56 protein-coding genes and 1 pseudogene (1 of these 57 running past the window's edge) are annotated in these 57671 nt (G+C 34.7%); 10 read left to right on the forward strand and 47 right to left on the reverse strand.

What is annotated here, in order from left to right; genetic code table 11:
• The 4 genes from BMW29_RS03105 to BMW29_RS03120 form a co-directional block, all read left to right on the forward strand.
• On the forward strand, window positions 1-512 hold the final stretch of the coding sequence (locus BMW29_RS03105) for a cryptochrome/photolyase family protein (RefSeq protein WP_092650198.1). It extends 910 nt beyond the left edge of the window; only the last 512 of its 1422 coding nucleotides appear in the window; its start codon lies off the left edge, out of view; the stop codon is at window positions 510-512.
• A gap of 151 nt (window positions 513-663) precedes the next feature.
• On the forward strand, window positions 664-969 hold the full coding sequence (locus BMW29_RS03110) for a GNAT family N-acetyltransferase (protein WP_177165659.1): 306 nt from the start codon (window positions 664-666) through the stop codon (window positions 967-969).
• A gap of 73 nt (window positions 970-1042) precedes the next feature.
• A complete protein-coding gene (locus BMW29_RS03115; protein WP_092650202.1) occupies window positions 1043-1243 on the forward strand; it encodes a hypothetical protein in 201 nt (66 codons plus the stop codon).
• A gap of 12 nt (window positions 1244-1255) precedes the next feature.
• The gene (locus BMW29_RS03120) at window positions 1256-1567 is read left to right on the forward strand and encodes a hypothetical protein (protein ID WP_092650204.1); all 312 of its coding nucleotides are present in this window, start codon (window positions 1256-1258) and stop codon (window positions 1565-1567) included.
• Between the two features lie 125 nt (window positions 1568-1692).
• Here BMW29_RS03120 and BMW29_RS03125 read toward each other — a convergent pair whose 3' ends face one another.
• The 7 genes from BMW29_RS03125 to BMW29_RS03155 all read right to left on the reverse strand — a co-directional run bounded on the left by BMW29_RS03125 (window position 1693) and on the right by BMW29_RS03155 (window position 10786).
• Window positions 1693-4785 carry a hypothetical protein gene (locus BMW29_RS03125; RefSeq protein ID WP_092650206.1) on the reverse strand — a complete coding sequence of 1031 codons (3093 nt, stop codon included), beginning with the start codon at window positions 4783-4785 and terminating at the stop codon, window positions 1693-1695.
• A 445-nt stretch (window positions 4786-5230) separates the two neighbouring features.
• A complete protein-coding gene (locus tag BMW29_RS03130) occupies window positions 5231-6061 on the reverse strand; it encodes a beta-keto acid cleavage family enzyme (RefSeq protein ID WP_218139631.1) in 831 nt (276 codons plus the stop codon).
• A gap of 15 nt (window positions 6062-6076) precedes the next feature.
• Window positions 6077-6847 (reverse strand): cyclase family protein, encoded by a 771-nt coding sequence (locus tag BMW29_RS03135; RefSeq protein ID WP_092650211.1) that lies wholly within the window; start codon window positions 6845-6847, stop codon window positions 6077-6079.
• A gap of 88 nt (window positions 6848-6935) precedes the next feature.
• Entirely contained in the window at window positions 6936-8252 is a 1317-nt protein-coding gene (locus BMW29_RS03140) for a GntP family permease (RefSeq protein WP_092650213.1), read from the reverse strand.
• Window positions 8252-9442: an acetyl-CoA C-acetyltransferase gene (locus tag BMW29_RS03145; protein WP_092650358.1), complete on the reverse strand. Its 1191-nt coding sequence runs from the start codon at window positions 9440-9442 to the stop codon at window positions 8252-8254. The genes BMW29_RS03140 and BMW29_RS03145 overlap by 1 nt, the downstream gene beginning before the upstream one ends.
• A 4-nt stretch (window positions 9443-9446) precedes the next feature.
• Window positions 9447-10115 carry a 3-oxoacid CoA-transferase subunit B gene (locus BMW29_RS03150; protein ID WP_092650215.1) on the reverse strand — a complete coding sequence of 223 codons (669 nt, stop codon included), beginning with the start codon at window positions 10113-10115 and terminating at the stop codon, window positions 9447-9449.
• A 2-nt stretch (window positions 10116-10117) separates the two neighbouring features.
• Complete coding sequence (locus tag BMW29_RS03155; protein ID WP_092650217.1) at window positions 10118-10786, reverse strand: 3-oxoacid CoA-transferase subunit A; 669 nt, start codon at window positions 10784-10786, stop codon at window positions 10118-10120.
• 147 nt (window positions 10787-10933) lie between these two features.
• Between BMW29_RS03155 and BMW29_RS03160 the strand changes: the two genes are divergently transcribed.
• Entirely contained in the window at window positions 10934-11833 is a 900-nt protein-coding gene (locus BMW29_RS03160; protein WP_092650219.1) for a LysR family transcriptional regulator, read from the forward strand.
• A gap of 36 nt (window positions 11834-11869) precedes the next feature.
• On the opposite strand, the gene BMW29_RS03165 is transcribed toward BMW29_RS03160, so the two are convergent.
• From BMW29_RS03165 to BMW29_RS03175, 3 genes are all read right to left on the reverse strand, one after another.
• Window positions 11870-12922 carry a BtrH N-terminal domain-containing protein gene (locus BMW29_RS03165; RefSeq protein WP_177165660.1) on the reverse strand — a complete coding sequence of 351 codons (1053 nt, stop codon included), beginning with the start codon at window positions 12920-12922 and terminating at the stop codon, window positions 11870-11872.
• Window positions 12923-13074: 152 nt separating this feature from the next.
• Window positions 13075-13713, reverse strand: coding sequence for a type 1 glutamine amidotransferase family protein (locus BMW29_RS03170; protein ID WP_092650223.1), 639 nt, complete (start codon window positions 13711-13713; stop codon window positions 13075-13077).
• 24 nt (window positions 13714-13737) lie between these two features.
• Window positions 13738-14247 (reverse strand): cysteine hydrolase family protein, encoded by a 510-nt coding sequence (locus tag BMW29_RS03175; protein WP_092650225.1) that lies wholly within the window; start codon window positions 14245-14247, stop codon window positions 13738-13740.
• Between the two features lie 99 nt (window positions 14248-14346).
• On the opposite strand from BMW29_RS03175, the gene BMW29_RS03180 reads away from it, so the two are divergent.
• Entirely contained in the window at window positions 14347-15279 is a 933-nt protein-coding gene (locus tag BMW29_RS03180) for a helix-turn-helix transcriptional regulator (protein WP_092650227.1), read from the forward strand.
• Window positions 15280-15379: 100 nt separating this feature from the next.
• On the opposite strand, the gene BMW29_RS03185 is transcribed toward BMW29_RS03180, so the two are convergent.
• The 28 genes and pseudogenes from BMW29_RS03185 to BMW29_RS03315 form a co-directional block, all read right to left on the reverse strand.
• The gene (locus BMW29_RS03185; RefSeq protein ID WP_092650229.1) at window positions 15380-16648 is read right to left on the reverse strand and encodes a class II D-tagatose-bisphosphate aldolase non-catalytic subunit; all 1269 of its coding nucleotides are present in this window, start codon (window positions 16646-16648) and stop codon (window positions 15380-15382) included.
• Window positions 16649-16669: 21 nt separating this feature from the next.
• On the reverse strand, window positions 16670-17749 hold the full coding sequence (locus tag BMW29_RS03190) for a PTS fructose transporter subunit IIC (RefSeq protein ID WP_092650231.1): 1080 nt from the start codon (window positions 17747-17749) through the stop codon (window positions 16670-16672).
• A gap of 18 nt (window positions 17750-17767) precedes the next feature.
• Window positions 17768-18082, reverse strand: coding sequence for a PTS fructose transporter subunit IIB (locus BMW29_RS03195; protein ID WP_092650233.1), 315 nt, complete (start codon window positions 18080-18082; stop codon window positions 17768-17770).
• Window positions 18083-18131: 49 nt separating this feature from the next.
• Window positions 18132-18596: a PTS sugar transporter subunit IIA gene (locus BMW29_RS03200; RefSeq protein ID WP_245706213.1), complete on the reverse strand. Its 465-nt coding sequence runs from the start codon at window positions 18594-18596 to the stop codon at window positions 18132-18134.
• Window positions 18589-20538 (reverse strand): BglG family transcription antiterminator, encoded by a 1950-nt coding sequence (locus tag BMW29_RS03205; RefSeq protein WP_245706214.1) that lies wholly within the window; start codon window positions 20536-20538, stop codon window positions 18589-18591. Before BMW29_RS03205 ends, BMW29_RS03200 begins: the two co-directional genes overlap by 8 nt.
• A gap of 353 nt (window positions 20539-20891) precedes the next feature.
• A complete protein-coding gene (locus BMW29_RS03210) occupies window positions 20892-21884 on the reverse strand; it encodes a serine hydrolase domain-containing protein (protein WP_092650235.1) in 993 nt (330 codons plus the stop codon).
• Complete coding sequence (locus BMW29_RS03215; protein ID WP_092650237.1) at window positions 21881-24226, reverse strand: excinuclease ABC subunit UvrA; 2346 nt, start codon at window positions 24224-24226, stop codon at window positions 21881-21883. The genes BMW29_RS03210 and BMW29_RS03215 overlap by 4 nt, the downstream gene beginning before the upstream one ends.
• 54 nt (window positions 24227-24280) lie before the next feature.
• Window positions 24281-25204 carry an AraC family transcriptional regulator gene (locus tag BMW29_RS03220; RefSeq protein WP_092650239.1) on the reverse strand — a complete coding sequence of 308 codons (924 nt, stop codon included), beginning with the start codon at window positions 25202-25204 and terminating at the stop codon, window positions 24281-24283.
• A gap of 106 nt (window positions 25205-25310) precedes the next feature.
• Window positions 25311-25703, reverse strand: coding sequence for a hypothetical protein (locus BMW29_RS03225; protein WP_092650241.1), 393 nt, complete (start codon window positions 25701-25703; stop codon window positions 25311-25313).
• A 207-nt stretch (window positions 25704-25910) separates the two neighbouring features.
• Window positions 25911-26579, reverse strand: coding sequence for a uracil-DNA glycosylase (locus tag BMW29_RS03230; protein ID WP_092650243.1), 669 nt, complete (start codon window positions 26577-26579; stop codon window positions 25911-25913).
• Window positions 26580-26650: 71 nt separating this feature from the next.
• The gene (locus BMW29_RS03235; protein WP_092650245.1) at window positions 26651-27115 is read right to left on the reverse strand and encodes a hypothetical protein; all 465 of its coding nucleotides are present in this window, start codon (window positions 27113-27115) and stop codon (window positions 26651-26653) included.
• A 20-nt stretch (window positions 27116-27135) separates the two neighbouring features.
• Window positions 27136-27603 (reverse strand): hypothetical protein, encoded by a 468-nt coding sequence (locus BMW29_RS03240; protein WP_092650247.1) that lies wholly within the window; start codon window positions 27601-27603, stop codon window positions 27136-27138.
• Between the two features lie 516 nt (window positions 27604-28119).
• Window positions 28120-28977, reverse strand: a complete 858-nt coding sequence (locus BMW29_RS03245; RefSeq protein ID WP_092650249.1) for a helix-turn-helix domain-containing protein — start codon at window positions 28975-28977, stop codon at window positions 28120-28122.
• 131 nt (window positions 28978-29108) lie between these two features.
• On the reverse strand, window positions 29109-30698 hold the full coding sequence (locus BMW29_RS03250) for an ABC transporter ATP-binding protein (protein WP_092650251.1): 1590 nt from the start codon (window positions 30696-30698) through the stop codon (window positions 29109-29111).
• Between the two features lie 161 nt (window positions 30699-30859).
• On the reverse strand, window positions 30860-31819 hold the full coding sequence (nrdF, locus tag BMW29_RS03255; protein ID WP_092650253.1) for a class 1b ribonucleoside-diphosphate reductase subunit beta: 960 nt from the start codon (window positions 31817-31819) through the stop codon (window positions 30860-30862).
• Between the two features lie 221 nt (window positions 31820-32040).
• Window positions 32041-34215, reverse strand: coding sequence for a class 1b ribonucleoside-diphosphate reductase subunit alpha (gene nrdE, locus BMW29_RS03260; RefSeq protein ID WP_092650255.1), 2175 nt, complete (start codon window positions 34213-34215; stop codon window positions 32041-32043).
• Complete coding sequence (gene nrdI / locus BMW29_RS03265) at window positions 34193-34573, reverse strand: class Ib ribonucleoside-diphosphate reductase assembly flavoprotein NrdI (protein ID WP_092650257.1); 381 nt, start codon at window positions 34571-34573, stop codon at window positions 34193-34195. The genes nrdE and nrdI overlap by 23 nt, the downstream gene beginning before the upstream one ends.
• A 2-nt stretch (window positions 34574-34575) precedes the next feature.
• Window positions 34576-34815, reverse strand: coding sequence for a glutaredoxin domain-containing protein (locus BMW29_RS03270; protein ID WP_092650259.1), 240 nt, complete (start codon window positions 34813-34815; stop codon window positions 34576-34578).
• Between the two features lie 612 nt (window positions 34816-35427).
• On the reverse strand, window positions 35428-36447 hold the full coding sequence (locus BMW29_RS03275) for a hypothetical protein (protein ID WP_092650261.1): 1020 nt from the start codon (window positions 36445-36447) through the stop codon (window positions 35428-35430).
• Window positions 36448-36486: 39 nt separating this feature from the next.
• A complete protein-coding gene (locus BMW29_RS03280) occupies window positions 36487-37812 on the reverse strand; it encodes a deoxyguanosinetriphosphate triphosphohydrolase (protein ID WP_245706215.1) in 1326 nt (441 codons plus the stop codon).
• A gap of 146 nt (window positions 37813-37958) precedes the next feature.
• A pseudogene (locus BMW29_RS14105) lies at window positions 37959-38120 on the reverse strand (DNA-3-methyladenine glycosylase I); the annotation flags it as partial.
• 149 nt (window positions 38121-38269) lie between these two features.
• On the reverse strand, window positions 38270-38890 hold the full coding sequence (locus BMW29_RS03285; RefSeq protein ID WP_092650265.1) for a hypothetical protein: 621 nt from the start codon (window positions 38888-38890) through the stop codon (window positions 38270-38272).
• Window positions 38891-38957: 67 nt separating this feature from the next.
• Entirely contained in the window at window positions 38958-39581 is a 624-nt protein-coding gene (locus BMW29_RS03290; protein WP_092650267.1) for a hypothetical protein, read from the reverse strand.
• 52 nt (window positions 39582-39633) lie between these two features.
• Window positions 39634-40239 carry a hypothetical protein gene (locus BMW29_RS03295; protein WP_092650269.1) on the reverse strand — a complete coding sequence of 202 codons (606 nt, stop codon included), beginning with the start codon at window positions 40237-40239 and terminating at the stop codon, window positions 39634-39636.
• A 67-nt stretch (window positions 40240-40306) separates the two neighbouring features.
• A complete protein-coding gene (locus tag BMW29_RS13950) occupies window positions 40307-40690 on the reverse strand; it encodes a hypothetical protein (RefSeq protein WP_177165661.1) in 384 nt (127 codons plus the stop codon).
• A 23-nt stretch (window positions 40691-40713) separates the two neighbouring features.
• Window positions 40714-40908 (reverse strand): hypothetical protein, encoded by a 195-nt coding sequence (locus BMW29_RS03305; RefSeq protein ID WP_092650271.1) that lies wholly within the window; start codon window positions 40906-40908, stop codon window positions 40714-40716.
• A gap of 56 nt (window positions 40909-40964) precedes the next feature.
• Window positions 40965-41603 (reverse strand): hypothetical protein, encoded by a 639-nt coding sequence (locus tag BMW29_RS03310; RefSeq protein ID WP_092650273.1) that lies wholly within the window; start codon window positions 41601-41603, stop codon window positions 40965-40967.
• 19 nt (window positions 41604-41622) lie between these two features.
• On the reverse strand, window positions 41623-44730 hold the full coding sequence (locus BMW29_RS03315) for an RNase A-like domain-containing protein (RefSeq protein WP_092650275.1): 3108 nt from the start codon (window positions 44728-44730) through the stop codon (window positions 41623-41625).
• 853 nt (window positions 44731-45583) lie between these two features.
• Between BMW29_RS03315 and BMW29_RS03320 the strand changes: the two genes are divergently transcribed.
• Together BMW29_RS03320 and BMW29_RS03325 are read left to right on the forward strand one after the other, a co-directional pair.
• Entirely contained in the window at window positions 45584-46174 is a 591-nt protein-coding gene (locus tag BMW29_RS03320; RefSeq protein WP_092650277.1) for a hypothetical protein, read from the forward strand.
• Between the two features lie 173 nt (window positions 46175-46347).
• Window positions 46348-47007, forward strand: coding sequence for a hypothetical protein (locus BMW29_RS03325; RefSeq protein WP_092650279.1), 660 nt, complete (start codon window positions 46348-46350; stop codon window positions 47005-47007).
• Here the strand turns inward: BMW29_RS03325 and BMW29_RS03330 are convergent.
• The 9 genes from BMW29_RS03330 to relB all read right to left on the reverse strand — a co-directional run bounded on the left by BMW29_RS03330 (window position 46977) and on the right by relB (window position 56082).
• On the reverse strand, window positions 46977-47252 hold the full coding sequence (locus tag BMW29_RS03330) for a hypothetical protein (RefSeq protein WP_143047329.1): 276 nt from the start codon (window positions 47250-47252) through the stop codon (window positions 46977-46979). The two genes, BMW29_RS03325 and BMW29_RS03330, sit on opposite strands and share 31 nt — an antisense overlap.
• A gap of 18 nt (window positions 47253-47270) precedes the next feature.
• Window positions 47271-47798 carry a GNAT family N-acetyltransferase gene (locus BMW29_RS03335; RefSeq protein WP_092650283.1) on the reverse strand — a complete coding sequence of 176 codons (528 nt, stop codon included), beginning with the start codon at window positions 47796-47798 and terminating at the stop codon, window positions 47271-47273.
• A gap of 197 nt (window positions 47799-47995) precedes the next feature.
• Window positions 47996-49837 (reverse strand): beta-glucoside-specific PTS transporter subunit IIABC, encoded by a 1842-nt coding sequence (locus tag BMW29_RS03340; RefSeq protein ID WP_092650285.1) that lies wholly within the window; start codon window positions 49835-49837, stop codon window positions 47996-47998.
• Window positions 49834-51237 carry a glycoside hydrolase family 1 protein gene (locus tag BMW29_RS03345; protein ID WP_092650287.1) on the reverse strand — a complete coding sequence of 468 codons (1404 nt, stop codon included), beginning with the start codon at window positions 51235-51237 and terminating at the stop codon, window positions 49834-49836. The genes BMW29_RS03340 and BMW29_RS03345 overlap by 4 nt, the downstream gene beginning before the upstream one ends.
• 110 nt (window positions 51238-51347) lie before the next feature.
• Entirely contained in the window at window positions 51348-53126 is a 1779-nt protein-coding gene (locus BMW29_RS03350; RefSeq protein WP_092650289.1) for a BglG family transcription antiterminator, read from the reverse strand.
• A gap of 267 nt (window positions 53127-53393) precedes the next feature.
• A complete protein-coding gene (locus tag BMW29_RS03355) occupies window positions 53394-53717 on the reverse strand; it encodes a GNAT family N-acetyltransferase (protein ID WP_092650291.1) in 324 nt (107 codons plus the stop codon).
• Window positions 53718-53761: 44 nt separating this feature from the next.
• Window positions 53762-55273 carry an Lsa family ABC-F type ribosomal protection protein gene (locus tag BMW29_RS03360; protein ID WP_092650293.1) on the reverse strand — a complete coding sequence of 504 codons (1512 nt, stop codon included), beginning with the start codon at window positions 55271-55273 and terminating at the stop codon, window positions 53762-53764.
• 318 nt (window positions 55274-55591) lie between these two features.
• Window positions 55592-55855 (reverse strand): type II toxin-antitoxin system RelE family toxin, encoded by a 264-nt coding sequence (locus BMW29_RS03365; RefSeq protein ID WP_092650295.1) that lies wholly within the window; start codon window positions 55853-55855, stop codon window positions 55592-55594.
• Window positions 55856-55857: 2 nt separating this feature from the next.
• Window positions 55858-56082 carry a type II toxin-antitoxin system RelB family antitoxin gene (gene relB / locus BMW29_RS03370; protein WP_092650297.1) on the reverse strand — a complete coding sequence of 75 codons (225 nt, stop codon included), beginning with the start codon at window positions 56080-56082 and terminating at the stop codon, window positions 55858-55860.
• Window positions 56083-56313: 231 nt separating this feature from the next.
• Between relB and BMW29_RS03375 the strand changes: the two genes are divergently transcribed.
• On the forward strand, window positions 56314-56697 hold the full coding sequence (locus tag BMW29_RS03375) for a VOC family protein (RefSeq protein WP_092650299.1): 384 nt from the start codon (window positions 56314-56316) through the stop codon (window positions 56695-56697).
• 239 nt (window positions 56698-56936) lie between these two features.
• Window positions 56937-57335: a VOC family protein gene (locus tag BMW29_RS03380; RefSeq protein WP_092650301.1), complete on the forward strand. Its 399-nt coding sequence runs from the start codon at window positions 56937-56939 to the stop codon at window positions 57333-57335.
• The last annotated feature ends 336 nt before the right edge of the window (window positions 57336-57671 follow it).

Below are 57671 nucleotides of genomic sequence, written 5' to 3' on the forward strand. Positions count from 1 at the left end.
ACAGTTGGAAAGCTGGAAAAACGGGTTATCCCATTGTAGATGCAGCCATGAGGCAGTTGAATGAAACAGGTTGGATGCATAACCGCTTGAGAATGATTGTTGCTTCATTTTTGACAAAGGACTTATTAATTGATTGGCGCTGGGGAGAAAAATACTTTCAGCAAATGTTGATTGATTATGAACCTGCTAGTAATATTGGTGGCTGGCAATGGGCTGCTTCAACGGGAACAGATGCCGTGCCGTATTTTAGAATCTTTAATCCATCCCTTCAATCAAAAAAATTTGACGCTAAGGGAGAGTTTATTCGTAAATTTGTCCCTGAATTAGAAAAGCTACCACCTGCCTTTATTCATGAGCCTCAAAAAATGACTGGTAATGAGCAACAAAAATATGGTATTTTTTTAGGAGAAACCTATCCTAACCCTATCGTCAATCATCAAGAAGCCAGAAAAAAAGCCATTGCGCGTTATGAGTTAAGTAAAGAATTATTTCAAGAACAACAAAAGTTTTAGTAAATAAAGTAATTTTCAAATAAAAGCTAGTGAGAAAATATTTCATTATCAAAAATATAAAAGTACAGATATACAGGATTATCAAAATGCTTTAGTTTTAAGAAATGATTTGCTCAGAATTCCTATTGATAAATCCATTTATGATGAAGATTTGGATATAGAAAAGGAGAACGATTTTTATGGCGTGTTTCAAGCTGACAAATTAATTGGAACGCTTAGTTTTTTTGAAGAAGAACCAAGGGTTGCTCACTTAACAGCATTTGTTATTCATCAGTCATTTCAAAGAATGGGTTTAGGAAAAGAATTGGTGAAATTTCTAGTAGCAGATTTGCATCAACAAGGGTATTTAAAACTTCATGTTGATACTCGCGCAGAGGCTAAAATATTTTATCAAAAATGTGGTTTTCCAGTGGTTGAAGGGCCTATTTTGAATAAAAAGTTGAAGATTATAAAATGAGTTTGCTATTGTAAAAAATGGATAGTCATTACCAATAAGCCTCCTCACATAATATATTTATACAGGAGGAAAAATGAAAACATTTAAGCATATAGATGAATTAATCATTTATTTAGAAAAAAAATCACCTAATTTATGGTTATTTATCAACTCGATAGCTTTTGAAAATAAGCCAACAGAAACACCCATTTATCTCATTTCAAATGATGCATTTCTTGATTTCAAAAACTCATTTAAAACTATCTATTTGTCAGTGATTAAAAAATTATTTTAGAGGAGAGCATTTATGTCTGAAGATATTGAAGCTAAAATTAGATTTCTTACCACAACTGAAGGTGGTCGTAAAACGCCTGTACGAAGTGGCTATCGGCCTGACCATTTGGTTAAAGAAAATTATTTAACTTGTGGTCGACATACTTATCCTAAAGAATGGGTTGAATTAGGGACAACTATTTTGGGAACCATTAAATTTATCGACCCTGAATCTTATCCCAATTCTTTAAGTATTGGGCAAAAATTATCTTTTCAAGAAGGAAATAAAATCGTTGGATATGCAGAAATTACCAGGATTTATAACAAATTATTGAAAAAAGTGTGAACTTTAACTCATTCCATCCTACATTATAAAAAAACTTATCAAGGCTTATGAGTCGACTCCCAAAAGTTAGACAAAAAATCTTACTTTTGAGGGTCATTACATTATGAAGCACTTGATAAGTTTTTTTATTTTAATTCACCATAGTTATTATTTTGATAATCCCAACTGTACGGTCTCGGTAAATCAGGTTGAGTGGGCTCAATATAGAGGGTGAGCCAGATTTCATATGGGTCATCTCTTAGACTGTATTGATATTTTTGTTCTACTAATGCTGAAGCTTGATGTGGCACATCTTTATCACTCACAACATAGCCTTTATAACGATAATACTCTGGCACAATTAAGTTAAAGTCGATGTTATATCCTGTGTTGCTTTGGTCAAAATCAATCTTACTTGTTGTATACGCTGGTTCAGTTGTATCTATCTTGGATGTAATGGTTAAGTTCGCTTCATGTGGCGCACCATAAATTAGCTTTAAATAGCCTTTACTTGGAATGGGTAGTTCAGCTGATTGACTTAATATCACTTGTCTAGTATGCAATAGGATTTCTGCATATAGTGTCACATCAGGTTTAGTACTAGTTGTGCCCCTATCCCATGTAAAAGAAATCTTAGGCTGGACAACACTTGGTTTTTGCGCCCCTGTGATGACTTCTAAATTGTTGATGGTTAATCCTGCCGTCTTGTTTTTGTCTGCAATTGCAGGAAGGACTGTGTCTGTTTCATGCGTATTGTCATAGTAACTGTAAACTTCCACGTTACTATGATTGTAAACATTATCCATGCTTTCATGTTTAGCCGATTGTAAAGGTAAAGGGTAATCATCTGCATAAATCACAATGCCTGTATCTTTATCTACAACAGTATTTTTAGTCATAACGAAAACCCAAACGCGGTTCGTTACTTTGATTGGTTCACTACCACTGCCTACCCAACTGCCGCCACCAGTTCCAGAACCGCCTGGATCTAAAGGATCATCGTCCCCAGGTTCAACCTGTCCGGGGCCTCCAATTGAACCGGAATTCGGCACAACTTCAATCGTCACATCCACTGGATAAGGTTTAGCTTCTGTTGCATTTTGTAAATCTGCTAGTTGCTGTTGATTGACTGTAACTTTATCTGAAAGTTGCTGTTTTTTTCCATCCTCATAGATTTCGTGAGTCACTTCATTCCAGCTCATCGTTTCTGCCAATTCTTTGAAAGTAGCTTCATCTGGAATAGCTGTTTGAACATCTTTGAGTAGGACACTAAAGTTTTGAGCATCGAAATAGACTTCTTCTTGTTTGATAGTTTGATTGGTAATATTATGAATACTAACACTTTTAGATGTAACATTTTCAGTTGAATCAGCAATAAAATAAGTCACATTGTTTGGCCCTGGTTTATTTTCTGTATAACCTAATTTTTTCCAATCTATTGCTGCATATTTTCCATCTTTTAATGTCTTCGGATTCCGATTCACTCTTTTTTTCAAAAAATCCCTATCTAAATTTGCACCATTTGGATCTAAATCATAGCTATCAAAAACAGTTACTCCTTCAAACAACTTTTCTTCTACATTTTCATTACTTAAGTTAATCACTTTTTGAGGCAAAACAGTTAATAAAGGAGAAAAATCATTTGATCTCAAATATGAACCAAAATAGGCATTTCCAGTATTACCTGGTAATTTATCTTGCCAACCATAGCTAGGTTCGTTAGAAAATGTCTTTGAATTAGTAACCCCTGAAACAATGTACTTATCTTCTGTAGCAATTAAATTGTTTACAGAAATTCCCATTCCATCTTCTATTTTAGCGTATTGCTTAGACAAAATATTAAAATTATCATCTAAAAGTCCATAAAAAATACCCGAGTTATATCCTTTAAATTCATCTACAGCTTTACTCGTATAAGCAAAGTAATTATAAAACTTATTTCCATCAGTTTCATGAGAATAAACGAAGTTCATGTATAGGCCTGGTGACCATTTCTTTTCTGCTTTAAATACTGGTTTTTCTCCTGAGACATCAATACTAAATAGGGTAGTCGGTTGTTCTCCTGATAAATCAGAGCCAATGTAATAAGCTTTGGATTTTGTGGTTAAATTGGGAAGCAATTGATATTGCGCATTTTTATATCGTATATCAAACATGATAGCTTCATCTACATAAGAACCATCTTCATTGAATAAATAAGCTGAAATATGAGACTTTTGTAAATTTTCACCTGCGTATAAAGAAGTTAAGTAATATGACTGACCATTTTTGCCAAATAACTTAACTACATTAGAAAATGGACTGAATTCTCTATAACCTTTTTTATTAAATTTCAAAACTACTTCCTTTGTATCTAAACTCCATTTAAAATGCCCAGTTTCTGGATCAATTGCAAAGGTATTGATCACATAATTTCTATTCTGTGGGCCATTATAATCCCCCTCTGAAGGTATAGAAGTTGCTTGAGATAAACTAACAAACTCATCTGTATTGTATAACTTACTTGAAGCAAAAATATTATTGATATTGTAAAATATATCATTTGGAGTACGCCTTTTTATATTTTCATCTGAATAGTTATCCATTACTATTTTTCCATCATTATCAATTGTAAAATTAACTTCTTTTAATCGCTCCACAGATTGACCGGCTGGAATTTCATTTTGTGATGTATAAACTAATGTAACATCATTTTCTGAAACCTCAAAAATTCCAGAGTATGTTGTATTTCCTGTATCAAAATTTAACGAGACATCATTTGGGTTGGTACTTTTCCCAAGCATTTGATCCTTTCTATAAATCATAGGTGCAATTGTATCTGTTAATTCACCTTCATCGTTAAAGACGTTAATCCAAAATCCTGAATAACTTCCTATATTATTATCAAGTCTCGAGACAACAAATACATTGTGACCATTCGTTGTTCGTTTCATGCCAAAAACCCTTTCTTGCTTTTGTGTGCTAATAGAAGCTAAATTCAACTTTTTCAGACCATTTAGAGAGGCTTCATTTTGCCAGTAATTTTGATACTCAGGTGCTAGGAGCGAACCTTCTACATCATTGCCTTTTTTCATAGCATCTTTTGGTACTGTAAATTCTGTATCTTCACCTTCGTTTAACACAATTGCTTGATTTTGTTTAGCCAATATAGGTGCTTTTTTTATATCAGATGTAATATAAAATATTGTGATAACCATAAAAAAAAGAATAGCACTTATTTTTAATCTTTTTTTATTCATTTTATTTTTGCCTCCTTTATAAATGTGAAAAAAACATCTGTTTTTTTCATTTTTTTGATAGATGGCAAAAAAAACTTCAAAACATTGCTGTTGCAACATTCTAAAGTTTAGATATACATATTAAAAGAATAGGAATTACTAGATGCAAGTAACAGATGTTACTTGCAAACTATATTATATAGACTTAAATGCTGCTGTCAATCGTTTATTTTTACCAAATAAATAGCATTTCTTTCTTTATTTATTAGATAAAACAAAAAAATATATCATTCAGCCTCAAAAAGAAATAAATAAGATATTTTAATAATATTTTTTGATTTTCTAAAAATATTGAGACTGGATGAAATATTAAAAATTTAGTGCAGCTTAAGGTTTTTCAAATTTCCCTTTAGCAACATATCAAAAGAGTGAATCATCAAGTAGGAAATGATTCACTCTTTTAAACCTATACTTTTTTCGTTAATCCTAAAATCGCTCTTGCTTCATTAGGGGTCGCAACTTCTTTGCCAAGCTCTGCAATCAATGTTTTGGCACGCTCTACAAAATCAACATTAGAATCTGCTAGTTTCCCTCTAAATAAGTAGCTATTATCTTCCATTCCAACACGAACATGGCCACCTAGAGCTAAGGTTGTCATTAAAATGGGGGTACTTTCTTTTCCAATTCCAAAGGCACTCCATGTTGCATTTTCTGGTAATAAGCTTTTTAGATAAACAAGATTTTCAACAGTTGCTGCAATCCCGCCTGGTGCGCCTAAGACAAATTGGAAGTGTAATGGCTCTTTTAAGACACCCGTTTTGACATAATGTAAGGCTGTATATAACATACCTGGATCAAAAACTTCAATTTCTGGCTTCACATTGACTTCTTGCATTTTATGTCCTAGTTTTTCCAAAAAGGCTGGATTATTTTCAAAAATAGTTTGATGCTGCCAGTTCATAGTACCGCAGTCATAGCTAGCAATTTCTGGTAGCAATTCAGCAAAGGGTTTCATACGTTCATCATCATTAAATCCTGTACCACCTGATGTGGTAATATTCATCACAATATCACATTTTGCTCTAATTAAATCGACAGTTTCTTTGAATTTAGCAAAATCCATGGTTGGATTGCCATCTTCATCGCGCACATGAATATGCGCAATTGCTGCGCCTGCTTGATAGCATTTATAGACCTCATCTGCAATTTCTACTGGTGTTAATGGCACATTTGGATTATGCGCTTTGCTTGTATAGCCACCAGTTGTCGCAACAGTAATGATTACTTTATTTTTCAATTGAGTCAGTCCTTTCTAGTCTTCAATCATTGCAACAGCACGAATCCAGCCTGCGCTTGCTGCTTTTACTTTCACTGGGAAACAGCTGAATTTGAATCCTGTTGCAGGTACTTGATCTAAGTTTGCTAATTTTTCAATATGGCAATAAGCTTTTTCTATTCCTGCAAAGTGACCTTCCCAAATAATACTTTTATCACCCGTTTCATCAAATTCTTGTCCTACCAATTTTAATGGTCTATCCCAGCTCCATGCATCTGTTCCCATGACATGGATTCCTTGGTTAATCAACCATAATGTTACTTCTCTCCCCATACCACAACCAGCAGATAGGTATTCAATGGTTCCCCATTTTTTAGAAGCACCTGTATTTACTAATACAATATCACCAGGTTTTAACGTATAGTTTAATCGTTTAAATTCTTTTTCAAAATCTTCAATTGTTGCGGCTGAGCCATCTGGCTTATCAGTAAAATCAACAACGACACCATCTCCATAACACCATTCTAAAGGAACTTCATCAATTGTCCAAGCACGTTCGCCATTATTCATTGTTGGATGATAATGATAAGGTGCATCCAAATGGGTTCCTGCATGTGTTGTTAACTGAACATTTTCGAGTGCCCAAGCGACACCACCTGGAAGATCATCTGTTGTAGCATTCCCAAAAAAGCTAAGCATATAATCAATTTGGTCTGAATGACTTTGATAATCAATCTCCGGAATCATCCCTACTGGATCTGATGGTAAGTTACTTTCAATAGCTGTACTTAAATCGACAAATTTCATGTTTTTTTCCTCCTAATAATGAGGTCTTATCTGAAAACTACCATACTATCAGAACTTTTCAGACGCGACCAAAATGATTTATATTGTATTAAAATAAAACCGCTACTAAGTAGGCCGCAATAAAGGCTAAAAAGCTACCTACAACTACTGAAACAAAAAGATTTTTATACGTTTCTTTATGCGTCAATCCTGTTAATGCATACATTGAAAGCAATGCACCACATTGTGGGAGACAAGTTAAGACACCTGAAGCAATTGCTGATAAGCGATGGATGACATCTGGCTCAAGTCCCATTTCAACATAAGGTTGCACAAAGTTATTCATAATAATCCCTAATGCTCCTGATGATGAACCGGTTACCCCTGCCATTGCACCTGTTAACACAGATAGGCTGATTAATGGATTTCCAGGGATACTTTGGATGGCTTCCAAAATCGTTTGGAAACCTGGTGCTGCAGCAACAACTGAACCAAATCCAACAGCAGCAGCTGAAAAGACAGTTGGTGAAATCGCACCTGTTGCACCAAGATTTAAGATTTGTTTTTGATTATCTATAAATGGATGGAATAAAATTCCTGATAAAATAATGGCAATCATTAATGCTGGAATAATTATATTGCTGACTTTTAAGAAACTTCCGACAAAAATGATCACAATTAGTGAAACTAAAGGTAATAAGCTAATAAATAAGTTTGGTTGCTTACGTTCTTCTTTTTGGTCTTCTTTTTTGGCATATTTTTTATCAAAGGTTTCATTATTTGCTAAAGCGACATTTAATTCCTTCTTCATACGCCATAAGCCCCAAATAGTTACTACAATTGATGCGACGATTCCGATTAAAGGTGCAGCTGTTAAAGTTGTACCTAAAGTCATTGTTGGAATGACATTTTGAATCGCTGGTGTTCCTGGCATCATGGTCATTGTGACAGTTGCTACACCTAAGAAATAAGGCGTAATAATCAAGCGCCAAGGAATGTTTAATTTTTCAAATAAGGTTCTAGCTAATGGAACAACTGCGAATAATACCACGAAGAGGCTCACACCGCCATAAGTGAGTAGTAAACTCATTAAGAAGATTGCAACTAATACAGAATAAGGTTTTTCTGTTCCAGTTAGTTTTAAAATACCATTGGCAATGGCATTGGCTGCACCACTTTCTTCAATATATTTTGCTAAGACAGAGCCTAGTAAAAAGATAATAAAGAATGACGCAACGAAGCCAGATAAGCCACCCATAAATGAAGCTGGGCCTTTTAATAAGCTATCAAGAATTGGCATTTGATTGGTAATCATCACTAGTAACGCACAAATTGGTGCGATGACTAGGATATTAAACCCTTTTAAGGAAAGGTAGATAATCAAGGCCGTAGCCAGTATCACTCCTACAACAGCTAAGATTTCCATTAGTTATTCACCTGTCTTTCTACAATGACAGAGACACCCATACCGCCACCAACACATAAGGTTGCTAAACCTGTTTGAGCATTCTGTTCTTCCATTCCATGAATTAAGGTTGTTAAAATACGTGCACCGGAAGCACCAATTGGATGTCCTAAGGCAATCGCACCACCATGAATATTGGTTTTTGCTAAATCCAGTCCCAGTTCTTTGGCAACTGTTAGAGATTGTACAGCAAAGGCTTCATTTGATTCCACCAAATCAATGTCTGAAATCGTCATATCCAGTTTTTCTAAAGCTTTTTTTGTTGATACAACTGGTCCATAGCCCATGATTTCTGGGTCAACCCCTTCAAAGGCATAGCCTTTTATTGCAGCCATATAGGGTAAATTCAGGGCTTCTGCTTTTTCTTTGCTCATTAATAACAGCATGGCTGCACCATCGTTAATACCTGAAGCATTTCCAGCGGTTACTGTGCCATTTTCTTTAAAAACAGCGCGTAACTTCCCAAGTTTTTCGGTCGTTAAACCTGCTCTTGGTCCCTCATCTTCAGTCATAACAACAGTTGGTTGCTTTCTTCTTTCAATACTGATTGGGACAATTTGATTGTTAAACAATCCATTTTTAGTGGCTGCAACAGCTTTTTCTTGACTGCTAATGGCAAATTCATCTTGTTCAACGCGACTAATTGCAAATTTTTCTGCAAGATTTTCTGCTGTGATGCCCATATGAATATCTGTAAAAGCATCTGTTAAGCCATCAGATAAAATCGTATCAATCATCTGGTCATGTCCTAAACGTTTGCCAAAGCGTGCATTGGGTAAAACATAAGCAGCTTGGCTCATACTTTCACTGCCTCCAACTAAAACGACATCTCGGTCTCCAGCTAAAATGGCTTGTGCACCATTAATCACTGCTTTTAAGCCTGAACCACAGACATTTCCTACAGTATAAGCTGGTGTGCTACTTGGAATACCTGCATTGATGGCAATTTGTCTCGCCACATTTTGTCCTTTTCCTGCTGATAAAACATTTCCAATAATCACTTCTTCAATGATAGCTGGATCAATGTCTATTTTTTCAAACAGGCCTTGAGCTGCTTTGACACCTAAATCGACTGCTGAAAATTGCGATAATAGGCCACCTAAAGTGCCAATTGGTGTTCTAACAGCATTCACTATTACAACTTCTCTCATCATGCTACTCTCCTTTATGCTTATGTAGTTTTTCGGAAACAACAAAGGTTGCTTCAGTTTTTGCTTTTATTTCTTCCAAATGACTATCTTCGCTGATTTCAGTTAATGTCAATTGGCCATTTGCACATTCAAATACTGCTAACTCCGTAATAATCATGGAAACCACACCTTGAGCGGTTAAAGGTAAAGTACATTCCTTGAGGATCTTAGCCTCGCCCTTTTTATTGACATGTTCCATGGCGATAATCACTTTTTTGGTGCCAGCGACTAAATCCATGGCGCCACCCATCCCAGGAACCATTTTTCCAGGAACCATCCAGTTGGCTAAATTACCTGCTTGGTCTACTTGTAAACCACCAAGGACTGTTGCATCAATATGGCCTCCTCGAATTAAGGCAAAGGATGTCAGGCTATCAATGAAGACACCGCCTTTAATCATACCAACTGGCGCGCCTCCTGCGTTGACTAGGTTAGGGGATTTTTCTGTTGCTGATGCTTTACTCACACCAACTACACCATTTTCTGATTGTACAAAAACTGAAATGTTAGGATCAATATAATTTGAAACTAATGTTGGCATACCAATTCCTAAGTTAACCACATCGCCATCTTTAAATTCTTTTGCTACGCGTTTTGCAATTTTCTCTTTGGTTGATAACTGCTGATTAGACATGCTTAGTCCTCCTTCACTAAAATTTTATCCACAACGATAAAAGGTGTAATCACTTCTTCTGGGTTTAATTCGCCTAGCTCAATCAATTCATCCACTTCAACAATCACTGTTTTTGCTGCTAAAGCCATGACAGGGTTAAAGTTTCGTGCGGCTTGATGATAAACTAAGTTGCCATAAGTATCTGCTTTATGCGCTTTAATCAAAGCCACATCTGCTTGTAGTGGTTTTTCTAAAAGGTACTCTTGACCATCTACTGTGATGACCTCTTTCCCCTCTTGGACAATGGTTCCTAAACCTGTTGGGGTTAAAATACCACCTAGACCAGCGCCACCTGCATGAATCCGTTCTGCCAATGTTCCTTGAGGAATCAGCTCAACTTCAATTTCTTTGGCAATCATCTGTCTCCCTGTTTCTGCATTCATTCCAATGTGTGAAGCAATAACTTTTTGTACTTTTTTATGTAATAGCAATTTACCTACACCAATTTGTTCATCAACTGGATTCTTTAAAACGCCAGTATCATTTGTAATAATTGTTAAGTCTTGTATTGGCATTTCTGAAAGATAATTTACAATTGTTTCAGGAATACCAATTGACATAAAACCGCCAATCATCAACGTTTGATTACTCTTTATCAAGTTGCTTAATTCTTCTTTTTTAATGACTTTCATGACGTTCCTCCGTTACTTTTTTCTAAAGCGCTTACAGCTTTTCTATAGGTTCATCATAACAATTTTTCAAAAAACTGTCTAAGACTTCTTTTTTATATGACCTATGTGTTAAAGTTATAGGGTAAAGAAAATTAAGGAGGGAATTTTATGGATATTAAGCAACTAAAATATTTTGTGACCATTGTTCATTCAAATAATAATTTATCCATTGCTGCGAAGAAAATGCATTTATCACAGCCGGCTTTAAGTAAGATGATTAAAACTTTTGAAGCGGAAGAAAATGTGGAGCTATTCATTAGAAAGCAAGGAAGAATATCTTCCTTAACCTCGGTTGGAGAAGCTTTTTATGAACAAGCGCTAGATGTGATTGCTACATATGATGAGATGATGAGACAGTTAGAGGAAAAAAATAGTTTGATTCAAGGAAAGATTGTGATTGGTATTCCACCATTGATTTTATCTCTTGTTTTTGCTCATTTTATTTCAACTTTTATTTTAAAGCATCCTGAAATTAAAATTGAAATTGTAGAAGCTGGCGCACATGAATTAAAAAAAATGTTGTTGGTTAATGAAATTGATTTGGCTATTTTGCTACAACCAACAGAAATTGCGAATATTGAAGAATATGTCATTGTTGAGGATGAGCTAGATGCTTTTATGAGTATTCAGCACCCACTTGCTCAGCAAAAAATGATTTCATGGGAACAATTAGCAAAAGCACCTTTGGCATTATTTGATGATACTTTTATGATCAATCATCTTGTGATGAGTTATTTTCAAAAGTTGAACTTAAAGCCTAATGTCAAAATTCAATCAGGTGCTTGGGATTTCTTATTAAAAACCACACTTGAAACAGATTTCATTACCATTTTACCTGCCCCCATTAAAGATTTTGTCCAGCAAAAGGATTATCAAGCTTTAGGGATTCAACATCCGTTGTCTTGGAAGGTCACTGTTTGTCGACAGAAAAAGGCCAATTACTTACATTCTGAAGATTTTGTTTTAGAGGAAATTTTGCAGTATTTTGAGCATGGGGTAGACGAATAAAAAAGCATCTGGACTTCCCACCAGATACTTTTTTTATTATTTTGAAAGCCAAGTTAAAGCTTCCGTTTCAAGTAATTGAATTCTTTGTAACAGCTCGATTTGTACCGATGAAACCTCATAATGGTCTGCTTTGATGGCCGCTATACAAGTAGCCACAAATTGTTGGATTGCAAGTCCACTTTCTGCAAACAAAGTAGCCGCTTTCAGCCAATTTTGGTTGCCATAAAGAGGTGCATATTCCACAAGTGCAGCAGCAAACTGATCTCTCATTGCTTGATGAGGATTTTTGAAGCCTAAGCTTTGGGTCATCAGGCTTTCATAAGATTCTGGTAGCATACTGCCTGTTAATAGGATGATAAAATCATAGATTTGCTTTAAATCTTGTTTAGCATATTGTTTTTGCCAATCCCCTATTTCAGCAATAACTCGTTGTGCGGCTTTGACACCAAATAAGCTGACTTTTGGTCTTAAATATTCTTCTGCTAATTGTTGATATGCCTGCTTTAAAATCAGTGGAATACTCTTTTCAGGAGCTTGCATATCAATGCCAAAATATGCATTCTTTTTACTTAATCCTGTGCCCTCATCTTGCCACGCTTTTTCTAAATGAGCAATTGGAATTTTGACTGGATAGTCTTCTGAATTATCATGGACAATCACAGTCTCTTCATCATATCCTACCATCATCACCACATGATCAGGAATATGGCTGGTTTGATAAAATTTTTTTTGGTATTGTAGGTAGAACATATCCAACCCAAATAATAAAACAGGAATTTCTTGATCGACCAATGATTTGATGGTTTTTAATGTATGGTTAAAGGTTTTGCCTTCTCCAGTAATGAGTTTGAACCCTATATGTTGCTGCCAAAACTCATATTGCCTTCTTCCTACACCATGCTGTCCTGTGAAAAACAGCATTTTCTTTATTTCATTGCTACGATTAGAAATACAGCTAAATCCTACATGACTATCAAAGAGTAAACCTTCTGGTATTCTTTGTCCTGTTTTCCATTCATAAATATCACAAATGCCATTTACCGGACAACGATAGTCTGCTATTTGATGCGGTAGCTTTAATAATTTCATTCCATCAACCTCCTCTATCATTAGCTTAAACCCTCCAATGATGTTAGAGTCAAGCTAATTGAGAGGAAATGATTTGTTCGCAATGATTCTATCTAATGAAGCGAATTTTTCACTATCTGATTGTGTACATTTCTAGTGATTTTAAAGAACTATCAGCTTTCATTGTTAGCTGGCAAAGTTTGCATGAGCGCAAAGAAATGTTGGGCGTCACCAGTCCTAAAATAATCATACCAAAATGCTAATGTATCTGATTGAAAAACACCTAAACGCTCAATGATTTGCTTTGTCCACAACAAAGCGCCAGTAGAGCTTGCAGTAATCAGGTTATGATCCACTACAGATGGCTGATCTAGATAAAAACTTTGACCTTTATAACTAGGAGAAACCATTTCAAGAAATCCTGGTCCATTACTAGTATGTGAGCGGTTATCTAATAGCCCAGCATTAGCCAGTGCAGCAGTAGCGCCACAAATTGCACAGACCGTCGCACCTAAAGAAAGACATTCGCTTGCTTTTTCGATGATTGCCTGATGTTTTGGCTCATTCCATGTATCTGCACCTGGTAAGAGCAGCATGCTTGTTTCACTCACAACCATCTCATCAATGAGGCAATCAGGTACTATTTTTAGACCACCCATTGTATGGATTGGCTCTTTTGAATCACTCACCATTTTGAGTGAGACTTGGTGATGTCCCTTTTTGAAAAATCGACCGGAATTTAGCTCTGAAAGAACATACCCGATTTCCCAGTCTGCTAATGAATCAAGAACATAAAGATAGATTGTAAACATAAAACGCCTCCATTGTTTTTATTTTTATACTTCAAAGGTATGATTTGCTAGCAAATCATTTAACTGAATGATGTGACTACCTTTACTTTCATAATAGTGTAGCATTTCGTCAATTTTTCTTTTATCATAACTAGTCACACAATCTGCTAGAACATGGACAGCATAATTTGCTTTGCATAGGTTATAACAGGTTGATTTAACACAAATGGCAGCATCTGCTCCTGCTATGTAGAACTCACCTATTTCATTTTCACGAATAAAATCTGTAAATTTTTCACTCGTTAAAGCATTTCCTTTATATTTTGTAAACACATTTTTGGCTACTATTTTTAAGTCCGTTGCTAATTCAGCCCCAGGTGTGTTGGGTTTAAAAGTCCTTGTCCCCGCTGATAAATTTTCATGTCTGATATAAATAACATGAATCTTGTTAGCTACTGCCCAATCAATTGCTTGGTTAATTGAATCAATAATCTCTTTGTAATTCTTTGTGATATCATTTTGAATGTCGATAATGACTAAGGCTTTTTTCTGCATGCTATTTCCTCCTTTCTTTACTTTATCAGCATATCATGCAATTGTTGACATCAGTATGGCAACAATATACACTAATAAAAAAGAAAGGTTGTGCGTTTGATGAAACTTGAAAGACTGATTAGCATCATTATGATTCTCCTTGATAAAGAACGGATCAGTGCACAGCAGTTAGCAGATAGGTTTGAAGTTTCCCTTCGCACAATTTACCGCGATATCGATGCAATCAATATGGCGGGGATTCCAATTCGCTCAACCTCAGGCGTCGGAGGTGGCTTTGAAATCATGCCAAATTACAAAATGGATAATAAGGTCTTTTCAAGTACTGACCTTTCTGCTATCTTGATGGGACTTTCGAATGTGTCAAATATGCTACCAGGGGATGACCTCATCAATACGCTTGCAAAAGTTAAAAGTTTTATCCCTGCTGACAGAGCAAAAGAGATTGAATTAAAAGCAAATCAGCTCTGGATTGATTTAAGTCCATGGATGGGGAATAGGGATATACACCTTCACTTAGAAATGATTAAAGCGGCTTTACAGGAAAGAAAGCTCCTTTCTTTTTCCTATGCCGACCGTTATCAAAATAAAACAACCCGTTCAGCTGAGCCCTATCAGCTTGTCTTAAAAAGTGGTCATTGGTACTTTCAAGGCTATTGCTTAAAGAGAAATGATTTCCGCTTATTTAGACTGTCTCGCCTATCAGATTTACAAATCCAAGAGGACATTTTTATGCCACGTGATTATCAAAAACCACAGTTAGATTTTACGGATATGTTGGCAACGATGCAAACAAGAATTACCCTTCGTATTCATCAATCTATCATGGAATGGGTACTTGAACATTGTACTTATGAGCACTTTTCCCCAGATGGTGATGCGCACTACATTGTTAAATTCCCTTTCATAGAGAACGACTACTACTACAATATTCTTTTTAGTTTTGGTCATCAATGCGAGTGCATAGAGCCGGTACATATCCGTGAAGAAATAAAGCGTAGGATACATGATTTAGCGATCATATATGACAGTTAATAACAGATAAAAAGACAAATAAGTTGTGACTAAAATAAGCAATCAAAAAAAGAGGTAGGAATAAAACGAACAATCGTTTTTCCTACCTCTATGCTATTATTTACCCTAAATTTTTAATACGTGTCGTAACACCTTTTAAGTTATAACACTCAGCGTAATCACGAATTGGGCGTTTAATATGGTCGATGACATAGCGTTGTCCATGAATATGATGTTTCGCAAGGTTGCTATACATTACCTCAATTTCAGCTTTTACTGCTTCATCATTAAACGTATAGTGTCCTGCAATATCAAGGATTTCTTCTGATAAAGCAGCATCCTTCATGATTTCATCAACGGTTAAATTGACTTGATCGCCCACCATCCATTTTCTCCAGCGTTCACTCTTAATCGCATGAACAAGTAACACTTCACGTGTATTTGATGGGGTTTCAATTAACCCATTTTCCACTAATTTTGCTTCTACAGCAGCTAAGTTTAAATAAGCGCGTGTTTCTTCTGTGCCATATTGTGGTGCTACGTTTGTGGCAGTAATTTCTGATGGAATATGCTCAAGCAAGGTGACATCATCTAAATAATCCCCATTATGCTCCTTCAAGCCCACACCATATTGTTTGGCCATTTGTGCTAAATCATAGGCATTTTTAAAATTGAAGGTACCTACTTGTTCAGTTTTACGCGTTAAGGTACCAGTTTGTCCAACGATAAAGGTTGGCATTGGTAAACCGCGTTTTTCTAATTCCTCTTTTAAGCGTAAAATAAAGGTTTCATAGGTTTCAGTTGACGTTAATCCACCATTGGTTTCTTCTGTTCCCACTTCATAGCCAATTTCTGGTAAATTACGGGCTTTTCGTTCATTTTCACAAAATTCAATTAAATCTACAGTACGTTCTAAAACGGTATCTAAAGGAATCACTTTACCAATTTCAAATGGATCTTTTGTTGGATCAATCATTAATAAATCAAAGCCTGCTTCAATATCTGCTACATAGGATTGTTTACCTAATTCCATCGCTTTTTCAAAGGGTAAATGGTCATTTCTTTCTTGGTCACGTTGCCAAGGTCCGCCATGATCGCGACACATATAGTAAAGATTGTCATAACCAATTTCTGTAGCGACTTCTTCAACAGCTTTGGCAAAGGTAAATTGGTTCCAGCCATTGACATAGCCACCGCCTAATTCATCAGCATCTACTTGATTACGGCTGGCAATAAACATCACTGGATAATCATCTTCCTTTGAAAGCTCTAGTGTTGCTTGCACACAGTTTTTAGACATGGGTCCAATACCTAAAATTGTTGCACTTTCGCCAGTTTCTTGTAAGGTTAATAATCCTTGAACGACTTTTTTAATTGGTAATTTTTCCATATTGCATTCAGCTCCATTCAGTTATTTTGTTGCTTCGATATTTTTTTCGTTTTGGCTTCCTTCTTGTACAATATTTGGTTTTGTAAAATGCAAGATGGCTACTGAGATAAAGACACCAATAAACATTGAAATCACATACCATAACTTACCATTTACAACTGGAAGAATAATTAAGCCACCATGTGGGACTAAGGCTTCAACATTGTTCATCATTCCTAAAGCACCACCAACGGCACTTCCGATAATAATAGCAGGTAAGACGCGTTTAATATCTTTGACTGCAAATGGAATTGCACCTTCTGTAATCCCAATTAACCCCATGAAAAAGGCTGAAATCCCTAAATCTCGATCTTCTGCTGTATATTTTTTGCGATCAATAAAAGTTGAAATTGCCATAGCAAGTGGTGGAATCGCTACTGCAATTCGATGGGCACCATTTGGTGCATAAATACCTTCTGCCATTAAAGCAAGGGTAAATGCTGTTGCTGTTTTATTAATTGGACCCCCCATATCAATGGCTGTCATTGCCCCAATAATTAAACCAAGTAAGATGGCACTTCCACCTTGTAAACTACCAAGTACATCAACTAGCCAGTTCATACCTGCACCAATTGGAACAGCAATAATGTAAATATAAATGACACCTAACACAAACGTTGTCACAATTGGAACAATTAAGATTGGCATAATGGTTTTAATCGTTGCTGGTACTTTCCAGGTTTTACACCATTTCACAAAGTAACCAACTGCAACACCCATAATCATTGCGCCTAAAAACCCTGTTTTCACTTGAGACTCACCAATTGGATTATTGGCTACATACCCTAAAATCATTGCTGGAGCAATCCCAGGTTTTCCGGCTAAAGAGTACGCAATATAGCCTGATAAAAGGGGAATCATCATTGCAAAACCAGCGACACCAAGATCATTTAGATTTTGCATAAATGGATTGGTAATTTCCATCCCAGCATCAGTTGCTTTTCCTGTTGCTAAAGCAACTGCTAAGAAAATCCCACCAACGACAACTGCAGGTAACATATAAGAAACACCAGTATTAAAAGCTTTCTGTAACTCTTTCAACCCTTTATTATTCTTTGCCATGTTTTTATCCTCCAATGTTTATAATTTTTCTGCCTCATCAATTGTTTCAACTGGACGCTTAATTACTTCTCCTGGATCAACCTGTAAGACTTTTCCAGCATCCATTTTTTCTTCAAAACGTTCTTCACCATCAATCCCAATCGCTACTGCTAAAATCACGATATCGGCTGCATCTACTTCTTCTTGCTCTAATTCATTTTCGATCCCCATACTGCCTTGGGTTTCAACTTTGACTTCATACCCTCTTTTACGACATTCTTTTTCAATGGCTTCTTGCGCCATATAAGTGTGTGCTACCCCAGTTGGGCAAGCTGTAACTGCGACTACTTTCATGTTTATTCCTCCTAATTATAAAAGCTGAACAGGCTAGCCAATATTTAATTTAAATCGTGATAGAACTTAATAATTCATAAGCTTGGTTTACATCTGTGATTGCGAGTAATTGCGCTCTAAAGGTTTCATCTAACAATTTCTTACTAAGTTGAGAAATAAATTTTAAATGAATATTGTTTTCATTTTCTAGCGGCACCCCAATCAGAAAGATGAGCTTCACTTCTTCTTCATGTCCCTGTGTCCAAATAAAATCTTCTTTGGTTTGTAGGAAACCAATAAATGGTGCGCTAACTGTACTACTTTTCCCATGAGGGATGGCGATTTGATAGCCAATGGCTGTTGGAACTTCTGATTCTCGATTTAATACGGCTTCTAAAAAGGGTTGTTGCGCTGTAATCAATTGATTTTCTGCCGCAGTTTCAACCAAATAGTGAAGTACCTCTTCTTTTGTTTTAGCGTCTTGTTGTAGTAAAATCATTTCTTTTTTGATGACATCCTTTGCAACATTACTCACATTTATCACATCCAATCATTTTTCTAAAATCTTCTTTTTTGCTCATGAGATAGAGCTGGTTTAAATTATCTTTGTGCTCAACTATTTGATAAATATCAGATAGGATGTTCCTAATTTCTTTTGTCTCTTTTTCGGCAATACAGACAATAAAAATGGTCTTAACGGCATATTCATTCCATTTGAAATATTTTTTATTTCTGACAACAGCAATCACTGTTTCTTTCACAAATTTTGGGTTACCATGGGGAATGGCAGCGCCTGTTGGTAAGTCAGTGCCCCCCATTTCTTCTCTTGCTTTAAGGCTTTCAACAAATTTTTTTGTAACATATTGTTGATCAACCAATTTTTTCCCAACGGTTTCTAATACGGCTTCTTTTGATTTAAAATTTTCATCAAAAAAGATCAAGTCATCCTTTAAGTATTTCCCTAAATGATTTAGTTTTTGTGTCTCGTCGGTTCCTTCTTGCGATAAGAAAAATTGATGATGATAGCTTTCAGAAATATTTTTGATATCTTGATCATTTAAGAAGGGAGAGACAACAATGACTTTTTTCTCTGGTACGGTTAAAGGGACTGTTGAAATAATCAAATCAATGTCCGCCAAATCTAGCTGTGGGACTTCTCTAATAGAAGCAACTTCCATCATGTCAAAGGAAGGTAACACATTTTTAATACGATTGACTAATAATTCCGATGTCGCAATGCCCATTGGACAGACAATTAAGATTTTTTTGCTTAATTTCGTCCGCTCAATGGCTGATTGAAAGTAAATCGTTAAGAAACCGATTTCATTTTCATTAAAGGCAACATTTAATGCTTCTTCATATTCACTTAGTACAACCCAAATGACATTGAAGGTTAAAGCAAATTCATTTTTGATTTGATGAATAAAAGGATTGTCTGTTTTAACTTTTGACTTCAAACGATAAATCATCGGTGGAATATGTGTTTTTAGCTGTTCTTGTAGCTTTGCATCCTGTGTGAAATCCATATTTAAGGAATCCCCTACTTTAGCGATGATTTTTTCTACAAAAGCATCATCATTTGCCTCTTTTGGAAAAGGTTCAAAGCGATTTGAGAGTAAATATTTTGATAAATAAGCCACATCTTGTTTGGTATAAGTCACATTCAATCTTAAGGAAATTTTATTCAGCATCTGTTCTGCACTTTCTTCAAAGAAGACTTTAGGCTCCGCTGTTGGAACAGCAGGCTGGTTTCCTACTACCGGTGTTTGATGCTGCATGCGATAAACTAAAATAATCAATCGATTTAAAACATTGAATACATAATGCTCTGCAATGACTGTTACATTGTTTTTGATATAAGCATACAAGACTCTAACGCAGGTTTTGACAAGATCTTCTCCATAATAAGCACTTAATCGTGCCAATCTTTTTTCCTCATCTACCTCTAGCTGGGAAGCAAATTTTTCAAAGAGATAATGATTAAATTCTAGATAGGCTTTCTGGAAATCTTCCTCACTGCCAGCCAATCTTGTTCCCTGTCCATCACTGATTAAAGTTAAATGATTGCCATTTGTTAATTTTTTCTTTGCAAAGCTTAAATCATTTTTAATAGAAGTTTTACTGACCATAAAGGTTTCAGAAAGCTGCTCAAATGTCACTTTCTGTTGTTGAAATAAAAGGAGTGCCATCATCTTTTCTCTACGGCCTGCTGTTGAGAAAGTATCTACTTCAAGCTTTGGTGCTGCTTGAATAGGCTGTGTTTCAAGCTTCTTTAAGCCAATCCCAATGCCTGGGCGTTTGTCTAGCTGAATCCCTTGTGGCTTTAACTGCTCTTCTATTATTTTTAAATCAGAATGAATCGTGCGCTCTGAAACATTCAATACTGCTGCATACTCTTTGGCTGTTTGATACCCTTTTTGTTTGCGTAAGATTGAAATAAATTGAACTTGCCTTTTGTTTAATTGAATGATAACCACATCCTATCTTTAGGGCGTATGTGGAGAGAATACGTTCATAACATTGCTGAAATAAACGGATACTACTTATGTTTAACACACGTCCTATCCTAGTTTTCTAACCTCCATTTAATGGTATTTCGCATTTGATGTAAGCGATATCATTGATTACACTTTGATTATAACGAGAGGAACCATTAATGAACATGACAAATCATTTCATGAAGTTTTGACGAGGATGTTTCAACTTGTTGCAATTGCGACTATGTAAAATTTGTACGGAAGGGTATTTTATTTCATCATAGCATATTCTGAAAGCTATTTTAGGATAAAAATAAAGCCCACTGCTATCTAATGATAACAATGAGCTTGGCTTATTCTGTTAATATTGCAGGCAATATATAATCCTTCACTAATGCAATACGATCCTTTGGCTGACGTATAAAATCAGAGGTAATCGCTACAACCAATTCTTCCTTGGGGACACAATAAATCATATTACCTCCATCCCCTAAGGCTGCAAATGTCTCAAAAGGTTCAGCTTCTAACCACCATAAATAGCCATAATGATGTGGGGTCATTTTAATAGAATCCTGTACCCACTCTTTAGAAATAATTTGCTTTCCCTCCCATTTACCTTGATTCAAATAAAGCATCCCAAAACGTGCCATATCCTGAGCAGTTGTTGTCAAACCCCAACCACCAGTTGTATGTCCTTGAGGATCCTTTACCCAACCTCGCACCTTTTCACCAAAAAGCTCCTCATAACCAAAGCCTGTCATCTTGTAATCAGGAATTTCTCTCATACCAATTGGTTTAAATAAAAACTCATTTGCAAACTCCCTTGCACTTTTCCCCGTTGCCTTAGTTAAAATGATAGAAAGTAAGTGTGCACCTGAAGTGGCATATTTAAACGCACCAATCTGACCATTTTTACCAAGTAAGTCTAATGTAAACTTCCCCCAATCAGGTTGCCTACACAAGCGTTCAAAAGGTTCGTGGTAGTTTCTAAAAGCATAAGGTGCAGTCATTGTCAGTAAATGCTTAATGGTCACAGCTTTTTTCTGGATTTCAGCAGGATGGACAATATATTCAGGAAAAAAAGCTAACACCTTTTGGTCCACACTTTCAATCAAGCCTTGATCAATAGCTATGCCTATCAAAGCTGAAATCACACTTTTAGTAACAGAAGCAACCTTCTGAGGTGCTTTGGCAGTTACCCCATTAAGATAATGTTCATAAGCAAGCTGGCCTTTTCGGGCAATCACAATACCTGTCAAATTGCGGTATTCTGTATTGATTACCCCTTCAAGTTTTGAAAGCTCTTCACTACTCATACCAATCTGTTCTGGCGTCACTTTTTTCATGATAAATACCTCCCAGTAATCGATGCAGGATTTTCTATTAAGCTTTCAGGTGTTCCTTCTGCAACAAGATAACCACCTGCTGCTCCACCCTCTGGCCCAAGCTCAATCAGCCAATCACAAACCTTTAAAACCTCAGGATCATGCTCAATCACTACAACAGAATTACCTGTCGCAACAAGTTCATCCAATAATTCAAGTAATTTCGCAATATCATATAAACTCAATCCTGTTGTCGGTTCATCCAAGATATAAAGAATATGACCTTTACGCTTACGCCCAATCTCTTTAGCCAGCTTAATTCTTTGTGCTTCTCCACCACTTAAAGTTGGTGTCGGCTGCCCTAATTTAATATAACCCATGCCAATTTTTTCCATAACGGTTAGTGTTGAAATTACCCCAGGATGGTCTGAGAAAAAGTCCACAGCTTCTGTGACACTCATTTCCAAAATATCAGCAATCGTTTTCCCTTGATAAGTGATGGCTAAAGTCTCAGCATTAAATCTTTTCCCTTTACAGTCCGGACAGACTTTTTCAAGATTCATCTGACCACCTAGCCAAATCGTCTCCTGTCCGCTACCACCACAAGTCACGCAAGCACCCGCGCGGTTAAAGGAAAAATGACCTGCTGTATAGTGCTGCTTTCTCGCAGCAGGTTGTTCAGCAAATAGCTGACGGATTTTGTCCCAAATACCAAGATAGGTAGCTGGATTTGAGTTCATATTTCGCCCAATCGGCGCTTGAGAAATTTCAGCATATCCTGCCAACAGTGCAGCACCTTCTAAAGAATCACTATTCATCTGCCTGCGACTAGCAGCTTTAAGTTGTGGCAATAGGGTTGCAGCAATCAAGGAGCTTTTTCCACTACCTGATTTCCCGGCAATTCCTACCATTACGCCTAAAGGAATCGAAACAGTTAAATCCTTTAAATAATTCACTTTAGCATGATGGATGATAAGCTGCTTTTGTTGTGGGACGACTTTTTTTGATTTTCTGGTAGGCATTGGAATTTTCCCAGACAGGTATTGACCAGTGATGGAAGCCTCGCATTGTAGCAAACCTGCTACATCGCCTTGATAGACAACCTCTCCACCACTTATCCCAGCTTTTGGCCCAATATCAATAATATGATCCGCCATTTGAATCGTATTTTGATCATGCTCTACCACAATCACAGTATTACCTAATTCTTTTAACTCTTTTATTGCTTGTAAAATTGCCAGCTTTTCTGATTCATGGAGCCCCGCTGTTGGTTCATCTAAGACATAAATCAAGGAATCCATTTGCGAATCTAAATGAACATTTAAAAAGAGCCGCTGTATCTCGCCACCACTTAGGGTAGGCATCTCGCGGTATAAAGAAAGATGACCTAAATGCGATTTAAGTAAATGCTTCAATTTAGCTGATAGCTCCGTTAATAAGTTTTGACTAAAAGTAGCTAAGGAAACCTGTTCTCTTATTTCCCGCAGAAAAGAGGCTAATTCAGAAAGGGTCATTAAGCCTAGTTCACCAATATGCTTCCCACCTAGCAAAACCTGACGTGCCTCTTCCCCAACACGAAAACCCTCACAATCAGAGCAGGTAACCTTTGTATAGATGTCTGCTACCTCTTCATTTTTTTGATAACGTGCCTCAAACATTTGAAGTACACAATAGCTACGCTTACCATTTTCATATTTTCCATAGATAATTTCATTTTGAAACTCTTCTGGAATGGCTGAAAATGGCGTATCAAAATAAGCACCCTGTCTTTTACGAAGTAGACTTAAATAGCCAGGTGTAATTCCTAATTCTTCATAAAGCTGAGCTAAAGTGATACTTCTATCCGGCAGCAGGTTAGCTAGATTGATTTCAAAATAGCTACCTCTACCAGAGCAGGTTAAGCACATCCCATTTGGTGTATTTGGCGAAAAACAGCTCGGACTTAAGCGTGCTTCCGTTTGTCCGCAATGAGGACATAATAGCTGATGATCTGTCAGATGACCACAAACTGAGCAACGCATACAGCCTTCCCCGGCATAAAGTAAGCTTAGCATTTGCCATAAATTAGTTCTTGTACCAACAGTTGAGCGTGGATTGCTTTGACGAATGATTCCTTGCTTTACCGCAATAGTTGGGCCAATTCCTGTGATTTGATTAAATTTATGCTCTTCTTCCATATCTGAAAGCATACCTAAAGACTGCAAGTATTGCTTACGTCCTTCTTCAAAAACAAGATCAAACATTAAACTGGATTTACCTGAGCCACTGACACCTGTTGCCACAACAAGCTTATTCTTAGGAATGGTGACATCAATTTCTTTCAAATTATGGACCTTGGCTCCTTTAATGTTAATTGCTTTCATTTCATCACCTCATCTAGTCTTTTTTCCCAAAAAATTTTGACAAAAAACCGCCATTTACAGGGCAGCAATTGGAAAATAGATTGCCACAAGATGTTTATTTTCTGGATGTGTACTTGGATCATTTAAATACATTTCAAAAGGTGCTGTATCACTAGGCTGATAGCCACTATTAGGTAACCATTCTCCATATAAATAATCCCAAGCTTGACGATATTCATAGGGGAAAAGTTCAAAATGACCAACAGCATATTTGCCACCTGATATCACCATTTTCCCAAGATCACTATCTGTTTGAAGAACAGCATCGTTTGGGAGTGTAATACATAAGCTACTTCTTAGCTGATAATCTTCTGTAAAGTCATGGTGGTCATGATACATACAGAGTAGTTTGGTTTCTCCTTCAATGAGTAATTGCTGGGCTTGTGCCTGCTGAAATAATTGGTGAATCAAGCTAGGATATACCTGACTTAATTGCTCATAGGTACCAATATAGCGAACATAAGCAACTTGCATTTCTGCTAAGCTGACAATGCTTACTTTTCCTAAAGGAGATTGTGGTGGCTTTTTGTCGGTTTGTTTGGGTACACCTCTATTGTAGATGGATTTTTTGGTATCGGCTTTGCATTTCTTGCTCTTCTGATTGCGATAGGCTGTTGGGCTTTGCTGATAGTAGTTTTTAAAGGCTCTGGAAAAAATAGCTGAATCGGTAAATCCCAGATAGTGTCCAATCTCTGTAATGGTCATATCTGGACGATGCATCAGCATATTGGCTGCATGTTCTAGCTTTAGGCGGGTCACATATTGGAAGAGTGATTCTCCTATGAGGGCTTTAAATATACGGTGAAAATGAAACTTCGAAAAGCCTGCAACCGCTGCTAGTTCTTCTAAATCCAGTGTTTCTGAAAGGTGGGCTTCAATATGATCTTGGACTTGGTAAATCCGGCGTAAGTATTCTTTTTTACTTTGGCTGATTGTCATCTTCTGTGCTCCTTTGTCTCTTGTGTTATCTCATTATACCTTAAGTTAAAAATTGATAGTATAAAGAAATAGGCTTATGGGATGGGAATCCTCATAAGCCTATTCTTTATTTCTTCACATCTTCTTCTAGTTCTTTTTGCCCTGCAACACGCTGGTCAATTTCAACAAGCTGTTGCCATAACTCTCGATATGTAGCATATTTTTCTTCATCTGTTTTATTGCTTAAATAGATAGCACTACACTGCTCACTAATGTCGCGACGCTCTTTTTGGAAAGATTCTTTTGCTTCTTTAGCGATTCCTTTAAAATAATCACCATCTGTAAAGCCAGCTTTTAATGCCACTTTGTCTCCCATTTCATCTGCTCGATATTTCAGTATTAATTCTTGTTCATTTGCCTTGACTTCAATTAAAGCTTTTTTCACAGCTCCTTTAATCACGAAATAAAAAATAAATGCAGCAACAATGATTGAACTTATGCCAATACTTACATTTTCCATCAATGTTTTCACTCCTTTTCTTCTATTATATAAGAAAGGCAAAGATTTTTCTATTCAGAATGAATGATTTTTTTACTGGCTAGATAGGTGCACCATTGAGTTAAGTGTCGGTTTCATGATAAGATTTATATTTTTGTAAATTAAAAAAATCAGCTAAGCTGAGCAGTTAAAAGTACTCCAACTTAGCTGATTGTTCATTGACATTAATCAATCGGCTATTTCATTTAATTGCCACTGAATGGCGCCGCGTCCCTTACTTTCTAAAAACGTATTGGTTTCTGAAAAAGGTTTGCTTCCAAAGAAACCGCCTCTTGCTGCTAGTGGTGATGGATGGACGCCTTTAATCAATAAGTGTTTAGGATTGTTCACATTTTTAGCAACATTAATCGCATGATTGCCCCATAAAATAAAGACTAATGGCTGCTCAAAATCATTTAATTCTTCTAATACACGATTCGTGAACTGACTCCAGCCTAATTTTTTATGGCTGCCAGCTTTCCCTGCTTCAACACTCCAGCTTGTGTTCATCATCAACACACCTTGCTTTGCCCAATCCGCTAAATAACCATGGTTTGGTGCCTCAATATCTAAATCTGTTTTTAATTCTTTATAGATATTTCGTAAGCTTGGTGGAATTTTTTGTCCTGGCTTAACAGAAAAGCTTAAGCCATGAGCCTGCCCAGCACCATGATAAGGATCTTGTCCAATAATGACTACCTTTGTTTCTTCATAAGGGCAAAGCTTAAAACAAGAAAATAAATCTTCTTTTGATGGGTAAACAGCTCCTACTTCTCTTGCATTGTCTACTTTTTCCATGAGCTCAATAAAATATGGCTCTTTTGCTTCTTGCGCTAAAAATTCTTCCCAGTTTTTCATAGATGTTGACTCCCTTTTAATTATTGTCTATGATTTATTCTTTCATACCTTTGCTCGCTTGTCTAGCAATTTTAGAGATCCTCTCCTAAAGCTACTACATTTAGCCAATGCAGTAGACTTTCATGATGAATCACTTCATTTGGATAATCTTTTTTATAGGTTAACCCTGAAACCATGTCGGTCTCATACTCATCATAAGGATCTCCGCTACCATAAACAACTGGATTGTCCTCTTTTAAGTCAGAGCAACGAATGCCATAATCACAAACACCTTGCATCTCACTAGAAAAAATTAAATAGTCATTTGTATCTGCTTCCCATACATAAAAATCGTCTGGTGCAAAAATATGAAAGGGATCCGAATACAGATCTTCTACTTCACCAATTTTTTGATAATACTCAATTAAAATGCTTGGTAAAGCGCCATACTTTTCAACTGCTGCATCAATTAATTCTTGTGAATAAGGCGTAAAATTACGTCCTTTTTCGATATAATATTGCTTTAGCTCATCTATGGTTTTACAAAATCTCTCCATTCCACTCGCTCCTTTTTATATTACAGCTCTAGCAGGCTTTGCTGCACTAAATCAAAATAGTGACTCAGTGTCGGTGCATCATAGGCAACCATATAAGCCAGTCCTTCTGCTGATTGATAAGATTCTCCATAACCGTAAACTGATGCATTATCTTGATTAATATCTTTCATCTTTATTGCAAAAAGATCCACACTAATTGCTTCTCCACCAAAGGATAAATAATCATCCACTTCATTGCAATGACGAGCTGCAACCAGCTCCTGCGCAGTTTTAATCTGAAGCTCTTCTAATGGATAAATATAACAGCCCATTCCTGAAGCTGAGATGTCATCAAACCAACCAATTTTTAGATAGTATTCCTCTAATAATCTTGGTAAACCACCTAATTCCTCTTTTTTCTGGTCAACTTCTGCTTGGAAATAGGGGCTAAAAGCTATTTCTTGAGAAATAAGGAAAGCTTTTAATTCATTTACTGTTACTTCATTCATCTATTGTTAACCTCCATATTCATCTTATAGACTACATGATGTAGTTTTCTTTTTTATAGTAACACGTCGTAGGCAAATGTACAATTGTATTTTGTCGATTGAACCAATTTTATCTCTCTTTTATATGCTAAAAACACATAAGAAGTCCTCTAAAATATGGACTTTCTTATGTGTTTTTAGTCAAAATTTATGTGATTAGCTTACTAGTAGGCTAATCAACAATTTGAAGAGTACTCACTTCTGCCTTCACTCGTCGAATTTAACCTTTAATTACCACTTTAATTTCCCAAAATATTTCTAACATGAGCATTCACCTCCTTTAAATTTACTGCTAGAACGATTAAAATAAGACAATTGACTCATTTATATTTCCTTTGCCACTTTAATCCAAATAGACAAAATCATCATTTCCATATTCTTTCCGCCTAACATTCAAGCATCTATTGCTTATACTGTTAATATAACCATTTCTTAAATAGAAAAGAAAAAAATATCGTAAACGACTTTATGATTCGTCTACGACATTTCTTTTTCTTGTTGATAAAACTGATTGAATTCATCACTATAAGTCCCCATATCATTATAGGCAATCATCGCTAAAATATGTTCTATTTTTTCTTCTGACTCTTTACTTGGATTTCTTCTATAGATTAATAACTCAAAATAAAGCTTACCCAGTAACTTTTGAAAAAAATTCTCTGGAAAAGTCTTTTCTTCCATCATTAATACTAAATAAGATAGCGCGACTTCATCCTTCTTCTGTTTCATACACAATCCTACAAAATTTAGAATGATATTCATCACAATCAGCTTTTCTTCTCCATGATATTTTTTCAATCCATTTTGCAGGATAGAATGAACCATAAATAAATTACTTTCAAAATCATAATATTCAATCAAATTACAGTATAAAGACAATTTAGAGTAATGCCATTCTTCAATATTAAAAACGGTATTTTGAAGATATTTTTTACTCTGCTCATCCAATAATTGTTCCGTATCATTCATGCTGAATTTTAAGCTTTCAGCAAATAAAAGAAAGAACTTCTTATCTTTATCTAATAGTTTTTTGTGGCTGATTTCTAGCTGTATTTGTTCAATTCGCTCTAGATTTTTTTCATAATAAGCTGCTAATAAATCCTGTTGAATTTGCTCAGTGAGGGTCGTATGATTGTGAGGACTAATTTCTGATATAAAGGAAAAAATATCAATCTCATTTATAGCTAAAATATTTAATAAATCTTCCACATTGATTCTATGTATGCCTTTCTCTACTTTTGAATAATAGGAAGTTGAAATAATACTCTGAGCCATTTCCTGTTGCGTAAGGTTTCTTTTCATTCGATACTTTTTCAACAATTTACCTATTTCCAATATAAACGCCTCCTATAGTTTGCTATTTTGATTAGTATAACACGCTTTTAATGATTAAAAGAACTCCATGTATGACAAATAGCAAGATTCCATTTTTCTTTTGAAATCTTGCTATTTAGTCAAGCTATTCATTAGGTCAATTCCAAAATACCATCTAATTTTTCAGCTATTTCAGCTCTCAATTGATGAGTTACCATAATCACAGTTAACGCTTCTTTCTCCACTAACATTTTCTCAATATTTAAGGCTGTTTCATTGTCTAAATTTGCCGTTCCTTCATCTAGCAAAATAATATTTTTATTCCTAAGTAACCCTCTGGCCAATGTCAAGCGTTGTCTTTGTCCTCCTGAAATGAATTTCCCATTTTCACCAACATCAGCAGCTATTCCTTTCGGAAGAGCTAGAACAAATTGCTCCATTCCCGCATTTTTTAATGCATCCCATAGTTCATTTTCTGAATATGTATCACCCATTTCTAAATTTTCTCTAATTGTTCCATTAAATACATAGGGATTTTGATCAATATATAAGACATGTTGGTAGAGCTGACCTAAGCTTAATTCTGATAAAGCTGTATTTCCTAAAGTTAATTTGCCAGTATAGGACTTCATTTTGCCACTTAATAGATTTAAAATAGTTGATTTTCCTGAACCACTTTGACCAATAATGGCATATTTTTTTGAAAGCTCAAATGTAAAATGAAGATCTTTTAACAGCGGTTTATGCTGATAACCAAAGGTAAGATTTTCTAATTCAAAGCCCTTTGATAAAACAAAATCTTTGTTGATGATTTCAGGGATTTCTTCTATTTGATACATTTTTTCAAATAATGGTTGCGTGCTATTGATTGATGAAAGATACTGACTGATATTCCCAAATGTATTAAAAATTTCTGAAGCTAGTGATCCTGTTGCAGAAATAGAACCAATTGAAACCTTTTGAAGCAAAGCAAGATAGCCTGTTAACGCAAAGACAGATACTTGTCCAAAGACATTGCCTAAACCACCAGCAATGGTCACACCTGCCATCACTTTGGCTTGCTGATTTTTTGCTATTCCCAGCTCAATAGAGGCCTTTTTTACTTTTTCTAGAATAAATGCAAACTTTCTGAAAACAAAAATTGTATCATAGGCAGCAAGATAATCTGTCATTTTTGATAAAAAAGCTTCATTCTTTTTTGAAACCTCTGTTGTCACAGTTCTCATTTTTTTATTAAATAGTCTTGGTAGTTGTACCAAGATAAAGAGTTCCACAAATATCATTAGAATCAAAGACCAGTGAAATGACAACAGCGCAATTAGGGCTAAGGTTGATTTAATCAAGCCTGATAATAACTCATAAAATGGCATAAAGCCAGCTTGCTCTATTTGATTGACATCATTGGTTACCCAGGAAGCATAGGTTCCTACAGTATTTTTATTAAAGTTTGTATAGCTCGTCGCAAAAAGTTTTTTAATCGTATCATGGCGTAGCTTAGTAGCCATCTGCTGTCTAACAGAACAGATTCTTCTAATTTTTAGATAGGTAAATAATAGAAACCCTATAAATGCGATCACTAATTGTAGGACATGTAGCCAAAATTGCAAAAAATTGAACTGAATCAGATCATTTAAAATGGCTGCATTCAGCAAACTTGCAATCGTTAACCCTACGCCTTCTCCAATCATCAATAATACAATGCCAAGATTTTCTTTCCAAAAGTACTTCATTATCTTTGTCATCAGGTTACCCTCCTGTACTGTCTATTATTCATCAATGTATCATATTATTTTTATGAAAAAGAAGAAGTGGCGTAAACGACATTTATAGAAAAATTGAAGTTATTATAATAAAAAAAGCGTTTAAATGCTGTATTCAACATTTAAACGCTTTTCACTTTTAATTAATAATCATAATCACTAGCTTGCATTGGTTCTACTTCACCAAGTAAATAGCCATTTCCGACTTGTGAGAAGAAGTCATGGTTACTTGTTCCAGAAGAAATCCCATTCATGACAATTGGGTTTACATCTTCGGCTGTATCTGGAAATAATGAATCTAAACCTAGGTTCATTAAAGCTTTGTTCCCATTGTAGCGTAAGAAGGTTTTTACTTCTTCAGTCCAACCAACTGTATCATATAAAAGCTCTGTGTATTTCACTTCATTTTCATATAATTTATAGAGTAATTGGTAAGTCCAGCCTTTTAATTCTTGTTGTTCATCCTCAGTTAATGCATTAAAGCCTAATTGGAATTTATAGCCAATATAGGTACCATGAACAGATTCATCACGGATAATTAATTTAATAATTTCTGCCACGTTTGGTAATTTGTTGATACCCAAGTAATAAAGTGGTGTATAGAAGCCTGAGTAGAATAGGAATGTTTCTAGGAAAACACTAGCTACTTTCTTTTGAAGCGGTGTCCCATTTTGATAAATATCATTGATCATAGCCGCTTTTTCTTGTAAATATTCATTTGAATTGGTCCAGCTGAAAATTTCTTCAATTTCTCTAGGTGTGTTTAAGGTACTAAAGATTGAAGAATAGCTTTTCGCATGAACAGATTCCATAAATTGGATATTGTTAAATACTGCTTCTTCATGTTGTGAACGCACATCCATTCGAAGTGCTGCAATCCCATCTTGTGATTGCAAGGTATCTAATAAAGTCAGCCCGCCAAAAACGCGCTCTACTAAAGTTTTTTCAATACTTGATAGCTTACGCCAATCATCTAAATCATTTGAAATTGGAATACGGGTATCTAACCAGAATTGTTCTGTTAGCTTTTCCCAGGTTTTTTTATCGATAATATCTTCAAAACTGTTCCAATTTATCGCAGCATATTGCTCTGATTCGGTCATCGTTTTAAACTCCTTTATTCAGAACATTGAGGAAGGATTAAAAGTTTAATCTTGGCCATGTAAGTTACTTCCATAAACGGTGGCCAAAAGTCAGGTTCTTCGGCAATTTCACAAAATCCAATCAATACAAAAAGCGTATTGTTTGTCTTTTGCTCCAATTGCTCGAACCTAAACGACTTTTGTCTCAACCTCAATTTTCTTTGTCATTTATTATTGTCTGATTAAATAGAGCAGCTTTCGCAAGCGTTACTACCAACCTCATCTGCATCATCAGTAAATGTACGCACGTAATAAATTGATTTACAGCCTTTTTTATAAGCATAGTTACGTAAAATACTTAAGTCTCTTGTTGTTTGCTTTTCAGTCTCTTTTTTCCATTCATAAAGGCCAGCTGGAATCGTTGAACGCATAAATAGTGTTAAGCTCATTCCTTGGTCAATATGTTGTTGAGCCGCAGCATAAACATCAATGACTTTACGCATATCCATATCATAAGCTGATGTGTAATAAGGCATGGTTTCATCAGATAGGTATGGAGCTGGATAATAAGTTTTACCTGTTTTCTTCTCTTGACGCTCTTCAATTCTTTGGGTAATTGGATGCAAGCTTGCACTTGTTTCATTTACATAAGAAATCGAGCCGTTCGGTGCAACTGCAAGACGATTTTGGTTGTATAAACCATATTGTTTTACATTGTCACGTAAGGTTTCCCAATCAGCTTGTGATGGAATAAAAATACCTTCAAACAATTCTTGAACTTTTTCAGAAGTTGGTGCCCAAGCTTTTTCAATGTATTTATCGAAGTATTCGCCTGTTGCATATTTAGAAGCTTCAAAGTCGACAAAAGTTTCCCCACGCTCTTTGGCAATATTATTACTTTCTACTAAAGTCCAGTAGTTTAATAATAAGAAGTAAATATCAATAAATTCAACGGATTCTGGTGAGCCATAATGAATTTGATTCATTGCAAGATAAGTGTGTAAGCCCATTGCACCTAAACCAATGGTATGTGCTTGATCATTCCCTTTTTTGACAGATGGCACAACTGAAATAGATGAATTATCTGTAATAAAAGTTAAGGCACGTGTCATGGTACGAACGGAGCGACCAAAATCTGGTGATTTCATTAGGTTCACGATATTACTTGAACCTAAGTTACAGCTAATATCTGTTCCGATTTCTTCATAAGATTGATCATCATTAATAATAGATGGTTTTTGTACCTGTAGAATTTCAGAACAAAGGTTACTCATTAGGATTTTCCCTTTGATTGGGTTACTACTGTTGGCTGTATCAATGTTTATAATATAAGGATAACCTGATTCTTGTTGTAATTTACTGATTTCAATTTCCAAATCACGTGCTTTGATTTTAGATTTTTTGATTTCAGGATTGTTTACAAGCTCATCATATTTTTCGGTAATATCAATATAAGAGAAGGGTTCTCCGTAAATACGTTCTACATCATATGGACTAAATAAATACATATAATCATCATTTTTAGCTAGCTCATAAAATTTATCAGGAACAACTAAGCCTAAAGATAAAGTTTTCACACGAACTTTTTCATCCGCATTTTCTTTTTTAGTTGCTAAGAAAGCCACAACATCTGGATGGAAGACACTTAAATAAACGGCTCCAGCTCCTTGACGTTGGCCTAATTGGTTACTATAAGAGAAGCTATCTTCTAACAGTTTCATAACAGGTACAACACCACTAGCAGCACCCTCATAGCCTTTAATTGGGTCACCAGCAGCTCTTAGGTTAGAAAGTGAAATACCAACCCCACCACCAATACGAGATAGCTGTAAGGCGCTATTAATACCACGGCCGATGCTGTTCATGTCATCTGTTACTTGAAGTAAGAAACAAGATACCAGCTCACCACGACGTTTTCTTCCAGCGTTTAAGAAAGAAGGTGTCGCAGGTTGATAGCGCTGATGAATCATTTCTTCAGCCAAATCAATTGCTAAGGCTTCATTACCATCTGCAAAATACAATGCATTAAAAGCAATACGGTCTTCATAGCGTTCTAAATAGCGTTGATTATCGTTGGTTTTTAAGGCATATTGCGTATAAAATTTATGGGCACCCATAAACGATTTAAAACGGAATTTCTTATCGTAAGTTTGCTTAAATAATTGCTTTGTAAATTCAAATGAATATTTTGACATAAACTCTGCCTCAATATAATCATTTTCGATTAAATAATCGATTTTTTCCTTTAACGTGTGGAAAAATACAGTATTTGGATTCACATGCTCCAAAAAGTAAGCACGTGCAGCCTCTTTATCTTTATGCAGTGGAATTTTACCATCTACAGGAATATTAATTTGGTTATTTAATTTAAAATAACTTGGATTATGCTGTTCCTTAGGAATGTCCGTTATGTTCAATACGTTCAACCTCTTTCTTAAAATTAATCACATCTAAATCAGTCCCACTAAATTCAAAGGCAAAAATCATGGGTACCTTGTACAACGCTGCTAAATCTTTGGCTGTAAAAACAAAAAGGTCGGCAAAGTTTCGGTTTCCGCCGCCAGCCACACCTTTTAAATGGGATAAATTATCACTATATTCGATAAAATCATTGATTATTTCGGTTACTTCAATATCATAAGTAGGTACAACCACAATATAATCCTCTTCCATTCGATGAAATGGATCCGTCGCATTGACTTCATAACTATCGAGATCTAGTTTACCTACAAAACGTCTTGTTTGTCCAGTTAACGAAAAATAAACGATTTTCATGATTAAATAGAGATTGCTTTCAATTCTTTTAATCGATCAGGCTGGAATCCAGCAATTGGTTCAATACCATCAGCAATCACAACAGGAACACTCATAAAACCTAAGTCTTTTAAGTAAGTAACATGTGCTTCATCGTCCATAATATTTTTTTCTACAAACTCAATATTTTCACTTTTCAATAAAAATTTTGTCATGTCACATTGTGGACAATTTGGTTTGCTATATAGGTTAATTTTACTCATTTTAAACAGCCTCCATTATATTCTTAAAACATTTAATTTTTATGACAGATTTCATTATAAACTACAACAGAGAGAAACACAACATATAGAACCTAAATTGTTAGTTTTTTATCAAAAACACTATATATAGAGATAGTTGTTTTCTTGATAAAAGCTGAGATAAGTCAATAATGACAAGTGTTTTGTTGGTTTTTTAGGGGGTGGGAAGGTAAGAAATAAAGTGGTGGGAACACAAGATAATGGGGGAGGATTTGTAGGCTAAATAGATGATTTTGATAGAAATAAAGTTAAAGGGAGATTGAACAAAATTTCCCTTTAACTTTTGGAGTGGTTTATTTGATTGTTAAAGCAAAAATTGATAACGATTTAACTTACAATATTCCTGATGATTCAGAACTGATGAACTGCGGTTACTATACATATGACATAAGTGAAAAACATTTTATATTATTTAGAGGTAGCTTCATCATTTTCTCAGTTAACAATAGCCGTTACTTGAATAAATGTGGACATACTATTAGGGTCTTTTAGTAATTTTTAAATGACTTACCATAATTTTTATTCAATAATTTTCGAATTAGATTTTCCATGCATATTATGTTTGACTCATTATCACTCTTTTTTTAAAGATTTATTGTATTCATCAGTAACTCTTGCAATTCTTCTTGCAACCCAATCAACATAGTCTAAGCTAAAATTTGCTTCTAAATAAATTTTTTCACTTGACTTTAATTTAATAATTTCTCTTTTTTTAAAAAATTGTTTACCACTTGGATGAATAGGCTCAATCATCGAATATATATAGCGTTTATTGCTCGAGGTAGTTATGCTGGTTGGAAGTCGTCCATACTTTTTATCTAAGTATTTCACTACTCCTATTAGTTTTCCTTCTACTGATTCTTTTTCTTTTAGAATTCTCTCGATTTCTGGATTTTCGTTATTCTCTTTTTCGTCATCTTCTTCAAGGTTCTGCTCGTACAAATAATTGCCAATTACTTCATAGATATTAGCATTCAATATTTCAATAGTTTTTGTCGTTGAATATTTTTTTTTGCTAAAAATAATAAAATTAGATTCTTTTTTTATTTTAATCCATTCAAGTTTGGCAACACATAGTTGAAATTGTTCAAGCACTTCTATTATCACATTAATCGTACTTGAATTAATGACTATTTCACCAAACATCTTATCTGTAGTATCAATATTGACTTGACTAATAATATATCGATTAATAGCATTCATATATGAAAACATATATGCTTCACAATCATCAGGCTCTTGTATCGAACATTTATCTGAAAAAAATTTTTCAAAATACTCCTCAATTGTTTTTTCAACACCATATATTTGTATATCATTTGCCTTAAAACGCATTGAAATAATAACACGATGCTTCTCCAACTCTTTCCTAAGCACTTTAAGATATTCTACGTTATTTTCTACATTCTCATTCATCACTTCTTTTATTTCCGATAAGACTTTATTGTATTCAGAAAATTCATTTTTTAATTCTGTTAACCATTTTATACGACTATTAGAGATATTATTGTTTTGAATATTTCTATGAGCAACAAATATAGTGCCAAACATTGTAATCACTACTGGTCCAAGATATTTGAAAAATTCCATCATGTTGAAGTCCCCTTTATTCTCAGTATTAAATTTTCCATTTTATTTGAATAATGTATCATGCACTTTTCTTGCATAACCATCTGTCATGCTACAAACAAAATCAACAGCTATCTTAAGTCGGTAATAATTTTTTTCTGGCTCTAAACAACCTTTTGTTTCTTTTTTATATAATTTTATAGCCCAGTCAGAAATATTATCAAATAAACGTTCCTCATATTTATTCATTTTTTCTGATAGATTGTCATATTTCAATACGACAGGTATAAACTCATCTAGTAACCTATTCATAATATTAAAACCTAGCACTTCTTGATCAAAAATTTCTTTTGTATTAAAAATATAGTCACAAGCAAAACTTTTTAAAGCTTTAAATAATTTAATTTCATTTATATTCTCATTCATTAAATCATTGTTAAATGTGCCTGCCATTATATCATCATAATTCTTTATAAATGTTTTGCTAGCGCTTTGATAGACTTTCATTTGTGTAACACGGATAAAAGTTTGGATAACAGAAGCTTCATTTTCACCATCTAATATTGAATAGATACCTGTTTTTTTAATTAAATAATTTTTTAATTCATTGAAACTATACAGACCATAATTATATCCATCCTCCACATCAGAAAAAGTATAAGCAATGTCATCTGCTGCTTCTAATAAAAATACCAATGGATGCCTTTTATTTTCTGTCTTTGTGGATTCTTTAATTTTTTTAAATATTGCTTGTTCTGAATAAAAATACCCTACTTTTTTCTTTGTTAAAATATCTTTGTCTAACTCAATTGAACTTGCCGTATATTTAATAACAGAATCAATAGTAGATGCTGTTAATCTCATTCCACAATCTGCACTGCCATTATAATCGTGTAGCTTAGTTAAAACGCGTATTGTCTGCGCATTTCCTTCAAAAATCAAAAAATCATTTTTTTGTTGCTCTGTTAGCTCTTCCCACACTTCTAAATTAGGACCATTTTTTTTAAACCAAATACGAATAGCCTCTTCGCCAAAGTGGCCAAAAGGTGGATTGCCAATATCGTGAATCAGCGAAGCAGTTTCCATCAAACGATAGCATTCACTTAATAAATCTGTATGTAAATATTTATTCTTTGATAATCTAATTACTTCTGTTAATAAATCTCTTGCTAATACTGCTACTTCTAAACTATGGGTCAGTCTTGTGCGAACAAAATCGTTTCTATCTAGAGGAAATACTTGTGTTTTGTCTTGCAGACGTCTAAATGAATCACTTTTCACCACACGCCTATAATCACTATCAAAGGCTATTTTTAAACTTTCGTTTCGTATAGAATCATTTTCTGCTACTGGTATTCTAATATTACTTATTAACTTATCCCATTCCATCTGTATCATACCTCTTTTTCTAATGATGTAATAAAAAAACTGTTCTCAACAGCAGTATATCCGAAAATATTATTCTGTTCAATCCTTTTCTTATTTTGGTCATACAAAAAAAAGGCATACATCTGCCTTAATTCAAATATAAGTATTTAGGAATTCAGCACCACATCCTGCACCATTCCACAAGCTTTCATAAACATATATCCAACAAAAATAAACCCATGTAGCTTCATATTTTTAGCAATCATTTCAGACAACAGTATCACATTTGCTACTTTAGCTGCTTCTTCATAAATATTTAGCTTAGGAACCTTGCCAACGAAGTCTCACATATAATTGTCGCAACTACTGTCTTCTTTTTGCACACCTCAGATTACCCGCGCATTCTATACCACTACATTAATTTTTCTTGGATTACGAATCATTTCTGGATTGTCCTTCAATTGATTCTTTATTATCACTAATCAGTCGTAGAAGCGCCAATAACAGTCATTCTATTCGTAGACGGATCATAAATTGTCCAGTAAAAAGTGCCCCACCATTCTTTTCCTGCATCGAAATAATCTGACCAATCGTCATTCCAGCGATAGATGATTAAATCTTGTTGATTTGGAAAAAGCAGTTGATTCAACTTTTTAAAATCTTTTCTTCCAGTTGGATTTTCTCCAGTTGATGGGTAAGTAAAAGCATAGCAATAAGATTCTTCATATTCAGCATCTACACGTTGATACTCCTTAAAAAAATCAGTTGGAGTTACTCTTTCAGCTTTCATTAATTTAGGAAGAATAGAATAAGTCGTTGTTCCATAAACCTGTTGCCAATTTTTCAATAACTCCTCATTTGAAAAATGCTGCTTTGATCCACGACGTATTTCTAAAGACTTAGCACGTGATAACATTCTCCGTGAAGCAATCTTTTTCATTCCCTCAATTGCAGCTGATTGATGGGTTTCTATCCCTTGATAATCATCTATTTGAAAAAAGATATAATCAAGTACATGAAGCGCTAAATCATCCGTTCCAATGTCATATTTTTTCATTGTTTCTTCAAAGTTCAATGTCTCTTTTTCTAAAAATTTCATATCAACAATCTCCTACTTTTTATAACTCGCTAATAAAGTTGAAATTTATACTGATTCTTTATTTTAGCTAATCAGTCTTAGAGGCACCTATAACTGTCATTCTACTGAAAGATGGATCGTATATTGTCCAATAAAAGGTGCCCCACCATTCTTTTCCTGCATTAAAATAATCTGACCAATCGTCATTCCAACGATAGATAATTAAATCTTGTTGATTTGGAAACAGTAGCTGGTTTAAACTTTTAAAATCTTTTCTTCCAGTTGGATTTTCTCCTGATGGGGGAGAAATAAAAGCATAACAATAGGATTCTTCATATTCATCATCCGCATGTTGATACTCCTTAAAAAAATCAGTTGGATCTACTGGCTCTGCTTCCATTGCTTCTGGAATAACAGAATAGCCCATAAACTTGTCTGCCCATCCATGACTTTTAAGCAACTCTTCACGTGTCACGTTATCTTGCTTTGCCCACAATTCTATTCTCTTGTCACGCACTATATTTCGTAACTGGGCCATTTTTTCCAGTCCCTTAATCGCTGCTAATTGATGAGTCTCTATTCCTTGATAATTGATTATTTTAAAGAACACATATCTTGGTGCTATGTATTCTGTTCCAATGTTATGCTTTTTCATCATTTCTTTAAGGTTTAAGGTTTCTTCTTTTAAAAATTTTATATCAACAACCTCCAATTTTTTATAACTCGCTAATAAAGGTGAAATTTATACTGATTCTTTGCTTTAGCTAATCAGTTATAGAACCACCAATAACAGTCATTCTATTAGTAGATGGATCATAAATCGTCCAAAAGAAAGTGCCCCACCATTCTTTTCCTGCATCGAAATAATCTGACCAATCATCATTCCAACGATAGATGATTAAATCTTTTTGATTTGGGAAAATGAGTTGATTTAATTTTTTGAAATCTTTTTTACCATTAAGGTAATTACGTGGTGGCTTTGTAACAGAATAATAATATGATTCTTCAAATTCATCATCCGCATGTTGATACTCCTTAAAAAAATTAGTTGGATCTACTTGCTCTGCTTCCATTGCCGCTGGAATAACCGAATAGCCCATAAATTTGTCTGCCCATCCATGACTTTTAAGCAACTCTTCACGTGTCACGTTATCTTGCTTTGCCCACAATTCTATTCTCTTGTCACGCACTATATTTCGTAACTGGGCCATTTTTTCCAATCCCTCAATCGCTGCTAATTGATGAGTCTCTATTCCTTGATAATGGTCTATTTTAAAAAACGCATACTCTGGCACTAAGTAATCCATCCCAATATGATGTTTTGCCATTGTTTCTTCAAAGTTCAATGTCTCTTTTTCTAAAAATTTCATGTTTAACGGCCTCCTACTTTCACAACTTATTTACAAAAAGAAACTTTATAGCAATTATTTACTGTAACTAATCAGTTGTAGAAGCGCCAATAACAGTCATTCTATTCGTAGACGGATCATAAATTGTCCAATAGAAAGTGCCCCACCATTCTTTGCCTGCATCAAAATAATCTGACCAATCATCATTCCAGCGATAAATGATTAAATTTTGTTGATTTGGAAAAAGCAGTTGATTTATTGTTCTAAAATCTTCTTTCCCTTTAGGATTGGTAAGTGTTGAGTTGGTAACAGCATAATAATAGGAGGTTTCAAACTCTTCATCAGCATGTTTATATTCCTTAAAAAAATCAACTGAATCTATTGGCTCTGCTTTCATTGCTTTTGAAATAACAGAATAACTTCTGAGTTTATCTGACCATCCATTTTTTTTAAGTAACTCTTCGCGTGTCATGTTGGCTTGCTTTGCCCATAACTCTATTCTCTTGTTGTGTAATATTTTTTTAACAGGGGTATTTTTTCCATTCCTTTAACGGCTGCTAGCTGATGTGTCTTTGTTCCTTGATAATGAGCTATTTGAAAGAATACATAGTCTGGTACTAAGTGCATCACTCCAATATTATGTTTTTCCATTGTTTTTTCAAAGTTTAATGTTTCTTCTAAAAATTGCATGTTTAACGGCCTCCTGTTTTTATTACTCATTTACTTATACCAATTATTTACTGTAACTAATCCGTTGCAGAGCCACCAATAATGGTCATTCTTTTACTAGTTGGATCATAAATCGTCCAGTAAAAAGTGCCCCACCATTCTTTTCCTGCATCGAAATAATCTGACCAATCATCATTCCAGCGATAGATGATTAAATCTTGTTGATTTGGAAAAATGAGTTGATTTAATTTTTTAAAATCTTTTCTACCTGTAGAATTACCATATGGTGGATCTACAAAAGCATGGTGATAGGATTCTACAAGCTCTTTATCTTTAGCATAGTCATAACATTCTTTGGCAGGATACTCCTTAAAAAAATCAGTTAAATTTTCTCTTTCAGCTTTCATTAATTTAGGAAGAATAGAATAAATCGTTGTTCCATAAGCATGTTGCCAATTTTTCAATAACTCCTCGTTTGAAAAATGCTGCTTTGATCCTCGTCGTATTTCTAAATACTTAGCTCGTGTTAACATTCTCCATAAAGCTATCTTTTTCATCCCCTCAATCGCAGCTAATTGGTGAGTTTCTATACCTTGATAATCATCTATTTGAAAAAAGATATAATCAAGTACATGAAGCGCTAGATAGTGTATTCCTATATCATGTTTTTTCAATGTTTCTTCAAAATTTAATGTTTCTTCTTCTAAAAATTTCATGTTCAACCACTCCTATTTTTTATGGTTTTGGATAACTTGTAAGTATTCTGTACCCTTTCTTGCTTGATGAAGGTAATACACTAACTACGACTTTTTTTATCTGACTGACCTTTGTTCCATTTCTGGAAAATCCCCTACCACTATTTCTCTCAGTATCAATATGACAATCAAGTTTTCGATTTACATTCTTAAACGTATCAGGACTTTTAATTCTTGCTATATTTATAGCTATTAAAGCCGATAATACATTATCATATGTTGAACTGAATAACCAAGTCTCTTCTTTTATAAACCTATCATTCAAATACGCATCAGACTTCCCAATATGTTTCTCCATTGTATGTCCACCTGCTAGCTCATCAGCCACTAAATCTTTAAAAGTATACCATTCATAATCCTCATCTGGTTCAACATTTAATTCAGACAATAGACTTGTTAATTTTGCAATCGTAATTCCAGCACCTTGTTCTTTTATCGTGCTAGAAATGACACTTTCAGGCAAGTCTTCACCAGTTGCTACATCTCTAATGTCTCCAGTTTCTTCATTAATACCATAAGTTTTACCATTATAGGTTGCAGATCCATCAGTATGCCAGGCTTTAGATTTCTCCCAATCACCAACATCATATTTTGGCGAATTCGTGACTATTGCAACCATAGCAAAACCAGTAACAACATGGGCTGTAAAAACAACTGCTTCATATAACAAGGCGGCATAAAGCATATCATCCAGTACGAAAAATCTCGATTGAAGCCCTGTATTCATAGTAAAAATATTATTTTTAGAGAAAAATTTTCCTTGCCCTAGATATTGAAGAGGGGCTGTATAGTCAATATCTCCTAAAGAGATATTCCCTAAATTGGTCAATGGATATTGATAGAGCAGCGGTATACTCTTCAAATGATCTTTTCCAAAAATATCATCTAGTGCCTCAGAGTAAACAAATGGCTTTCTCCAAATTTTAACTAATGTATTCATTACCTGTACAACATCTGGTTTGTTTCTTGAAGTATCATACTTTGCATACAGATCTGTTAGTTCTTGATTAAAGACACCATTTATATGGATTTTTGTTTGATCTGTGGTTGTATCAATAGATAATTCCAATTCCTTAAAGGAACTCTTAGTCATTTGGAATGTTGTCTCACTGAATAAATCAGTCATAACAATATAGTAATCGCCTGCAGGTAAATCGAGTTGGAAGGTATTGGTTCCATTTGAACATTTGGTTTCATAAATCTTTTTTTCTTGCTGACTATAAACCTTAACTGTTTTAGTTGTTGAGCCTTTTAGCTTAAAATTTAGACGCGTAACATCTGATAAATTTAAAGAATAAATATGGTCTTTTTTAGAGCTTCTTCCTTCCTCATAAAATCGCCAAGGAATCACCAGCAAATTCTTTTTAGCCACATATAATTCAATGTTTTCTGTTGTTACTAAGCTAACGTCCTCATACGCCCAATGATTTATCCAATTTAGAAAATAGTTTAAATCCTCTCCACTACATGGATCATACTTTTTTGCGGTCCCTTCATAAAAGGAATAGAACGCTGGTTTAAATTGGAAATAGTAGGTCTTAGAGGCTGGATAATATTTATATTTATTCGCAGCCTCATTGGCTTCTCCACCATTTTTATTAAAGGTTGCCCCATCTATCTTCTGGTTTGTAAGAGCTAGATCAAGTGACTTTCCATAAGCATACTTTCCCTCTTTTGTTTTAATTAAAAAGTAGGTATTCTTCTTTCTTAAATAATGTTGATAAGCTGATGTCCTGATATCTGTATCATGTCCATCTGAAGCTGTTAACCCTTTTGTATAGTCAATCTGCTCTAATTGATAATCGATGCCTTTATTTAACCCTCTGACATAGTGATCAATCGCCATCGCATCCATCTCAACAATGCTCACTTCATCATCTGACCAACGGCTTAACCAATTCAGAAAATAATTTAAATCTTTTCCGCTACATGGATCATAATTTTTAGCAGTGCCCTCATAAAAGGTATAAAACTCTGGCTTATATTGGAAATAATAAGTATGAGCAGCGGGATTGTACTTATATTTCTTTGCAACCTCATCTGCTTCTCCACCATTGGCTGCAAAGGTTGCTCCGTCTACTTTTCCGCTGTTACGAGGTAACTCAAGCGACTTTCCATAAGCATATTTTCCTTCTTTTGTTTTAATTAAAAAGTAGGTATTTTTCTTTCTTAAATAATGTTGATAAGCTGATGTCCTGATATCTGTATCATGTCCATCTGAAGCTGTTAACCCTTTTGTATAGTCAATCTGCTCTAATTGATAATCGATGCCTTTATTTAACCCTCTGACATAATGATCAATCGCCATCGCATCCATCTCAACAATGCTGATTTCTTCATATGACCAGTGATTCACCCAATTTAAAAAAAAGTTTAAATCTTTTCCTTTACATGGATCATCCTTTTTAGTGGCACCCTCATAAAAGCTATAAAAATCTGGTTTAAATTGGAAATAATAGTTTTTACTTGAAAGTACACCATACTGCTTAGCCTCTGCATCTACTTCTCCACCAATTAATGAAAATAGTGCGCCATCTATCCGCTGTGTATAGTTTGGTAGTTTCACTATTTTGCTATAAGCATATTTTCCCTCTTTAGATTTGATTAAAAAATAAGTATCTTTTTTGGCTAAATAATGCTGATTTATCCATGTTCGGATATCTGTTCCTGCTCCATCGAAAACAGTTAAACCTGCTGTATAGTCAATATTTCCCCATTCATTCGGTGGATTTATCCGACTTCTAAAGGTCAGGCTTTCATCTGGAATCTCTGAAAGAGGCTCTTCACTCTCAGCTACTTCTATTTCTTCCTTTTTAGCTGATTCAATTGGTAAATCTTCTTCCACCGAAATCGCTTCTTCTTCAATTGTTGGTTTCTCAGATTCCAAAATAGACTCATTAACGTGATCCTCTATTAAGATTTCTGGTTCTAGTGTTGCTGGTGGCTCAATATTTTCATTTGTGATAGCTGGCTCATTGTTTTCCAATACTCTATTTGATTCATTGTTTATCTCTGCCAGTACATGAACTGGTTGTACCAAAACAGAGGATACTAATACAATGACACAAAGCGTTTTAAAAAATTTCATGTTGTTCACTCCTTTTAATGGTCTGTTTTTCCAATAAAATTGCTGCAATTCTTTTTATTTTTCTACGATTTGGCTTTTATGTACAAAACATGCTCAACGATTCACATAACTACTTATCAGTAGTCCGTTCGAGCCTCCTCTCCAACACGATTATTTAAAGGTTTTCTTTTATAAAAAGCAGTTGATTTTGTGAAAATAAAAAGAGGGAATATCCTTACTTTTAATTGACATATCGCAACTGCCTTAATCATCATTTGATTATAGCATTACAAAATAAAGAAAAAAATATTTTTCTGCCACCGTTCCCTAAGCTCTTTCATTTTTCTTATCCATAAATCATCAGATAATTCATGGTTTAGCGCTACACTATAGGCTTTTATGAATAGTCAATTTCATTAGATAACATCTCTGCCATTTTTTGAAGCATCTTAACTCAAAAATTAGTCATTTTTCCAACCTATTCCTAATGAAAACAATCTAATAGTTAATCCAACGTCGATAAAAAATCTTTTAAGCAAAAAAATATCTTGCTGAAGTTCATAAACTGAAAATCAACAAGAGCTATTATTTTTATTCAATTTTTTCTATCTCTTTAAGATAGATATTGTACCTTTAAACGTTTTTTCAGCATAAAGAATTTTTACATTTAAATTAAAACGACTTTATCCCTTTCTTTGCCCAAAATCACTTCAAATTCGCATCATCATCTGGTTCAACTTCATCTAGTAACATCGCTGCCACTTTTCAGTTTATCTCTTGCCATCTATTCTACTACAACTAAGAGCTATGCTATAATGAAATCAGCTACATATTTTATTTTTAAATCAACAACTTAAGGAGCTCTGTAACAGACATGCTAAAAACTAAAAAATTACGAACAAAAATATTATTTTCTGTATTAATTGGTGCTTTAGTTGGCCTTACTATCTTTGCATATTATTTATTTCGCCCACAACAAGTCACAAACTTTTTTTCAAATAAATATGGAGCTATTGTTGGAGATAGCCGTGGAGATTGGACTAGCTTTGATTTTAAAAAGCAACAAGCTTATACTCTTACTAATAGTGATGTACGTGACTACTATGCAAGAAATGGGAGTTTTAGTCTAGAACCTGGTCCATATAGAACTGATCATGTATCATATGATACCACTTACCAGTCAATATATGATGAGTATTTCCAGCATTTTTCTGACCTAAAAGTTTCTAAATGGGATATGATTAATCAGAACTATCTCATTACAAAGAACTTGGATAGTGGAGAAATATTAAAACTCTATTTTAATCATAACTTCTTGCCTGAAAAAGCTGAATGCTATCGAGATGAAAAAGCTGAACCGTTCACCATAGAGTATCAATTTGTTAATCAATCAAATTATGATGATGTACAAGTAGATGAAACAGAAGAAAACACAGATATATGGGAAAAACTAAATCAAGATTAAACAATGCTTAAAAAAACAGCTAACCCAATGCTCGCATAAGCTGCCTCAACCGTCGATTTAGCAAGACCAATAGAATATTCTCCACAAAGAAATGACAGCAGTGAGTAGCTAAAAATCACTGTTAATTAGGATAAATTAAAAACATCAACCTTTAAGGAAGGAACCTCCTCAAAATGAATACAATTAAAGCGCGCTTTACGCAAACAATCTATACTAATCCTGAACTTTATCTCATCATTGATGGAAAACCCATTGTTCAATATATTGATACATATGTAACAGAAGGAAAAATTCCTATATTAGAAAAAATGGGCTCTATGCTAGGCTTACTCCCAGCTTGGTCTGGCGCTTTAAATTTCACAGCTGACAATCTTTTTATTTGGCAGCTCGTTGATGCTGAAGAAACACTGAATGTTCCTATTTTAGTTTGTGAAGATGATTGTGATTTAGACTGTATTGTCATTCTTGCTCAAATTCGTAAAACAAAAGAAACTGTTTATTGGGATAAAATTGGCTTACTAAAACATGAAAATGCTAGCCTTTCAGATGAAATTAAAGCGGGTATTTTATATGTAGAAGCCTATACCGAAAGCGATTGGGAAAAGTATGGCGGTACTCTTGCATGGGAAAATCCACAGAGTAAAGTTTTTGAACAATGGTGTGCAGCTAACTGGACAGAAGAGCTTTTACGCAGAAGACAGAACTATACAAAGCCTTATATGCAAAATGAGGAAAATATTGATTGGATTGAGCAAGTCAATTGGTCATTTGATGCCACAGAATATCAAAAAGCAGTTCATGTTTATCGTAAATTTTTGCCAAGCTCCTCCTGAATACACCATTCACAAATAGGCACGCCATCACCAGGATGATTGAAATAAGCCGTACGACCAGTCCATAAAATCCGTCGATTCTCCCACTGACCACAAGAGATACAATGGTCTGCATGGACTGGTTTATCTTCGATGGCTACGGCATTTGTGCTAAAAATGCGCGATAAACTTTTCAGACAGGAATCGCAGTAGTCATTTTCATTGGTTGTTTTTTTGATGCCGCAACAATAACAATTTCTTTGCACCATGAAAAAATTCTCCTTTCACATCATTTTCATCATTTCAAATCGTACTTCTTGATTTTCTACATCTTGATTAGAGTAAGCAAACAAATCAAAACCTACTAGCTGAAAGCCAAATTTCAAATAAAAATCAATTGTCTGAATATTACAAGACTGCGTCTCCAAAATAATCCCTCGTACATGATGACGTTCCGCTCTTTCAATTGCACAATTCATGAGCTTTGTACCGAATCCTTGCTTACGATAATCCTCATGAAGCCAAATAGAGCTGATTCTCAATCTATTATTCCAGCTTTCAATCCCTGTTTCTACAATCCCTACTAATGTATCATTCGAAAAAAGACCAAAAGCCTCTGCCTGCTCTATATACTCAGCAAATAATTCAGAAGTAAATTTTTTTGACAGCTCTTTTTCAAATCGCTTCTTCTGCCATTTAAAAGAAAAACTCGCTGTATTTGCTTCGCTATTTAAAGCATAATAGCCATTTGTTTGATAGTTTGTGGTCCAAGTATAGCCTAGGTAACTTTTATCTAACGCCTTTATTTCCATTCATCTACACCTTCCTTTTATTTTTAATCATTCTATCACCCATAAATATCTGATAAAATCACTTTAACACAGGAAAAATATCCGAACAAGCATGGCATGATAAGCAGTTTTGCTATTGCTAAACAAATTCATTCAAAAAACCATCCGCTTTCTAACACGGATGGTTTTCATCAAATTTTGTCATTTCAAATCAGTACTTAAGATAACGTAATAACAATATCATCAGTCGTAGTAGCTTCAGACTCTTTACTTTCCACAGCTTGATAATTTGCTGAGTTTGTAATGATTACAGGAATCACAGTATCATAGCCTTGCTCAATCACTTTTGCTTGATCAAAAGTGATTAAGCGCTGATGTTTACTAACTGTATCGCCAACCTTAATTTCTGGAGAAAAGAATTCCCCTTTTAGCTGAACCGTATCAAGTCCAATGTGAATCAAGATTTCAGCACCTAATGTTGAACGAATACCAATTGCATGATGCGTATCAAATAACATGGTAATTTCCCCATCAACTGGTGAATAAACTACGCCATCATTAGAAATGGCAGCAATCCCTTTTCCCATTAATTCTTTTGAAAAAATTTCATCATTTACGGTGGCAAGTGAATGAATTGAACCATTGACTGGTGAAGAAAGCTCTTCATAAACACCTGTGTCTGTAGACTCTGAAGTCGTTACTTCTTGTGTTTCTTCTTTAATCCCAATCAGCAAAGTTCCAACAAATGCACCGATAATCGCAATCAAAACCCCAATAATAATATGAATATAGCTATCAGCATGATAGGTTGGTAAAGCTAAAATCCCTGGTAAAGCTACGGCCGTACTATATGCCTTGAAAATAGATAAGTATGCGGCTGCAGTCCCTGCGGCTCCTAATGCGACATAAAATGGTTTTTTATATTTTAAGTTATAGCCATACATCGCTGGTTCTGTAATCCCGCATAAAGCTGTGAAGGCAGCAGTAAATGCGCCTGATTTTTGGGCTTTATCTTTGATTAAAAAGGCAGTGGCAAAAGCGGCTCCTGATTGTGCCAAATTACCAACTAAGAGTGCAGGTAAAATAATGGTAATGCCTGTTTCTGCTATTTCTTGAACCATAATCGGCGTAATCGCATAATGCATCCCAAACATTACAAGCACTGGTCGAAGTGAACCTAATAGGAACGCTCCTAAAAATCCTCCTGAAGTATAAATGAATTTTACCCCATCAGCAATATAGTTACCTAAGTAAGAACCTGCTGGACCTAAAACAATTAATTGTAAAGGAATCATAATACATAGTGTTAATAATGGTGAAATTAAAATTCTAAAGCTTTCTGGGACAATTTTTTCGATGAATCGGTAAACATAGCTTAATACCCATACGGCAAGAATAATTGGAAATACAGTCGATTTATAATTCACAAACAAAACAGGTAATCCAAGTAAATTCAAACTAGTAACACCAGTCTTAGCAGCCTCCATTGCACCATTCATAATGGTTGGATACATAAAGGCAGCTGCCAATGCAATCGCTAAAAACTCACTTGTTTTAAATTTTTTAGCAGCACTTACTGCTAGGAAGAATGGCAAGAAGTAAAAGACAAGATCACCTGTCATTTGAAATACTTGATAAAGACCAGAATCAAGAGATATAAGATTAAAGTTTGTTAAGACAGCATTAATCGCTTGAATCATACCACAACCAATTAATACCGGCAGAATCGGACTAAAAATCCCTGAAATCGTTTCAATTAGCAAGCCAAAACCGATTTTTTTCTTTTCTGGTTGCTCCATCCCAGCTGGTTCATTATTAGATACTAACTGAATAAATTCATCATAGACACCATTTACTTTACCACCCAAAACTACTTGAAGCTGACCATTACTAAATTGTGCTTTGATGACACCCTCAATCTTATCTAATGCTTTAAGATCGACTTGTTGATTGTCCCTTAAATTTAATCTTAGTCTGGTTGCACAATGAGTAGCATGACTAATATTCGCATCCCCACCAACTTCTTCAAAAACTTTTTTAGCAATTAATTGATTTGTCATATTGATTGACCCCTTTCTTGAATCACATTTTGATACCAATAAAAGCTGTCTTTTTTAAGGCGATTTAAATCTCTTAATTCTTCATTTGTTCGATTCACATAGATAAATCCATAACGTTTATCCATCCCTTCTCGACCACTCACTAAATCAATAGCTGACCAAGCGCAGTAACCAAGAATAGGAAAGCCCATGCTAAGACAATGCTTAATTTGTGCAAGATGATTCTGTAAATACTCAATACGATAAGTATCATGAATCTTACCATCTACTACCTCATCATACGCACCTAATCCATTTTCAGTAATCAACATTGGTAATTGATAGCGATTGCAAACATCCATCAAAGAAATACTCAACCCTTCTGGACAAATATTCCAACCCCAATCGGTTTGTGGAATCAATTCATTTTCAGCTAGCTGATAAATTCCTGCTTCTTCTTCACAAAAAACACCTTGTCCACGTAGGGCAATCGTTTCTTGTTCGCTATGTGCAACTGTTTGATTTAAATAATAGTTTATTCCAATGAAATCAGGAGGATTCGCTGCCATTAATTGTAAATCTTCTGTTTTTACTTTTGGACAAATATCACGATCCTGCATATATTTCCAATGAATTGGGGAAAATTTCCCACGACAATGTAAATCTAAAATATAGTGATGTGACAATTCATTAAATTCCATTGCTGCAATTAGATCTTTGGGATTTCCTGAACTAGGAATTGCTGGCATTGGATTAACAGCTGGACCAATTTTAGAGTCTGGCATCATCTGATGTGCTAATTGAATGACTTTAGCTGTTGCCACACACATATGATAGTTGGCTTGTTGTAGTTTTCTTTCGAATGCAAGCCCCGTGCTTTCTTTGGGTAGCCCTAAACGTTCACTTATTTTCACCACATGATCTTGTTCATTAATGGTAAGCCAGTATTTGACTCTATCTCCAAAATGAGTGAACAATACCTTAGCAAAGGCTTCATATGCATCGATGCCTTTTGGAGAAAGCCAACCACCAAATTCTTCAATCAATTGATAAGGATATTCAAAATGGTAGATTGTTACTAAAGGCTCAATGCCATAGGATACCAATTTGTCAACTAATCGATTATAAAAAGCAAGTCCTTCTTCGTTTATATTTTTACCATCTGGCATAATTCTTGTCCAGGACATAGAAAAACGATACATATTCAGTCCTAACTCATGAAATAACTCCACATCTTCTTCCATCCGATGATAATGATCACTAGCAGTGGAGAAATCTGTAATGCCAATTTTTTTCTCAGCCAAATCATGAATGGCTTTTCCACGTCCATCTAATTCAGCTGCTCCTTCTACTTGAAAAGAAGAGGTTGAAGCACCAAATAGAAAATCATCTGGAAAGCGTTCAATTTGTTTAAGGTACATACTTATCACTCCGATATTTTTTTAATTTTCTTCCTCTTCATTCTATTAATGATAGATAGTAAAAGCCATTCACTCTTTTTCGGATAGTATTTGAAAAAGAGTGAATGGCCTTATTTGGTTAATTTTTTTAATGCATTGATTTTAAGAAGATGATGTAATTCATGATAGAAACTTTGAATATTTCCTTCATTTGGATTATAGCTACTAACAACGATGTATTCTATTTCTTTGCTTCTATGTCGGTATTTTTTTTGAAATTGAAAAATTTCAATGCTTGATGCTTGCTGTTTATTAAAGCTAGAAATAAAGATTAAAGGTTCTTCAAGTGTGATTTCATGGGTAATTGTCTTACCAATGAAAGTGATTCCCTGCATTTTCAAATTTCCGCTTGAAATATTTTGAATCTCAATGTTTTTAAGAAATTTATCATGAAACCATTGTCGTCTTCGTCTATCTCGATAAGCAATCATCATTGACATATACTCACTTAATAAAGATAAATCTTCTTTATTAAACAGCTCCTTAATCAAGAAAGCACGATTACTTTCAAGAATAACCCGTTCACTTGTCGTTAGCATCACTTCATAATTTTTTTCAAAATCGGCTGGTTTTTGTAAATATTCATATACTGTGACCGTTTTTATGTGATTCACTTTAAATCCTGAATATTTTTTAATCAACTCACTTGTATGATAAATCACACTAGGTAAGCTATCTGTAATAAATAGAATATCTAGCGCTCGCTCATCTGCTTCAATGAATTCAGCAAAATACAAAACAAGGTATGATAATTCTGATTCTGGTATTTCTCGTTCAAAGGTTGGTAAAAAATAGTCTCGCAATACTTGAAAGGTTAGCGGGTAGGTTTGATTCATTTTTCTTTTTAAGTAATTGTCATTATCGCTACCATTATCTAAGCGAATCAGTAATTTCTGCATATGCATAAAAAATCTTTCTTCCCAAGTTCGGCTAGGTTTAATTTTAATACCCAACTCAGCATCAAGCAGACTAAAAAAGATCGTTAATTTTTCCTTGATTAGCGTGTAATACCCTATTTCTTCAATTTCACCAACATAGGTTGTAACATTTAGCTCGTTTAATTTTGATTGGATACAGTCAATATCTAACGCTGAAAAATCTTCATTTAGCGCTAGGATTATTTCATTTAGTAAAGCAGACATTGGCGGTTTCTCAGGCAGACAGTCTACTCCTTCAACTAAATGAAATCCCATCTTATTTCGAATAATTGTCATCAATAAATAATTTTGAAATAATGCTAATGACTTACCGGAAATAAAATACTGGTGTGCCAAAAACAAGCTATTGGTAATTTTTTTTACTTGTTCAAATTTATTTTGTGTATCAGCAGGTAGACCCAGAAGATTCACTAATGACTCACTATAAGAAAAAATTTTAGCTGAAATATTTCGTTGAAACGATTCTGATTTTTTCATTTTCAACCCTTTTTTAGAGGAAACTTCAATAAATTCTCTTAGCTTCCAAGAATGTTCAAATTCTTTATGAATCATTGTTTTAGAAACAAATAAACGTTTTGACAACTCTTCCATACTCAAGTAATTTTTTTCAAAGAACAAAATCATTAAAATTAAATTTTTTCTTTCAAGATTATGACTATTTATTTCTTTATTTTCATGAATCAGCTGTTTTAGCCAGCTAATAGTTGCAGGACTTAACTCTTGATGATTCATCTTTTTTTTAGAAGAAATAGAGAATGTTTCATCCACTGGAAGATATTGATTCATTTCTTTTATTTCACTTTGAATTGTTCGCTCTGAAACACCTAGTACTGCTGAAAGAAAAGAACTTGATAAGGGAATCCCCTCCGTCAATAAAAAAGATATTATCAATAACTGTCTATGTGTAAACATTTACTCCCTCATTTCTGTTAATCATTTGTCCTTTATTATGAACTAAGTTTACTTGCTTAGGTGACTTTATTCAATCCCATTCAGTGATGTTCGATCAAAACCAGATAAGTTTTTACATTAAACCAACTTTTTTATCATTTTCTCGCTATGCTTATTTGTTAATACTGTCTTAAAACCACTTTTTAAATACAATTTCATTGCAACTAAATTCCTCTGATCAACACTTAACGAAACTTTCCAATATTTTTTCTGCTTCAAAATCTCTAATCATTTCCCGAGCAATAATTTTCCATAACCTAAGCCTTGAAATGCTGGCTTAATTGCCATGCTCAGTTCTGGTGTTTCATCATCCACATAGCCATATGCTTGTATTTTTCTCACCCAAGCAGCACCGATACATTCATTCTGTTCAACTGCTACTAAACAAAAATCTGTCGCTACTTTGCCAAAATCTTTTATGTACAAATAAAGATCTTCATTAAATAGGATAGAACGAGGAGGTAGCTCATCACCAATCGGTACATAGATCGCTTCATAAAGCATCTCTTGCAAAAAATCAGTTTCTGTTTTTCTTAACACTCTTATTTCCATCTTCACTCCCCCATATCATTATTAAGGCTCAAACATCTTAACACTTAAGCCTTATCTTTATTCCACTTTAAAAAAACAATTTCCGTCTCTACTTTCGCTAAAAAAGTCTGATCATGCTCCACCAGAAGCATTGCAGGCTGCACAGATAAAATCAGCTCTTCCAATTGTTCTTGATTAAACACATCCAAATAATTTAACGGCTCATCCCAAATATACAAATCAGCAGGCTGTGCCAACGACTTCGCTAATTCTACCTTTTTCCGCTGTCCCATACTCATCTGCTCAATCCGATTCTGAAACACCTCGCGCGCCATTCCTAGCTTATGCAAATTATTCAAAAATGCCTGATAATCTAACCCCTGAGCTTCTGCAAACTCCGTTAAAGTTCCTTGATTGTCTTCATAATTTTGACGCACATAACTTATCTTTAAAGTTTGAGGATAAATGGCTTTCCCATCACTCTCCCCTTTAAATTGCCCAAGCAAATAGTGAATCACCGAAGACTTCCCTGAGCCATTAGGTCCCACTAAAGCCACCCGTTGACCTTGTCCTACTTCAAAAGAAATCCCCTGAAACAATTTCTTCTCAGCGTAACTTAAGCTCAAATCTTCAACTGATAATAAGCGCTTATGATGACTCGGTTGCAAATTCATTGTCAATGGATCAATATATTCAATATCCTTCAGTAGCTGTTCCTTCTCCGAAACCTGCTTATCCATTCGCCCTTCAATGACTTTTGAACGCTTCATCGTTCTAGCAGCTCGTGCCCCAACAAAGCCTTTATCAGGATTGCCTCCACTTCCTTTTTCTGAAGGTCGTCCATATTTATCCTGCTCTCTTGATTTAGACCAGTCAGCTTTTTCTGCTGCGGTTTTCTTTAATCGACCAATTTCTTTTCTCAGCTTTTCATTTTGAGAAAGTTCAAATGCATCACGGATTTTCTTTTGCTCTTCATAAACAGAAAAATTTCCTTGATACAATTCAAGCTGACTCTTTTCAATCGACAACACATGATCTACAACTTCATCCACAAAAGAGCGGTCATGACTCACCACAATAAAGCCTTGACGCTTTTTCTTCAAATAGTTCGCTACTTGCTGACGCCCTAATAAATCTAAATGATTAGTTGGTTCATCAATGAGTGGAAACGATTGCTCATTGATAAAAAGTAATGCCAATAAAACCTTCGTTTGCTCCCCACCAGATAGCGTTTCGAAAGCACGCCATAAAATAGCTGGATCGACTTGCAGTAAATTTAATTCTCGTTCAATTTCCCATTGCTCAAAGTCAGCAATTTCCTGTAAAACATAAAAAGTTAATTGCGCTTTATCTTGAATCGGTTGTGGAAAATAAACAAAATCCAGTTGATGAATGACTTGACCTGAATAAGCTAATTGCTGCTGTAATATCTTTAATAAAGTTGTTTTACCACGCCCATTGCGCCCAATCAATCCTAATTTCCACTGTGTATCAAAAGTTAGATTCGCTTCATCAAATAATAATGTTCCTTGCGTACCATACCCAAATGTTAAGTTTTTTATTTCAATTTTTGACATCACATCACCTCAGTTTTCTAAAAAAGACCTCTTGTCCTTTTTAACCCCTGGCTTCACAATTTTATTGTAAACACCAAACCTATTTCCAGAACAACTAACTAAGAGATGAATGCACAAAAAGACCCATCCAAAGAAAAATTAGCTCAATTCTGAAAATCTGCATACTGCACCCTTGATCGTTCCTCAAGTTACAGTTCAATTGCAGCTTCAACAAATTGGCTTATTTTTTCAATGGATGGATCCCTCACTTCGCGTTTGATTGATTTTACTATAGCATGGCGATTTCTTAGTTGTCAACTACTGCTGCATTCAGAAAAGTTAATATATTTTCTTCCTATGTCCAACCTCTAAGGCTAAAACAAGTAATTCATCTTCTTCAATCTTACAGATGATTCGATAGTCTCCCACACGATATCTCCATTTTCCGCTATGATTTCCAACAAGTAATTTACCTGATTTCTTAGGGTTATTTGTATCTGCAATATTTTTTAACAACCATTTTAAAATCATTTTTGCTGTGAATTTATCTAGTTTTGCAAGTTGTTTCTCAAATCTTGGTGTTGTCTCTACTCTATATTTCATACCTAGTCAACCTCATATTCTGTTAGAAGTTCACTCAACGGTCTACTTTTACGATTCTTCAAATAATCTTCATAAGCAATATCACCTACATGAGCATCATAACTATCCTCTAAGCTTTCAAGGGTAGTTGTTTTCAGCAAATCAGACAAGCTTTTCCCTTCAAACTTAGCCATTTCATCAAGAAATTTTTTTTCTTCATCACTTACTCTAACTGTAATTGTTGCCATAATGTCTCACTCCTTACGTTACTTTTTATGGGTTAAGCATAACACATTCCCCCTAGCATATAAACACAAATGTGTTCGCTAACTTAAATTTTTTCTAAAAAAAATGTTTCAATTAAATCTACCTAATGATCAATAACTGAAAATAATCTATCAAAATGAAGTAATTTCCCCAATCTCCCAGAACTTTCCTATATAATGAATCATAAATATCGCAATAAAGGAGCTACTATCATGAAAATTGAACATATCGGTTTATGGACTACAAATTTAGAAGGGATGCGTGCCTTCTACGAAAAGTATTTCGAGGCAAAACCATCCGCATTATATCACAATACAACTTCTGGCTTTCACTCTTATTTTTTAACTTTTGAAAGTGGCGCTAGACTAGAAATCATGCAACGGGCAGATGTCATTCATCGTGTGATTGGTGGAGAAGCTTTAGGATTTGCACATTTAGCTATCACACTTGGCAGTAAAAAAAAGGTGGACAGCTTAACCAAAAAAATTGTAGCAGATGGCTACCAATTACTAAGTCCTTGTCGCACAACTGGTGATGGCTATTATGAATCGGTTATTGCAGACCCAGAAGGAAATCGTATCGAAATCACAGCTTAATACTAAATATTGAACTTCTACAGATTGCTTAAAAATTGATATTTACATCACTTGCCCATATACTATTGCCAAATTTTAGATTTCAATTGCAGGAAGTTGGTAAAATAGTCAACTATCAAAAAAATGAAACCAAATTTAATCTAGCTTTCATCCAACACTTTATTTTTGACAATGAAAGCCCTTTATGAGATGCTTTGTGCGGAATCAACTCTACAAAAATAAAGAATGGGGGATTTTTTATGTCAAGTATGGTTTTTGTCAATTTTCCAGTAGCAGATGTGGCGCGTTCTACTGCATTTTATGAAAAGTTGGGATTCAAAAAAAATGAGGATTTTTCCAATGAAACAAGCAGCTCTATGGTTTGGGATGACCATTTTTGGATCATGTTGCTCAGTCATGATTTCTATCGTCAATTTATTCATGGCAAAGAAATTGCAGATGTCAGAACCACCAGTGGCGTGCTGGTTGCCTTTAGTTTAGAAAGTGCAGCAGCCGTTAAAAAATTCGCTGAAACAGCAAAAGCAAATGGTGGCGATTATTATCAAGTTGAGATGGGGATTCCTGAGGAGCAAATGTTTGGACTTGAAGTACAAGACCCTGATGGCAATATGCTAGAACCCACTTGGATGGCGATTTAAAGTAAACTAAGCTGACAAAATAAGGCTTTTATTTTGTCAGCTTTATTGCTGTCTTTTTTACATACTCCCCCTTTTATACTTTTCATGCTTTAACATTGACATAGGCATCTAATTTCCGTCAAAAAAACCTGGTATAAAAAACCACAGATAAACTGAAAATCCCTATATTTTTTCTGCTATTTTTTTATTGTCTTCATTGAATAAAATGTTACAATGTGTTTAATTCAAGATGCACATATTTACTTGTCATTCTTGAGAAACAACTATTTTTAATCATCAAGTGTCAACTACTTTTTTAACTTGCATCACAATAAAACTATTTTGAATGAAGGGTGA

It is taken from the genome of Isobaculum melis, assembly GCF_900111355.1.
GTDB lineage: Bacteria > Bacillota > Bacilli > Lactobacillales > Carnobacteriaceae > Isobaculum > Isobaculum melis.

Bases quoted from the DNA above. Each gene is read 5' to 3' on its own strand.
- BMW29_RS03225 (WP_092650241.1), bottom strand. From the start codon at position 25,703: ATGGAAAATGTAAGTATTGGCATAAGTTCAATCATTGTTGCTGCATTT.
- nrdF (WP_092650253.1), bottom strand. From the start codon at position 31,819: ATGACCGAATCAGAGCAATATGCTGCGATAAATTGGAACAGTTTTGAA.
- BMW29_RS03175 (WP_092650225.1), bottom strand. From the start codon at position 14,247: ATGCAGAAAAAAGCCTTAGTCATTATCGACATTCAAAATGATATCACA.
- BMW29_RS03320 (WP_092650277.1), top strand. From the start codon at position 45,584: ATGCTAAAAACTAAAAAATTACGAACAAAAATATTATTTTCTGTATTA.
- BMW29_RS03270 (WP_092650259.1), bottom strand. From the start codon at position 34,815: ATGAGTAAAATTAACCTATATAGCAAACCAAATTGTCCACAATGTGAC.
- BMW29_RS03185 (WP_092650229.1), bottom strand. From the start codon at position 16,648: ATGGAAAAATTACCAATTAAAAAAGTCGTTCAAGGATTATTAACCTTA.
- nrdI (WP_092650257.1), bottom strand. From the start codon at position 34,573: ATGAAAATCGTTTATTTTTCGTTAACTGGACAAACAAGACGTTTTGTA.
- BMW29_RS03285 (WP_092650265.1), bottom strand. From the start codon at position 38,890: ATGAAATTTTTAGAAAAAGAGACATTGAACTTTGAAGAAACAATGAAA.
- BMW29_RS03115 (WP_092650202.1), top strand. From the start codon at position 1,043: ATGAAAACATTTAAGCATATAGATGAATTAATCATTTATTTAGAAAAA.
- BMW29_RS03295 (WP_092650269.1), bottom strand. From the start codon at position 40,239: ATGAAATTTTTAGAAAAAGAGACATTGAACTTTGAAGAAACAATGGCA.
- BMW29_RS03140 (WP_092650213.1), bottom strand. From the start codon at position 8,252: ATGGAAATCTTAGCTGTTGTAGGAGTGATACTGGCTACGGCCTTGATT.
- BMW29_RS03170 (WP_092650223.1), bottom strand. From the start codon at position 13,713: ATGTTTACAATCTATCTTTATGTTCTTGATTCATTAGCAGACTGGGAA.
- BMW29_RS03190 (WP_092650231.1), bottom strand. From the start codon at position 17,749: ATGGCAAAGAATAATAAAGGGTTGAAAGAGTTACAGAAAGCTTTTAAT.
- BMW29_RS03195 (WP_092650233.1), bottom strand. From the start codon at position 18,082: ATGAAAGTAGTCGCAGTTACAGCTTGCCCAACTGGGGTAGCACACACT.
- BMW29_RS03380 (WP_092650301.1), top strand. From the start codon at position 56,937: ATGTCAAGTATGGTTTTTGTCAATTTTCCAGTAGCAGATGTGGCGCGT.
- BMW29_RS03145 (WP_092650358.1), bottom strand. From the start codon at position 9,442: ATGAGAGAAGTTGTAATAGTGAATGCTGTTAGAACACCAATTGGCACT.
- BMW29_RS03275 (WP_092650261.1), bottom strand. From the start codon at position 36,447: ATGATGGAATTTTTCAAATATCTTGGACCAGTAGTGATTACAATGTTT.
- BMW29_RS03325 (WP_092650279.1), top strand. From the start codon at position 46,348: ATGAATACAATTAAAGCGCGCTTTACGCAAACAATCTATACTAATCCT.
- BMW29_RS03160 (WP_092650219.1), top strand. From the start codon at position 10,934: ATGGATATTAAGCAACTAAAATATTTTGTGACCATTGTTCATTCAAAT.
- BMW29_RS03180 (WP_092650227.1), top strand. From the start codon at position 14,347: ATGAAACTTGAAAGACTGATTAGCATCATTATGATTCTCCTTGATAAA.
- BMW29_RS03155 (WP_092650217.1), bottom strand. From the start codon at position 10,786: ATGAAAGTCATTAAAAAAGAAGAATTAAGCAACTTGATAAAGAGTAAT.
- BMW29_RS03125 (WP_092650206.1), bottom strand. From the start codon at position 4,785: ATGAATAAAAAAAGATTAAAAATAAGTGCTATTCTTTTTTTTATGGTT.
- BMW29_RS13950 (WP_177165661.1), bottom strand. From the start codon at position 40,690: ATGACACGCGAAGAGTTACTTAAAAAAAATGGATGGTCAGATAAACTC.
- BMW29_RS03345 (WP_092650287.1), bottom strand. From the start codon at position 51,237: ATGTACCTTAAACAAATTGAACGCTTTCCAGATGATTTTCTATTTGGT.
- BMW29_RS03220 (WP_092650239.1), bottom strand. From the start codon at position 25,204: ATGACAATCAGCCAAAGTAAAAAAGAATACTTACGCCGGATTTACCAA.
- BMW29_RS03135 (WP_092650211.1), bottom strand. From the start codon at position 6,847: ATGAAATTTGTCGATTTAAGTACAGCTATTGAAAGTAACTTACCATCA.
- relB (WP_092650297.1), bottom strand. From the start codon at position 56,082: ATGGCAACAATTACAGTTAGAGTAAGTGATGAAGAAAAAAAATTTCTT.
- BMW29_RS03375 (WP_092650299.1), top strand. From the start codon at position 56,314: ATGAAAATTGAACATATCGGTTTATGGACTACAAATTTAGAAGGGATG.
- BMW29_RS03210 (WP_092650235.1), bottom strand. From the start codon at position 21,884: ATGAAAAAAGTGACGCCAGAACAGATTGGTATGAGTAGTGAAGAGCTT.
- BMW29_RS03235 (WP_092650245.1), bottom strand. From the start codon at position 27,115: ATGGAGAGATTTTGTAAAACCATAGATGAGCTAAAGCAATATTATATC.
- BMW29_RS03365 (WP_092650295.1), bottom strand. From the start codon at position 55,855: ATGAAATATAGAGTAGAGACAACACCAAGATTTGAGAAACAACTTGCA.
- BMW29_RS03240 (WP_092650247.1), bottom strand. From the start codon at position 27,603: ATGAATGAAGTAACAGTAAATGAATTAAAAGCTTTCCTTATTTCTCAA.
- BMW29_RS03150 (WP_092650215.1), bottom strand. From the start codon at position 10,115: ATGTCTAATCAGCAGTTATCAACCAAAGAGAAAATTGCAAAACGCGTA.
- BMW29_RS03280 (WP_245706215.1), bottom strand. From the start codon at position 37,812: ATGGAATGGGATAAGTTAATAAGTAATATTAGAATACCAGTAGCAGAA.
- BMW29_RS03305 (WP_092650271.1), bottom strand. From the start codon at position 40,908: ATGCAATTTTTAGAAGAAACATTAAACTTTGAAAAAACAATGGAAAAA.
- BMW29_RS03120 (WP_092650204.1), top strand. From the start codon at position 1,256: ATGTCTGAAGATATTGAAGCTAAAATTAGATTTCTTACCACAACTGAA.
- BMW29_RS03340 (WP_092650285.1), bottom strand. From the start codon at position 49,837: ATGACAAATCAATTAATTGCTAAAAAAGTTTTTGAAGAAGTTGGTGGG.
- BMW29_RS03310 (WP_092650273.1), bottom strand. From the start codon at position 41,603: ATGAAATTTTTAGAAGAAGAAACATTAAATTTTGAAGAAACATTGAAA.
- BMW29_RS03335 (WP_092650283.1), bottom strand. From the start codon at position 47,798: ATGGAAATAAAGGCGTTAGATAAAAGTTACCTAGGCTATACTTGGACC.
- BMW29_RS03360 (WP_092650293.1), bottom strand. From the start codon at position 55,273: ATGTCAAAAATTGAAATAAAAAACTTAACATTTGGGTATGGTACGCAA.
- BMW29_RS03350 (WP_092650289.1), bottom strand. From the start codon at position 53,126: ATGTTTACACATAGACAGTTATTGATAATATCTTTTTTATTGACGGAG.
- BMW29_RS03165 (WP_177165660.1), bottom strand. From the start codon at position 12,922: ATGAAATTATTAAAGCTACCGCATCAAATAGCAGACTATCGTTGTCCG.
- BMW29_RS03230 (WP_092650243.1), bottom strand. From the start codon at position 26,579: ATGAAAAACTGGGAAGAATTTTTAGCGCAAGAAGCAAAAGAGCCATAT.
- BMW29_RS03355 (WP_092650291.1), bottom strand. From the start codon at position 53,717: ATGGAAATAAGAGTGTTAAGAAAAACAGAAACTGATTTTTTGCAAGAG.
- BMW29_RS03215 (WP_092650237.1), bottom strand. From the start codon at position 24,226: ATGAAAGCAATTAACATTAAAGGAGCCAAGGTCCATAATTTGAAAGAA.
- BMW29_RS03250 (WP_092650251.1), bottom strand. From the start codon at position 30,698: ATGACAAAGATAATGAAGTACTTTTGGAAAGAAAATCTTGGCATTGTA.
- BMW29_RS03315 (WP_092650275.1), bottom strand. From the start codon at position 44,730: ATGAAATTTTTTAAAACGCTTTGTGTCATTGTATTAGTATCCTCTGTT.